The following is a 57,671-nucleotide window of genomic DNA, read 5'->3' on the forward strand; positions in this document are numbered from 1 at the left end:
CTTTCAACTTAAATTCATCACTATATTTTGTCATATTAAAACACCCCTAAAGTTAGTTTTTTTACTCTAACTTTAGGGGTGCAGTACCATCCTGGGGTTAGTGCAATCGCGTCCCATGCTTTTCTTATGTTAAAGAAGTCTTAGACTTTTGTGGTATTTTTTGCGCATGCTTTCCTCGGGCATGTTCTCAGCCTGTAGTCTTCGAATCATGCTGTTCCCGCAGGAGTCAGCGCTTTACTAACTAGTATTTACTCATATTATCGCTATAACATTTATTTTTCTCAATAATTGTTCAAACTAATTATTTTTCTCATCAGAACTAGAGATAAATAAGGCAAAAAATGTGAACGGAATAATAACAAATATTCTAGTCTGGATATTATTATTACCCGTTATTTCAGGTAAAATAATATACACAAGTCCTGTTATTATTAATAAAAACAAATAAATTTTCTTTTTAATACTCATCGTTCAAAACACACCTTTATTCATTTTACTTAACGATCACACCATTAACATATTTAACCATATATACTAAAATATAACAATATAATTAAAACTTTTCTACTATGAAAAAATACACACTTTAATAGCGAAAAAAGCATGGGACATCGCGTCCCATGCTTTTCTTATGGTATTATTCTAAACCTTTAATAACTTCGTCTACTTGTTTTTCAGTTGTTCTTACGCCACCTGAAGCTAAGTACCATAATTGTGCATCTACGTTAACAACTTTATTGTTCTTAACTGCATCTACATCTTTAATTACGTCGTTTGATAATGCTTTCTTAGCAGTTGATTTACCACCGATTGCTTGACCTCTGTCCATAGCATAGATGATTCCAGGGTTTTTCTCAGTGATATATTCATAACTTACTGGTTGTCCGTGACCGCTTGCTTTAATATCTTTATCTACTGGTGTAACACCTAATACATCAAAGATTAAGCTACCAAATCTAGCTCCTGGACCGTATGTAGATAATTCACCTTCGTTAACTAATAAGTACATTGCTTTGTCGTCTGATTTTTTAGCTTTATCTTTAGCAGATTTTACTTTTTTATCTAAATCAGCATTTAATTCTTTTGCTTTGCTTTCTTTGTCGAAGATTTTACCTAAGTTAGTTGTGTTTTCTTCTACTGATTCTAAGTAATTGCTATCATCTGCACCAACATATAAACGTGCTGCATCTGGTGCTGCTTTTTTCAATTCATCTTGTACTTCAGTTCCAGCTGTACGACCAGAGAATAAGATTAAGTCTGGTTGAATTTCTGCAACTTTATCGTAGTTTACTTCTTTAACTGAACCTGTGTTTACAATGTCGTCACCTTTGAATGCATCTAAGAATTTTGGTAATGATGCGCCACCTTCACCTTTAGGTACACCTTTAACTGCATCTTTAGCACCTAAAGCTTCAACTGTATCTAAAGCACCGTAGTCTAATACTACAACTTTTTTAGGATTAACAGGTACTTTAACTTTGTCTTCTATAGTTTTTGAATCACTGTCATCTTTCTTTTCACCACGAATTTGATATTTCGATTGGATTTCTACTGTTTTAGACTCACTCTTCGTATCACCTTTTGATGATTTTTCTTTACTACTTGAATTACTTCCACATGCTACAAGTACAACTGATAATACTGCAATTAAAATAAAACTGAAAACTTTTTTCATTATCAATGTCTCTCCTTCAAATATTATGATAAATTATGTGTCCAAAACCCTATTGCCCAACAAACTACGAACATCACTCCTTTCAATGTTGTATCAATTTTGCTACATAGCTAATGTTTTAATTTCTTCTTCTTCGATGTATTCATCATCAAAATAGACACAAATACGTTGACCATTAATTTCTTGAATTTTAATTTCTAAGTCATAAATGTCACGTAATACATCTTCACAAATAACATCGTTTTTAATACCAGCGATTTCAACTTTACCTTCTTTGATCGCGATAATTCTATCTGAATAGCATGAAGCAAAATTAATATCATGTATAACAATTACGATTGTCTTGTTCATTTCTTTCACAAGTCTTCTTAAGATTTTCATAATCTGTACAGAATGTTTCATATCTAGATTGTTTAATGGTTCATCTAATAGAATGTATTCTGTATCTTGAGCTATCGTCATCGCGATATAAGCTCTTTGTCTTTGACCGCCTGATAGTTCACTTAAGTATTTATCTTGAATTTCAGTGAGTCCTAAATAATCTAGCGCTTTATCAATCATAGCTTGATCTTCTTTTTTTAATTTACCTTTTGAATATGGAAATCTTCCGAAACTCACAAGTTGTCTTACTGAAATCTTAAGTTCTGTATGATTAGCTTGTTTTAAAATTGCTAGTTTCTTAGCAAGTTCATTACTTTTCATTGAAGCGATATCTTGATCGTCTATCGTAATTTTACCGTTATCTTTATCAATTAAGCGGCTGACCATAGCCAAGACCGTACTTTTACCTGCACCGTTTGGACCTATGAATGATGTGATTTTCCCTTTTTCAATTTCTATATCTACTTCATCAACAACTTTATGCTGATGATAAGCTTTTGTTAATCCTTCGACTTTAATCATGCTACATTACGCTCCTTTAAAATTAAGAATATAAAGTAAATGCCACCTATAAAGTTAATCATGATGCTAATTTCTGTATTACCTTCAAACACGTGCTCCACGACCCATTGACCTAAAAATAAGCTTATCCAACTGATGAGTATTGAAGCCGGTAATATGTATTTATGATCGAATTCTTTGATAAATTCATGTGCTAAATTCACGACTAGTAGACCTAAAAATGTAATGGGTCCAACAAGGGCTGTTGAAATTGTAACAAGTAGTGCAACCATAACCATCAACCATCTCGTCACATTTGTATAATTAACACCAAGGTTAATGGCTTGATCTCTTCCTAATGACAATACATCTAAGTAGTTCTTTATCTTAAAAGCAATGAATATCATAATTAATAAAACAATGCCTGATATCGTAAGTAAACCTTCATTTATTGCACTAAAGCTCGCGAACATTGCACTTTGTATTGATAAGAATTCTTCAGGATCTATCATCATTTCAATAAAACTAGAGAAACTAGAGAAGAATGTTCCAAAAACAATACCTAATAGTAATATGAAGAATACATTTTGATCTTTAGACCTAAACAATATTTGGAATAAGAATAAACTAAATAGAATCATACCTACCAATGTAATTAAAAAGTTAAGATGATTATTCAGTACGACTGTCGATGTGGAACCAAATAAAAATATTAAAGACGTTTTAATAAACATATAGACTGCATCTAAACCAATAATGGAAGGTGTTAAAATTCTATTATTCGTGATTGTTTGGAAAATAACCGTCGAAACTGCAATACTGCCACCTACTAATAACATTGCGATAACTTTTCTAACTCGTCCGGTTAATTGATACTCCAATATATTAGGATTAATGTTATAAAGTAAATAAAGTGCTGCAATTAATAGCGTTAACACAGATAAAAGGATTAATTTATGTATGGGGGTTAATTTATTGAGCATTTCTTGAACGTCCTTTCATCAGCAATACTATAAATATGAAACTACCAATCACACCTATTGTTAAACCAATTGTAATTTCATAAGGGAATATAATTAATCTTCCTATGACATCACAAATCATCACAAACAATGCACCAAATACTGCTGTATGTGGCAATGCATTTTTCAAATGATCTCCTCTGAATATTGAAACTAAGTTAGGAATAATTAATCCTAAGAATGGCATCATACCAACTGTTACAACAACAAGTGCTGTAATAATTGATGCAATGATAAGTCCAATATTGACAACTTTTTGATAATTAAGTCCTAAATTCACACTGAAATCTTTACCCATACCAGCAATCGTAAATTGATTCGCAAATATAAACGCTAAAATCAATAATGGAATACTAATATAGAGAATTTCATATCTACCGCTTGTAATAATTGAGAAATTACCTTGCATAAAATTACCAATACTTTGTACAGCATTTGTACGTAATGCAACAAAAGAAGAAAAACTCGACACAATGTTTCCGAGCATGATACCAACTAAAGGTATAAAAATAACATCTTTAAATTGAATTCTACGGAGAATTTGCATAAATAGCATTGTTCCAAATAAGCTTAATAATGTAGCAAATAATAATTTAAGTAGTATATTGGCTTCTGGAAACGCGATAAGAGAAATTAATATACCTAATCTCGCCCAATCCATTGTCCCTGCAGTTGTTGGAGAAACGAATTTATTTCTTGTTAACTGTTGCATAATCAGTCCACAAATAGCTAATGAACTCCCTGAAATAATAATACTGACTGTTCTCGGAATTCTACTCGACACTAAAATGTTCTTCTGTTCGTCAGTTAAATTTAATATATGTAAAGGTTTTACTTCTGAAACACCTATAAAAATAGAGAAGAACGTTGCAATTACTAATAATATGATTAAAACATCTAAACGCATTAAAAACTTTCCCATGTCACACCCTACTTCTCTTTAGTTGATAACGATTATCATTATCTCTATTGTAATGAAGAATATGACTAAATGCAATGCCATTTATAAAAAAGAGTGATGGAATTAAATTCCACCACTCTTTTATAATTATTTTATATTAATATCTTTGTTTGGCATTGTGTGTTGATCTCTAGCAGTAACATGACTTGTTACATTGTATTGACCCGCTTCTTTAAATTTATATTTTAAAGTGTATACACCATCTTTATTTTCTTTAACTTTCTTCATTTCTGAAGATTTTTTGTCCCCATCTTTAACGATTTCAAACATCACTTCATCTGCATCTTTTACTTTTTCATCACCAAGTGTCACTTTTGCTGAAACCTCTACTTCTTCACCACTTTTAGCTTCTTTAGGCACATCTAAAGCAACTTCCAAAGCTTGAGGTTTATCAGAAGACTTATGTTCTGAATGATGATGCTCATCCTCTTTCTTGTCATTTCCACATGCTGCTAGCACAGAAATGACCAATACAGTTAATACCCCTAGTAATATTCTTTTCATGAATATAACCCACCTTTCAATATATTATCTTCATTATAAACAATAAATATCACATAAATTCCAATAAATATTGAAAAATATGTTAACTTTTTATCCTCATAAAAAATAGCCTAGGACAAGGTACATGTCCTAGACTACTACTTAATTTTTTACTTTTCATCAAAGATGAAGTCTTCATCTTTAAGTGCTTCTACATTTAATGCTAGTACATAACCGTCACCTTTAACACTAAAGAAGTCATGGTTTTTAGTACTTGTATTTAATGCATTCTCAATAATTGGGTTGAACGCTTTTTCTTCATAATATGGTTCAAATCCTAAATTAGCTAATGCTTTATTCGCATTATATGTTACGTAGTTCATAACATCATTTGTTAATCCTATTTCATCATATAATGTTTTTGTATATTCGTATTCATTCTTATAAAGTAAATCAAGCATACGATACATTTCTCTATCTGCTTTAATTTGTTCGTCTTGTGACAATTCATTTTTTAAACTTTGTGCATCTAGACCAGTAAATACACCGTGAATAGATTCATCTAGTAAAATTTTACGGATGATTTCTCCTGAAGTTGTCATACGGCCTTGTCCTGCTAAATATAATGGATAGTAGAAACCTGAGTAGAATAAGAATGTTTCTAAGAACACACTTGATACTCTAGCCATGTATTGATCATAAATTGAAGCTTCTTTACCCCATAATTTATGATAATTACCTACGATCATTTCTGATTTATATTTCAAGTGTGGTTCTTCAACAACCCACTTATCTAATAATTCATTTGTTTCACTAGATGGTAATAATGTCGTGAATATATGTGAATAACTTTTCGCATGTATTTGTTCCATCATACCCATAAATGAATACACTGCTTTTTTACGTAAGTCTTTCGTATGCATCATGATTAGAGGCATGCCATCATCAGCTTGATGTGTATCTAATCCAGTAAGACCAGCTAATGCCTTTTTAAAAGCATTTTTTTCAGGTTCTGTTAATGTTTCCCAACTTGCTATATCTTTAGATACTTTAAATTCTGACTCAACCCACATTTGTGAGATGTTTTGACGCCAAAACATATTCGTCATATCTTCTTGTGTATTCCAGTTTACTGCCTTCATGTTAGATCTCCTATCTTAATTAAATTGATTAGATTGCGCAACTTGTACATTCTTCAACGCTTAATAATTTATTTCGTGTATAGTAAAGTGATTTTAAGCCTTTATGGTGAGCATATACGTATAATCTTGAAAGTTCACGTGTTGAAATCTCAGAATTTACATATAAAATTGTAGAAATACCTTGGTCTACATGCTCTTGAATCGTTGCAATTAAATCAATTAATTTCATTTGATCTGTATTAAATGCTGATTTGTAATACCACATTGTTTCAGGTGATAAGAATGGCATTGGGTAAAATGTTTCTGCATTACCATATGTTCTTCTTTCAATTTGGTCGACAATTGGCATAACAGAACTTGTCGCATTTTGTACATATGAAATACTTTGAGTTGGTGCAATAGCAAGTCTATATGCATGGTATAAACCATGTTCTTTAACAGCTTCTGCTAATGCTTTCCAATCTTCTGCAGTTGGAATATCGAAACCTTCAAATAATGCCGCAACATTATCGTATTCAGGTTTAATATCTTGTTGGATATATTTTTCAAAGTATTTACCTGAAGCGTAATCAGATTTGTCGAAATCTACATATGTTTCTTGTCTTTCTTTCGCAATTTCCATTGAACGTTCGATAGAATAGTAGTTCATCATCATGAAGAATACATTTGCGAAGTCTTTAGCTTGCTCTGATTCATAACCAATTTTGTTTTTAGCTAAGAAACCGTGTAAGTTCATAACACCTAAACCTACAGAATGTAGCTCATTGTTTGCTTTTCTTACACCTGGTGCATTTTTAATATCTGTATCATCAGATACAACTGTTAAAGCATCCATACCAATATGTACAGAATCACGGAATTTCTTTGATTCCATCACGTTTACAATATTTAATGAACCTAAGTTACAAGAAATATCACGTTTGATTTCATCTTCAGTTCCATAATCGTTAATAATTGACGTTTCTTGTAATTGGAATATTTCTGTACATAAGTTACTCATTTTGATTTGTCCGATATTAGAGTTAGGATGTACTTTATTCGCATTATCTTTAAACATCAAATAAGGATAACCTGATTGTAATTGCGTTTGAGCAATTGTATTTAACATATCACGTGCATCTTTAGCTTTTTTAATGATATTAGGATTTGCTACAAGTTCATCATAGTATTCATCTAGATTGATATCATCAAGTGTCACACCATATTCACGTTCAACAGTATGTGGTGCGAACATATAGAAATCTTTACCTTCTTTAGCTAAATCAAAGAATTTAGATGGAACGATTAAACCAGTAGAAATAGTAGATAATCTAATATCTTCATCTGCGTTCACTTTTTTAGTATCTAAGAATTCTAATACATCATAATGGAAGATGTTTAAGTATACTGCACCCGCACCAGGTCTTTGACCAAGTTGATCAGCATAACTAAAGCCACCTTCAAGTGATTTAGCAACTGGTAATACTCCTTTAGCGACACCTTTAATACCTTTAATAGCTTCACCACGTGCACGCAATTTAGATAAGTTGATTGCTACACCGCCACCAATTTTACTTAATTGTTTAGCTGTTGAATCAATAAAGTTAATTGAATTTAAGCTATCATCTACTTCTAATAGGAAACAACTTACTAACTCACCACGTCTAGCTCTACCAGCATTTAAGAATGTTGGTGTTGCAGGTTGAATACGTTGTTCAATCATACCTTCAACAAATTGTTTAGCTTGTTCAACATTACCTTTAGCTAAATATAGAGAAACAATAATAACGTGTTCTTTATATGTTTCAAGGTATTCTGATTTATCATTAGTCTTCAAAGCGTAATCTTTGAAGAACTTACTAGCTGACATGTAACTTGCAAATTGAAAAGGAATTGAATCTGCAAACTGGTTAATCTCTTTTAATGATGTCTCACTATATTCTTTAAATAAGTCATAATAAAAGTCTTGTTCAACTAAAAAGTGTAAACGTTCAATAGGATCATTGAATTGAATTGTTTTTTCTGCAATTTCTTCTAAATATACTTCTAATGCTTCTTGATCTTTTTCAATATCGAAAAAGCCGTCTTCTCTTCTCTTTGTTACCTTATTGTTTAATTCAATATGATTTTTCTTTTGTTTGTTTATCATTTTCATAGAGATTAACCACCTTTTCCTTAAATTCATCTGCTATAGCTTGGTTACCGTGTAACTCAAATTTCATCAATAAAGGGACATGATATTGATTCGCGATCTCTTCACTAGCTTTCGCGAAATTCTGTCCCCAATTTCTATTTCCACTACCTGCTACTGCTTTAAGATTATGATGATTCACTTTCAAAAAATCTTGTACAGTATCAGGTACTTGGCCAAATCCAATTGTACCTGTAACCATTATAAATGGTTCATTTATTTCATTTGTCTTGTTTGCCTCAGTGAGAGCCATTGTGTCAGACAATCCTGCTCTCTGTATGAACCGTCGTACATTACCAGTTAAAGAGTAATAAATTATCTTCATAAACTTTCACCTACCACATGTAAATGCTTATACAACTGTATAAATGAAATAAAAAATACAAAAAAATGAACACTTTATTCATTTTTATTTCAAATGCACAAAACACAAGATATAGTGTTACGTTTTATAAGCACATACTATATTATGTGATTCATTATAGCACTTTAAATGATTCATAACACTTATAATACCTTATATTTTTTAAAAAAATAGGGTTGACTTTCTTCTTGTTTCGACTAAGCGTTGCTATATCAACATTTGAAAATTGCTTTCATAAAAATTTATTTGTCGAAAACAATCAACGAACAAGTCATATACTTTTTAAAGTGAATTATGATAATATATGTTCATTGATAAAAAATAGAAGGTGTTTACATGAACTCCACAGTAAAAGGAATAATTGCAATACTCATTTCTTCGATTGGTTTTAGTTTAATGGCAGTATTCTTCAGATTATCTGGTGACTTACCAGTTTTTCAAAAATCACTTTTTAGAAACCTCATCGCAATGATTGTACCGATTTACTTTGTCATGAAGTATAGAGCACCATTTTTCGGTAAATTAGAAAATCAACCGTTACTCATTTTGCGCTCTACACTTGGACTTATTGGTGTATTACTCAATATTTATGCGATTGATCACATGGTTTTAAGTGATGCGGATATGTTAATGAAATTAAACCCATTCTGGACTATACTACTTTGCGCGATATTTTTAAATGAAAAAGCACGCAAATACCAAGTAATTGCAATGATTGTAGCGATTCTTGGTGCATTGTTTATAATTAAGCCTACATTTGATTCAGATATGATGCCAGCAGTTATCGGTTTATTATCTGGAATTTTTGCTGCAGGTGCTTATACTGCCCTACGACCTTTAGGACAACGTGAAAAATCATATACAACAGTATTTTACTTTTCATTCTTTTCTACGGTCGCATTAATTCCATTTGTCATCTTTACATTTGAACCTATGACACTTTCACAAGTCATCATATTATTGTTATCAGGTGTCTTTGCAACAGTTGGTCAATTCGGTATAACAATTGCCTATAGTTTCGCAGCAGCAAAAGATATTTCAATATTTGTATACGCATCTGTCATATTCAGTGCCATACTCGGTTTCATCTTATTTAAAGAAGTACCAGATTTACTCAGTTATTTAGGATACATTATTATATTCTTAGCAGGCTATTATATGTTCAAGAAAGCCCAAAGAAATCCTAAACCTAAAGAAGCAATTAATAAAGGAGAATCATAATGTCAGAGGGAAGAAACAAAGACGAATTAAAAGATATTACGTTATTAGGGAATCAAAACAATCAATATCATGATCAATACAAACCTGAAGTATTAGAAGTGTTCGACAATAAACATCAAGGTAGAGATTACTTTGTAAAATTCAATTGTCCAGAATTTACTTCTTTATGTCCTATCACAGGACAACCTGATTTTGCGACAATTTATATTTCTTATATACCAAACATTAAAATGGTAGAATCTAAATCATTAAAATTATACTTATTCAGCTTTAGAAACCATGGTGATTTTCACGAAGATTGTATGAACGTTATCATGAATGATTTAATAGAATTAATGGATCCCCATTATATAGAAGTTTTAGGTAAATTCACGCCACGTGGTGGTATTTCTATCGATCCTTATACAAACTATGGAAGACCAGATTCTAAATACGAAAAAATGGCAGAGTACCGTATGATGAACCACGATTTATATCCTGAAAATATCGACAACAGATAATAATTCAATATATAGCCGAGTCATATTCAACATGACTCGGTTTTTTATATGTATAAATTTCACATTTCAAAACATATTACTCACCAATTAAGAAAACGCTTACAATTTTAAAAATTTGTTCACATTTATCTTAAGCCTTGCCACTATTGACGCTATTATTTTTAATAGTCATTATTGTATGAATATTGTTAATCTTTACCTTGTGTTTATTTTGCGAAAGCATTACAATTTAACATGTGCTAATTTTAAGTACATCTAAAAATGAATACAGTTTATTATGAGGGGAAGTAAAAAATGGGTAACAAACATTATACTAAAGAGGAAATTATCCAAAGTACACCACGTACAGGTTTCTTTGGTCATCCTAAAGGCTTGGCTACATTATTCCTTACCGAATTCTGGGAAAGATTTAGTTATTATGGAATGAAGGCTATTCTTGCCTACTACATTTACTATTCAGTAGCAAAAGGCGGCTTTGGTATTGATCAAGGTTTAGCACTTCAAATCGTTTCTATCTACGGTGCACTTGTTTATATGAGTGGTGTTATTGGTGGATGGATTGCTGATAGAATTACTGGTACACGTCATGCATTATTCTACGGTGGAATACTCATCATGATTGGTCACATCTTATTATCACTACCAAATAATTTTACATTGCTATTAATTGCGCTATTGTTCTTAATTATTGGTACAGGATTATTGAAACCAAACATTTCTTCTACAGTAGGTTTATTATATGAAAAGAATGACCCAAGAATGGATTCAGCATTTACTATTTTCTACATGTCAATCAACTTAGGTGCTTTAATTTCACCATTATTAATCGGTTGGTTACAAGTAAACGTAGGCTTCCATGCTGGTTTTGCAGTAGCAGCAGTTGGTATGTTCATCGGTTTAATCATTTATTTCATCACAAACAAGAAATATTTAGGTTTAGCAGGTATCGAAGTACCCGATCCATTATCATCTTCTGAAAAGAAAAAAATGGTCAAAATTGTTGGTATCACTGTCGTAATTATCGCAATTATTTGTTTCATCCTAAGTCTATTCGGACAATTAACATTGCCTAATTTCGCAAACTTTATTTCAATACTTGGTGTTGCTCTACCAATTTACTATTTCGTAAAAATTTCATTAAGTAAAAAGACTGAAGATTATGAACGTACACGTGTATATGCATATATACCATTATTCATTGCAGCAGTAGCATTCTGGATGATTCAAGAGCAAGGTTCTACAGTATTAGCACAATTCGCAGATACTAAGACACAATTAAGCATGGCTAAATTAACAGGTGGCGCAATTGATTTTAATATACCAGCAGCTTGGTTCCAATCACTTAACCCATTCTTCATTATTATTTTAGCACCAGTGTTCTCAGTATTATGGGTTAAATTAGGTAAATTCAACCCACCTACTGTTTATAAATTTGCTATAGGTGTATTCTTAGCAGGACTTTCATATATTATTATGGTCGTTCCATTATCAGACACATCAACATTAATTAACCCAGTTTGGTTATTTGCAAGTTTCTTATTAGTAACATTAGGTGAACTTTGTATATCACCAATCGCATTATCAACAACGACTAAATTAGCACCAAAAGCATTCACAGCTCAAATGATGAGTGTTTGGTTCTTATCAAACGCTATGGCTCAAGGTTTGAATGCTCAAATGGTAAAAATTTATACAAGTATTAGTTCAAATGATTATTTCTTATACTCAGGTATATTCGCAATCATCATTTCAATCATCTTACTTGTAGCAAGTCCAAAAATTAAAACATTAATGGCAGGCGTAAAATAAGATCTAGCCATTTACGAGGTAAGGACAACAAAAGTTGTCCTTGCCTTTTTTAGTATTAAGAAAGTTTTGATTAGTGGGAGTTAGGTGGGAATTAGAACGCTCTAACTTCCATTATTTCGAATTCTGGTAGTTAGAATGCGCTAACTTCCATTATTTCGAATTCTGGTAATTAGAGTGCGCTAACTTCCATTATTCTGAATTCTTGTAATTAGAACGCTCTAACTTCCATTATTTCGAGTTCTGGTAATTAGAATGCTCTAACTTCCATTTTTCTGAATTGTGGTAATTAGAATTCTCTGACTTCCATTTTTCTGAATTGTGGTAGTTAGAACGCTATCTCTTACGGACATTTCTCGGAATTCTGTCCCTAACGATACCACCAAGATCCCACACATAAATCCTCCCCCTCCCTAAACCTATTAAACAATTAACTAATATGTGTAAAAATACTTATTATTGATATATTAATTATTTTAGAATATTCACAATATTAGAACTTATTAAAATTTTATTGAATTTACTAACATATAGGGTTAAAATGTTCTTTAAACTTACCCGACAATCGGGGGAAGTTTAGAAAGGAAGCGATTTTTTATGGGCAAAATGACGCGAGAGGAAATGGTTGAAACTGTCCCTCAACATGGATTTTTTGGACATCCTCGCGGCTTAGGTATATTGTTCTTTGTAGAATTCTGGGAACGTTTTAGTTATTATGGAATGCGTGCAATTTTACTGTATTATTTATACTTTACTGTCAGCCAAGGCGGACTAGGTTTAGATAAAATTACAGCTCAACAAATTATGGCCATGTATGGTTCATTAATATTTATGACAGGTATATTAGGTGGTTGGGTAGCTGATAGATTACTCGGCTCTCGTAGATCATTAATGTACGGTGCAGTACTTATTATGCTAGGTCACTTAGTGTTATCTTTACCATTTGGTTTAGGTGCATTTCTTATTTCTATGATATTAATCATTGTAGGTTCGGGACTTATGAAACCTAACATTTCAAATGTTGTGGGTGGTTTATATCATAAGAATGATAATAGATTAGATGCAGGTTTTGTTATCTTTTATATGTCAGTTAATATGGGTGCTTTATTATCACCACTTATTATCGACAAAGTACGTGTAAGCGTTGGTTTCCACCAAGGATTCTCAATCGCAGCTTTCGGTATGCTTTTAGCTTTAGTAGCATACATTCTATTCCAAAAAAGAAGTCTTGGGGAAGTTGAAAATCATCCTTCTAACCCACTCAATCATAAAGAAAAAGTTAAATACGCTAAAATGTTTACATATAGTGCAATCGGTATTGTTATTCTTTTAGCTATTTTATATTTAACAGGTCATCTTACATTTAATTCAATCAGTTTAATTGTTTTAATTATCGGTATCGTTATACCATTTGTTTACTGGACAATTATGTATAGAAGCCCTGATATAGATCAAACAGAAAAATCAAGATTACTTGCGTATGTACCATTGTTCTTAGCTTCTGTTTTATTCTGGAGCATTCAAGAACAAGGATCAAACGTACTTGGTGTATTCGCGCAAGAACATACACAATTAGATTTAAATGCATATGGTATTAATTTCGTGATACCAGCAGGTTGGTTCCAATCTATTAACCCAATCTTCATCGTTCTATTTGCACCAGTTATTTCATTCTTGTGGCAAAAATTAGGTAAATACAATCCTTCTACTCCACTTAAATTTGTAATTGGTTTAGCATTCGCTGGTATTTCATTTATTGCTATGATGATTGCAATGATGATGCAACAAGCAGAACTGATGAATCCAATTTGGTTAGTACTCAGCTTCTTCCTTTGTGTTATAGGTGAATTATGTTTATCACCTACTGGATCAAGTGTTTCAGTTAAACTTGCACCAAAAGCCTTTTCAGCACAAATGCTTAGTCTTTGGTTCTTAACGAACGCAACAGCACAAGGTATTAACGGACAATTAGTTAAATTGATTGAGCCATTAGGTCAACAGAACTACTTTGGTTTAATCGGCGCAATCGCTATTGTCGTTTCGCTTATTGTATTATCAATGACACCAAAAATTAAAAAACTTATGCAAGGCATACATTAAAAAGGAGCAGGACAGAAATCTAATTTGTAAAAAAAGATTTCGTAGTCCCGCCCCGGCAAGGATGACTAGAGTTGGAAAAGCTTGGTACAAGCGCATTTCAATTCAGTCATCTACTGCCAAGATACTAAAAAAGACTGAGACATTACATTATGTCCCAGTCTTTTACTTTATTTATATGATTCTGATAAAGATTCTTGTTGTTTATTATATTCCCCGTTTTCACCTAAGAAATATGCTTCTACTTCTTTCCAGTTTTGAACTTTTGGCCATTTATCAATATCAATATTATGATCTGCTGCATACATAATTGAATGATTATTGAAGCTTTCAAGTTGTTTAGGATTATCATCAATTAAATAATCTGTGTTGACGATACCTTTATCTCCACAAAATACAAAGTGTTGAGGGTCTAAGAATGGCATATATTCTCTTAGCCAAGCATATTTATCAGCAAATGATGTTGGTACGTCCATTGCTGCTGTAACAATATAAACGTCATAGTATTCATTTAACTTCTGTACAACTTCTACAGCGTCTGGAAATACTTCTAAGTCTCTAAAAAATCCATCTTCTCTTAAAATACTTGTCAAAATACCTTGATGTTCAGGCATCATATTACGGATTTTTGTACCTTTAAGTTCTTCCATAGTAACATTAGAAGAAGTTTCTTCATTGTAACGTCTTAAAAGTTTTTTTATTGTGTCAGCTAGCACTTCATCCATATCGATACCAATTGTTTGCTTCGTCATTATACCTTCTCCTTTATATATCAATGTCTACTAGTATACCAAAGAACGTATTGCCTTTCCTTTATTACGAACTGTGTGTTTTAAAGAATTCTTCTAATACTTGTATCATCTTATCGTTATGTTCACTAAAGCCCATCGTAATACGCACACCATTTGGGAATGGTCTTGTAATAAAGCCTTCTTTTATTAAATAATCATATAATACTTGAGGTTCGTCTGTATTAACGTATATAAAGTTCGTTTGGCTATCGTAAATATGTTCTTTAAAAGGTGCATTTAAGAATTTTTCAATTTCATGACGATTCTTTGTTGTAATGTCTTTTAAGTAAGCTTGATCTTTAATCGCGGCATCTGCTGCAACAGCTGAAAGTGACGTTACATTGAATGGTAATCTGACAATATCTAATTGGTCTAATAATGATTCATTCGCGATTGCATAGCCAATACGTTGTGCTGCTAATCCATACGCTTTAGAAAGTGTACGTAAGACAACGACTTGATTATATTTTGAAAGCAATTCTAAGCTATTTGGCATGTCTTTAGCAACAGCAAATTCAATATATGCTTCATCGATTAAAACGATAATATCATCTGGTACTTTTTGAATAAATGCTTCTATAGCATCATGAGGTAAATATGTGCCTGTTGGGTTATTCGGATTACAAATCCAAATCAGTTTCGTTTTATCTGTAATTTGTTCATACATTGCATCTAAATCAAAATATCCATCTTTAATCGGTGTTGTTTTAACTTGGGCACTTTCAATAATAGCATGATGTCTATACTGTCCAAATGTCATGTCACTCGTTAAAATTTCATCATCTTTTTCAAGAACTGCTCTTGAAATAATCATAATCACTTCATCTAAACCTGAACCAAAGAATATTTGTTCTTTCTTCACATTGAGAAATGTACTTAATGTTTCTTTCACTTCAAATTGTTTTACTTCTGGATAGTAAAATAATTCATCTAAATTAGCTTTGATTGCTTCTTTAACATTTGGTGAAGGACCATATAAATTCTCATTTGAAGCAAGTTTGACCATGTCTCCATCTATGCCGTACTTTTCTTTTAATTGTCTCGGAGATAACCCCGGTTGGTATGCTTGTAATTCACTTAATTGTTGCTTCATTTTTAGACCTCCAAGTTGAAATATAAAAACGGTAAACCGAAATTTACCGTTTGTTAATTTATTAGTATTATAGACCTAATCATTTTCATAAATCAATGGTATTTAATCAATCAAGTCATTCTTCTGTAAATATTCTTTCGCGACTTGATAAGCATCTTCATCCTTGATCGTAACTCTATAATTCATTTCTTGCATTTCTTCATCAGATATTTTGCCTTTTAATTTATTCATAGCTTTCACCACATCTGGATGCTCTTTAATTGTTTCTTTTTTCATAAGTGGTGCACCTTGGTATGGTGGGAATAATTTTTTGTCGTCTTCTAAGACAACCATGCCATATTCTTTAAGCTCAGCATCTGTTGAATATGCATCAATTAAATCAATATCATTACTTTCAAGCGCTTGATATCTTAATTTAGGTTCCATTGTTTTAACATCTTTAAAGTTTAAATCATATTTCTTTTGAATACCTTTGTAACCATCTTCGCGGTCATTAAACTCTAAAGTGAAACCAGGTCGAATTTCATCTTCAACCTTACTTAAATCTGAAATAGTTTTAATATTATGTTTTTCAGCATATTCTTTTTTAACTGCTAAAGCATACGTATTATTATATTTCATCGGTTCAAGCAATTGCATATCAAACTTTTTATCAAGACTATTATTAGCTTGATTATATACTTCTTGCTCTGTTGTTGATTTCGGTGTTTCTTTTGTTAATTCACCAAGAACTGTACCTGTAAACTCTAAATATCCATCTATTTCGTCAGACTTTAATGCATTAAATAGGAAAGAAGTCTTACCCATACCTGCTTTAACTTCAACAGTGTTGTCAGTTTCTTCTTCAATTAAAATCTTATACATATTTGTGATAACTTCTGGTTCAGATCCTAGTTTACCTGCTAAAGTAATTTTATCACCTTTTTGAGCAAATAAAGGTATCGTCACAGATAATAAGAATATAACTAATATTGTTCCAAGAATAATTAAAGATTTTTTGTATGAAATTCTTTCTAAAATTCTTAAAAATACATCAAAGAAAATCGCTAAAATAGCTGCAGGAATCGCACCTAGTAATATAAGAGATGTATTATTTCGATCAATACCTAATAATATTAAATCCCCTAGACCACCAGCACCAATTAAAGCTGCTAATGTTGCTGTACCAATAATTAATACCATAGCTGTTCGAATACCAGCCATCATAACTGGCATTGCAAGTGGTAACTCAACTTTAGACAATCTTCTACCAGTCTTCATACCTATACCACGTGCCGCTTCAATTAACGAAGGGTCTACTTCTTTAATACCGGTATATGTATTCCTTAATATCGGTAATAACGCGTATATAACAAGTGCAATAATTGCCGGTATACGTCCTATACCAAATAGCGGAATCATTAAACCTAGTAAAGCAAGAGATGGTATTGTTTGTAAAACAGCTGCGATGTTAATAATAACTTCGGCTAGCTTTTTAGTCTTTGTCAGTAATATACCTAACGGAACTGCGATGACGACTGCGATTAAAAGTGCAATAAATGATAATTGAATATGTTCAATTAACGTTTCTAAAAGTTGCCCTTTACGGCTTGAAAGTGTTTCGATTAATGTATTCATGAAGAAACACCTCTATTCTTTTCAGCTAAATAACTAAACACATATTGTCTTGTCACAATATGGCTAGGTGCTGTATTTTCTGAATCCATCACAATCGCTTCGTGTTCTGCCAATAATCCATATATGTCATCAATTGTTTGATCTGGTGACACTTTAGGATATTGATCAATAGATTGTGTATTTACGTCTGAAATTGGTTGCGCAATATCACCGAGCTTCACTTGCTTCAATACATGCGCATCCACATTACCAATAAATGATTTTACGAAATCATTTTTAGGGCGATGAATAAAGTCTTCTGTCGTTCCAATTTGCTCCACATGTCCTTGATTCAATAAACAAATACGGTCTCCCATTTTCATCGCTTCTTCAATATCATGCGTTACAAAGACGATTGTTTTTTTAATTTGCGATTGAAGTTCAAGTAAATCATCTTGTAGATTCTTTCTACTAATTGGATCTAGTGCACTAAATGGTTCATCCATTAAGACAACTGGCGGATCGGAAGCAAGTGCTCGAATAACGCCAATACGTTGTTGTTGTCCACCAGATAACTCACTTGGATATCTATCTCGATATGTTTCAGGATCTAAACCAACCATAGTGAGCAATTCATCGACTCTATTAGCAATATCTTTCTTTTTCCATTTCTTCATTTCTGGTACTTGCGCGATATTTTCTTTAATCGTCATATGCGGGAATAGTGCAATTTGTTGGAGTACATATCCAATATCCCATCGCATCTCCGCAACATCATAATCACTTATTGGTTTATCGTTAAAATATATAAACCCTTCTGATAAAGGTATTAGCCTGTTAATCATTTTAAGTGTTGTAGTCTTTCCACACCCAGAAGGTCCTATAAGTACAAAGAATTCACCTTCATTAATATTAAAACTTACATTGTCTACTGCTTTCTTATCCCCGTATATCTTTGAAACAGCTTCAAACTTAATCATTAATAGACACCACATTCCTCTTTTTTATCAGTGCTAGAATTTCTTCTATATTATTTACCCTAATTTCACAATAAAATGCCTATTCTTCTTAAATGGGTTGTTTATAATTTTTAATGGTTTCAATAAATATCGGACAATAGTGTTTCAATTTATAACTACCAATACCGTCTATTAAAATCATTTCTTTTTTAGATTCAGGTAATCGTTTAGCAAATTGCTCTAAAATTTGGTCAGAGAATATAGAAAGTGGTGAAACTTCTAATTCTTTACTTAAATCTTTTCTAACTTCTATTAATCGATCAAATAAAGATCTATCAACATCTGTAATTGTTTGGATATCAACGATTTCTTTCGGCTTAGATTTAAATGGTGTAGTCATAATTTCAACTTTTCCACGCAATACATCCATTGCATCTTGGTCAACACTTAATATTTCTTTATGTTCATTTAAATAGCCTTTATAACGCAATTCATCTAGTAAATGATGACATTCATTCGTCGTATAATCTTTTAAAATGCCATAAGTACTGAGTTCATCATATCCTAAAGATGTTATTTGAGGTGTTTGTTCACCTCTTAATACTTGAATAATCATATTACGTTTTTCTTTTTGTTTTAACCTTGCGATACAACTTAATATTTTTTGTGCTTCAGTTGTCATGTTATAGGATTTTTCTGATTGTAAACAACTAGAGCATCTGCCACACTCTTCTAATTTTTCATCAGGATTAAAGTAATGAATCATCATCGCTTCTAAACATTTAGTCGTCTTCGTATATTGAATCATTTGTCGAAGCTTTTCGCCTTGCTTTTCTTTGTATTCATCATCTGCAGAACTTGAAGAAATGAAGAATTTTTGAAGGTCTATATCACGGTCTGAGAATAATAAGATACATTCACTGTCTAACTGATCACGACCAGCACGACCAGCCTCTTGATAATATGATTCGATATCTTGAGGCATATTATAATGAATCACGAATCTAACATTTGATTTATCAATCCCCATACCAAAAGCATTTGTTGCGATTGCTAATTTGATATCATCTTCAATAAATTTACGTTGTGCACGTTCTCTTTCATCTTTTGGTAAGCCAGCATGATACATCACATTCTTAATTTCTAAATCATCAAATGTTTCACTTAATTGTTCAACTTGTTTTCTAGTAGAACAATAAATAATACCTGATTGATGAATATTTTTCTTCACATAATCTTTAACAAAATTAAGTCTCTGATATGTATTGTTCACTTTAAACGTTAAATTCTCACGTTTAATAGACGTTTCAACAATATCACTTTCAGCAATACCTAATTTTTGAGAAATATCTTCTTGTACTTCTTTAGTAGCTGTTGCTGTTAATGCCACCAATCTAAAATGATGAGGCAAGCTCATAACATGTGTAATCACTTCTTGATAACTTGGTCTAAAATCATGTCCCCACTTCGAAATACAATGTGCTTCATCAAATGCGATAAGCTGTACATTACATTTGTTCAACATTTGTATAAACTGTGGTTGATTAAATCTTTCAGGTGCAATATATAGAAATTTCAACTGTCCTGAGACAAGTTCATTCTCTACTCTTTTTTTCTCTTTAGCTGTTAAAGTACTGTTTAAAAATTCAGCTTTGATACCCATCGATCTCAAGCTATCAACTTGGTCTTTCATTAATGAAATCAATGGACTAATTACAATCGTTAATCCATCTAAATATAGACCTGGTACTTGATAACAAATCGATTTACCGCCACCTGTTGGCATAACACCTAAAGTGGGACGATGATCAATAACTTTATCAATAATTTCTTTCTGTCCATCTCTAAATTGTTGATATCCGAAATACTCTTTTAAAATATTTTGCATCTATATATACACCTCTATACGCTTATAATCTGTCTGATAAGGATGACCAACGCATATAATCTTCTTCATATTGCGTTTCAATTGATGTCTTTTCATTTGCGAGTTCATTTAATTTTTCATAATTTGTAGCATGTTCAACCATTTCTTGGTCAATTTCTTCTAATCTTGTTTCTATATATTCGATATTTTTCTCGAGTTGTTCTAGTTCACGCTTTTCTTTGAACGATAATCTTGCTGAAGTCTTAGGTTTCGTTTCTGTTTTTTGAACTTCTTTATGTTGCTGTGTTGCTTTTTTCTCAAGCTCTCTTTTATATTCTAAATAGTCTTCAAATGTACCTAGCATAGGTTCGATTTGTTGATCATGTATATACCAATATTTATTGGCCACTTTATTTAAGAAATATCTATCATGACTTACCGTTATAACCGTTCCACCAAACTCATTAATATAAGCTTCTAATATTGTTAAAGTTTCAGTGTCTAAATCATTTGTAGGCTCATCAAGAATTAATACATTCGGTTCGTGAACTAATAATTTTAATAAATATAAACGTTTTTGTTCTCCACCTGATAATTTATTAATTTGCGTGCCATGCGTTTGACTTGGGAAAAGAAATCTTTCTAACAGCTGCGTAACAGATACAACTGTGCCATCTTTTTCTTTAGCAACTTCACTTTCTTCTCTTAAATAATCAATCATTCTCTTATCTGAAGTTAAACTTTCATCTTGCTGTTTAAAATAAGCAATTTTTACAGTTTGACCAGTAATGAGATTACCTTCAAAAGTTTGATCTAACCCACTAATAATATTGAGTAATGTTGTTTTACCTGCACCGTTTTCTCCAACAATACCAATTCTATCGCCTTTTTGAATAATCGTTGTAAAGTGTTCAAATAACTTTCTATCTCCAACAGATTTAGAAATATCGTCTAACTCAAATACTTGTTTACCAAGGCGAGAATGCGCTAAATTCAAACTTGCTTCACCTTGTGTTTTTCTATTTGATAAATCTTCTTCTAACGTATTAAACCTTTGGATTCTTGCTTGTTGTTTCGTTGATCTAGCTTTAGCACCTTGTCTCATCCAATTCAATTCTTGTTTATACAGCGCTTTCTTTTTAACATGTTGTTGTGCTTCAATTTCTTCTTTTTCAGCTCTTGCTTCAATATACGCTTCATAATTACCTGGATAACTTGTGAGTTTACCATTTGAAAGTTCAACAATTCTTGTAGAAACTTGATTTAAGAAATGACGATCATGTGTAACAAACATGATTGTGTGGGGGTATTGTTTAATATAGTTAACGAGCCATTCAATTCCTTCAATGTCCAAATGGTTTGTCGGTTCATCTAATAATAATAAATCTGGTTTACGTATTAATTCTTTTGCTAATGCAACTCTTTTTTTCTGTCCACCACTTAATGTAGCTATTTTTTTAAGATAGTCATTTATACCTAGTTTTGATAGAATAGTTTTAACGTCTGCACTGTAATCCCATGCATTTAATCGATCCATATCAGATTGATATTTCATCATAAGATCTAAATCCTTAGATTCACCCGTCTGTTGATATTGATTTAAAGCATTTTCATATTTAGAAATCACTTTCGTCATTTCAGTTTCGTTATTTAATACTTCATCGATTACAGTTAAAGATTCATCAAGTTCAGGCTTTTGGCTTGCATATGCAATTTGGTATTGGTTAGGATAAGATGTCTTCGCATCATAATCATCATCAATATTTGCAATAACTTTAAGCAAAGTACTTTTCCCTGTTCCATTGATTCCAACTAAACCAATGCGTTCTTTGTAAGAAATGGATAAATCTAAATCATCAAAAATAATTTTGTCACCATATTGCTTATTAAGTTTTTCAATTTTATATGCTTCCATGAATTAACATCCTTTAGTATTCTCAGTTTTCAATTAATATATTATACACTTTTTTTCACACAAAAGATATGAAGGAGCAAAAACTATGCAACAGATTTTTACAGAACTACCACCATACTTGCAAGCATTATTCGCAGGTATCATCACATGGTTGCTAACAGCATTCGGTGCATCGTTCGTTTACTTGTTCAAAAATATAGACACAAAAGTTATCAATACAATGCAAGGATTCGCTGCAGGCGTCATGATTGCAGCTAGTTTTTGGTCTTTATTACAACCTTCTATAGAACAAAGTTCACATTTAGCAATGCCTTGGTTACCAGCAGCAATCGGCTTTCTTTTAGGCGGATTGTTTATTAGACTATTAGACTTTGTCATACCACACGCACACCAAAACGCAGTTGATAAAAGTCAGCGAGTAGAAGGACCAGATACTAAATTAGGCAAAAACACTTTGCTATTTTTAGCAATCACATTGCATAACATTCCTGAAGGTATGGCTATCGGTGTTGCTTTCGGTGGTGTAGCAACTGGAAATGAAGGCGCAACATTATTAGGCGCACTCGGCTTAGCAATCGGTATCGGTATACAAAACATTCCTGAAGGCGCAGCACTCTCGATGCCAATCCGTGCATCAGGTTTATCAAGATGGAAGTCATTTAACTATGGTCAAGCTTCAGCTTTAGTTGAACCTGTATTCGCAATGTTAGGCGCATTACTAGTTGTCATCGCGACACCAGTTTTACCATATGCATTAGCATTCGCAGCCGGCGCAATGATATTTGTCGTTGTAGAAGAACTCATCCCCGAATCACAGTCAGGTAACAACACTGACTTAGCAACATTAGGATTAATGGGTGGCTTCACAATAATGATGATACTAGACGTTGCTTTAGGTTAGATAGAATAGAAATCCCAATCGTGAGGACGATTGGGATTTTTTTCATTGTTTAATGTGTTGGTGAGTGGGGGTTGAGGGAGATGTGGGAGATGTGGGGGTTGGGGATGGTAATGATATTGGGGATTTTGGGGATGTCGATGTTTTTGGGAATGTCGTGGCTTAAGTTGGAGTTAAGCTATGACTTGGACGTTCTCTTGGCTTTATTAGGAAGTTAAGCTACGACTTGCGCTATCTCTTGGCTTTATGCAGGACTTAAGCTATGACTTGGACCATCTCTTAGCTTTATTAGAAAGTTAAGCTATGACTTGAGCGATTTCTTGGCTTTATTTAGAAGTTAAGCTACGACTTGCGCTATCTCTTGGCTTAAGTTAGGAGTTAAGCTACGACTTGCGCTACCTCTTGGCTTAAGTTGGAGTTAAGCCATGACTTGGATATTTTTTAATTAATCAAAAGTGTTCATTCTTAAATAATTATATAATTTTTGAAAAGATGTGAGTTTACTACAACTTTAACTCACATCTTTACCCTATATCTTGCATCACCCACATCATCTTCTATCTCATAATCCATATTAAAAAGTACTTTTCCTAGTCACACCCCACAACCCCCATTCCCAACAAAAAAAGTACCACAAAATCTCATGATTTTGTGGTACTCATCGACTCATAATTATTTTTCTTGATAGCCGTTACCGGATTTGTATTCATAGTTTGATGGCTTAACTTTCTTGAAGTCAGGGTTATCATAGAATCTGAATAAGTCTCCGTGTAATAACTGGTCTGATAATTCGAGTCCTTTTTCGACGTTATTTTTATTTTCTTCTAAATCTTTAGGTTTCGTCTTCATAGGTTTATTAGTCTTATTGTCGTACACAGTGCTACCGATTGATTTATATTCTGGCGTTATAAAGTCACCATTTCTAAATGCAACTGTTTGATCGTGTCCTTTAGCTAATAAGTCTGTACCAAACATAATGTAGTTGTTTGATTTAATACCTAATACGTCTAATAATGTAGGCATTACATCAGTTTGGCCACCGTATGTTTCATCGACACCACCTTTAAGACCTGGTACTTTCATAAAGAATGGTGTTCTGTTTAAGTCCATGAATTTAGCTGGTGTGATTTCATCTTCACCAAGTAAATTAGCCATTGCTTTATTATGGTTTTCAGAAATACCATAGTGGTCTCCGTAAATGATGATTACTGAATCATCATATAAACCTTCTTTTTTAAGTTCTGTCATGAATTTTTCTAATGATTCATCTAGATAACGAGCTGTTTGAATGTATCCATCTAGTGTTGCACTACCTGTATCTGGTTTCTCTATCGTTGCGTCTTCTTTACTCAATGTGAATGGGTAATGGTTAGTCAACGTAATTAAATGAGAATAGAATGGTTCTTTTTGTTCTTTTAGATGTGCAATGGATTCATCAAAGAATACTTCATCTTTTAAGCCTAAGTTCTCAAGATTTTTTTGTTGCATATCATAATAAGTTGCATCATAGAACTTATCTACACCAAAATGTTTGTACACTTGATCTCTGTTCCAGAATGTTTTGTAATCACCATGCATAACCGATGTTTCATAGCCGCCTTGTTGATTTAAAATTGCTGGTAGTGATTGATAAGTGTTGTCACCTTTTAATGAGAATGCTGAACCTTGTGGTAAACCGAAAATACTATTATCCATCGTTAATTCTGAATCGGCTGTTTTACCTTGTCCCGTTTGATGGAAGAAGTTTGGATAGTATTTGTAACCTTTATCACCTTTTGCTAAAGAGTTTAAATAAGGTGTTACTTCTTCACCATTAACTTTGAAGTTAATTAAGAAAGATTGGAAACTTTCTAAGTGAATTTTAATAACGTTCTTGTCTTTAGCGATACCGAATGTTTCTTTGTTAGGTTCTTGATACTTCTGTTTTGTATAATTTTTAACTTGTGTTAAATCATCTTCACTTGCTAATGCTTTTTGTGAATTATTTTGAATCGTTTTAACCCCGTCATAAACTGTAAAGTTATAAGGTCCTAAATATTTAACTAAATATTTATGGTCAAATGTACGTGTTAATAATTCTGGTCTGTCTGACTCAGCAAATGCTAAGTTTAAGAAAAATAGTGCTACAGCTACACCCATAACAACTGGGACAAATTTCTTAGGAAATGCTTTAACTGATAAATTATTTCTCTTAAAGATCAACACAAATAAGAAAATAATCGTATCTGTGAAATATATAAAATCGTACCAAGAGAATGAACTATATACTGCACCAGACATTGATTCTACGTTACTTACTTGATTCAAAGTACTAAATGTTAAGAAATCTGAAAAGAATCTAAAGTACACGACGTTCGCATATAGTAAGAACGATAATACAAATCCAGCGATAAAAATAAACCAGAACGACTTTCTTCCCTTAAAGAATAAGAATACACTCAATATTAGCGCAATCAAGCTGTATGGGTTCATTAATAAAATTAAATTCTGTACGAGTCCCTTAACCCCGAGTGACAAATCTACATAATAGGCAAAATAAGTCTTTAGTGAAATTGCTAAAATCGTTAGCAAGAAGAAAGTAAAGACGCCTATCTTCCTATTTTTAGTTTTCATACCGTTCCTCCGTATCTCAACTCATATCAATTTTCATTATTATTTCATTACATATTATTGAAGGTTGTAATATTCTTGTAATATTTAATGTACAGTATTATAATTTATACTATTTTACAATAAATTTCAACTAAAAACCTAAAATACAAATAAGAAATGTGTAAAAAGTGCACACAATAGACACAATTCACACATGGAAATTACTTGTTTAATTCTTCATTTAATTTATATCTGATGCCGTTTTTTATTTGCTTAACGAATTGAGCATGCTTTCTCATATTGCGTTCCGCTTCTTGTATTGTTAATTTCTTAAAGATGAGTTTTGAACCTTGCTTTTTTTGTGCTAATTTATCGATATGATAAGAAGCAATTGTTCCAATTTGAGGATAGCTCGATAATGATTGATGATCATTCAACATTACGACCGGTTGGTTCCCTTCATTTAATAGAACTGTTCCTTTTTTAACACTTAAAAATGACTGATCGACAATTCTACGATTAATAACGGAGTTCCCTTCTAATGTTAATCCTGTTCGATTAAAGCGATTAGATACTTTATAAACTTGACTCTCTAGATGCTTGATTTCCGCTTCATTAAAGTGCGTCATACCTTCTCCCGATATAACATGGAATATATCTGTTAAATAATTTAACGCTAATGTATATTGATCAACACCCCATGAAGCTGTTTTGCTATCTTCTAGGTTTTCAAATAGCTTTTTTTGTAATGGTGTGTAGTTACGGCACATTTCAATTTCATCGCCTGCTTGTAAAGTACGACCGTGGCAGCCACCCATTTCTAAACGGATACTTGTAGATTTTGAACCTAACCATTCTTCAGCAACAATACCACCTGCAATTGCTAAATAACCTCTCGTACCTTTAGATGCTTCACCAAACTTTAATACTTCACCTTTGTCCATTAAATGAATTTTATATGGAGCTATTTTCTTACCATCTACAAATGCTGGGAAGTTAGCTCCCGTAAATGCGATTAAAGTTGGTTCTGTAAATTGGATAGACGGCAACTTAATCGTCATTTCAATTAAAGCTTCGCCTTCTTCATTACCTACAAGCATATTAGCGAGTCTATGGTTTAATTGATCGATTGAGCCATTTTTAACAATGCCAATATGTTGTTGTTTTTGCCTTCCTAAATCTTGAATCGAAGAGTATAGTCCAGCTTCTCGAATAATTAATGACATGGCTTATACCCTCCATCCTTGCTTTGTAGTTGATCTACAATATTTAAGATGACATCATCACCAAAATTAAGCTTACAAATATTATTTTGTCTATCGTATATTTCAACATTCGTCCAACCAATGACTGGCCATTCACCACTTGTATCAGTTGTCGTAATAAATAATTTATCTCTTTCGATACACAATGATCCTTTAGGGATAAATTGTTTGAACTGTGCATTACCTGAATGCAATCGATGACTTAAACCAGATAAATAAGGACATCCTGGAGTATGACCAATCATTGAAACAAAATACGTTCTAGATTCTAACACTTGTCTTTGTTCTTCTTCAGACAAGTCCGTTAACGTATCGAAATCTGGACCATATTCGCCACCTACAACGACATCTATCATAATCGATTCCTTTGTAACTTCTCTATCATTAATGTCTTGCTTTTTCTGATAAATAATACGTTCTACAAATTCAGTCATATATTTAAATGGCTCATTGATATTATGATTCATCATCATGCTATAAGGATGATACACAACCATTAAACTATTTTCACTAGGTATAACCTCATCTATAAAAGGCATATCTTGACTTAATATTTCTAATCTAAATTCATTAATTTCATGCGTTAGCTGTCTCGAAGGTTCACGATCGCTCATTACAGTTAATGCAGAATCGCCCTTAGGATATATGCGCATTTAAGACACCTCATTCTATTCTGCTATATATAAAGCATCATTATTTACGATAAAATACATCTGTTAAATCAATAAATACATGTGTTAATTGATTTACAAATAAGCCTACAAAAACAATTGCAACGGCAAATCCAATATATAAATACGCAAAACTTTGCTTATTTTTTTCTTTTCTCAATTCACTTAAAACGATGCGCTTTAAGTAAAATGCTATAACAATCACTATTACTAAATATAATAATGTTAAGAACATCTATTTTCACCCGTCCTTATATGATGTTTACTATTTTACTATTTGTATCTATATATTACCATCATAATTTTAAATCTATTTTTGTCCATTCTCGCAAACTGTTAATCATGTAAATTTCACAATTTGAACTTTCGATATCTTTGATTAACTTTTCCACAGTAATATTTTTTTCTTCGATAAGGTTATCTTTTAATAACGCTTGCCTCATACAACCATTTAAAAATTGCCCATGATATGGAGGTGTGATATATGCATCACCTATTTTAATAACGACATTACCAATATCAAATTCTGTTATTTCATTTTCTTCATTATAATACAATATGACATCTGTATCATGATTATGTTGAAAATGCTGGCGTTCAGTTGTTTTGTGTATCGTATATATAGAAGAAACTGGTGTACTCGGTAACAACTGAGCGGTTAAAGGTTGAGTTGAATCAACTATTGGTGAAGTTTCAATATTAAATGTACCATCCGAATTTAATTCAACTCTTATTTTATATGTGCCATCTACATAAGTATTAACCATATCATTAAGCATAGTATCCCATTCATCTTTATTAAATCGAATATTTAACGTTTTAGCACTTGTAGAAATTCTGTTCGTATGTTCGTGACGTCTTTGGACTATTCCATTTTCTAATCTCATCGTTTCAATAAGATTTACATGTCTGCTTTCTAATATTTTAGATTTCATTTTGAATTCCTCAATTTCAGCTTCAGCAATTGAATCTATTGTGATACCAGCTCCAACACCATAAACTGCTCTTTCTGAATTTGAATGTATCGTTCTAATTGGAACATTAAAAATCATTCTGTTATCAGGTAACAACAAACCTATCGTTCCACAATAAATACCTCTTGGTCTATTCTCTAATCGTTTGATAATGGCCATCGTTGATTCTTTTGGTGCACCCGTTATCGAGCCACATGGGAACAGCGCTTGAAGTAGTTTAAATAATGAATATTGTGCTTTCAATTGACTTCGAATCGTACTGGTCATTTGATATACCGTTTGATAAGGTTCGATTTTAAATAAATCAATTGCATTAACCGTACCAACTTCAGAAATTTTACTTAAATCATTTCTAAGCAAATCTACAATCATAACATTTTCTGCTCTATCTTTTTGAGAATGCTTCAGTCGTTCATAATTTGCTTGATCTTCTGCTTTATGATTCCCTCTCGAAATTGTACCTTTCATAGGTTTCGTTAATACTGTATTTGGCATTTGTTGATAAGGACCATATTGAAAGAAAAGTTCTGGAGAAATCGATATAATCGTTTCATCTTCAAGCTCAATATATGCTTGATAATCTCCATTAGCATCCTCTGTGAGTGATTGATAATAGTCATAACCATGACGAATCGGTTCTGATTCAAGTTGTGTCGTATAATTAACTTGATACGTATTTCCAAGTCTGATTTCATCTTGAATAGCATGTATATTGTTTGCTAAACGTTCATCTGAATCTGTTCTTCGCCATTCAATATGTTCATTAATATATGTATGATGCGTTTTATCATTAAAGTGTGAGACGGGTTGTTCGAATACTTGAATACTCCCATAATGCTGAGACGCTTTATAAACATTTAACGCTGTATCAAAAGCTCCTGCACTTTCATATGGTAAAGTCATGACAACATAGTATCCTTCTTTTTGATAGCGCTCCGCTTCATGCACAAGCTCTGATACTTCTACAATCGTTCTCGCATATTTAATGACAATTGGATTCTCAAATTTATAATCTAATTTCTCTTCTATTTGACTGTCTGAAATATACTTAAATTGTATATGCGTCTTCAATCTCTACACCTGCCTTTACTAAGAAATTCGCAATTTGTTCTAATCCATATTCACTTAATATTGCTTCCGGATGATACTGAACCGCTTCAATAGGTAAATGTTGATGTCGTATAGCCATCGGAATACCTTCTTCTAACCATGCTGAAACCGTAAATCCTTCAGGTATATAGTGTTTGTCAGCAATTAAAGAATGATATCTCGCGACTTCAAATGATTCAGGCAATCCTTCATAAATACCTTCCCCATCATGTTTAATCGTTGCTGTATGCCCATGTACCGGACGTGGACCTTTTACGACTTTACCACCAAAAGTAGATATCAATAATTGGAAACCAAGACATACACCTAATATGGGTATATCTGTATAAATAGATTGAAGAAACGCCTTTAACTGTACATAATCATCTGGATGACCAGGGCCAGGTGAAATGATCATAGCATCTGGATTGATTGCACGTACAACATCACAAGTTGCCTCTTCAGATTTCAATATTTTTATTTGTTCATTTTTCGTCAGTATATTAATATACTCGATAATGTTATATGTAAAAGAATCGTGGTTATCTATCATTATAATCATATGTTTATTCGCTCTTCTTTCGTTAATTTCATGTCAATCATACCATATACTAAACTTGCTTTTACAATTTGATTATATTATCATTTGTATATTCAATAAACTAAGAGGTTACTAGCTTACACCCTCTATAAAAAACTAGACACCTACGTCTACCTTTTTATAGAAGGCAGGCTTTTTTTATGCCTTTATAAAGGAGAGACACTATGTCAGAAACATTAAAAAATGAAAAAGCAGTTGTTGTGTTCAGTGGCGGACAAGATAGTACAACATGCTTATTCTATGCGAAAAAACATTTTAAAGAAGTAGAATTAGTGACGTTTCAATATGGCCAACGCCATGATTTAGAAATTAAAGTTGCTGAAGATATCGCTAAAGAACAAGGATTAAAGCATCATATTCTAGATATGTCATTACTTTCACAACTATCCCCTAACGCACTAACAGACCATTCAATGCAAATAGAAAATGATGAAAACGGCATACCTAATACATTTGTGCCAGCACGTAATTTGCTATTCTTATCATTTGCCGGTGCATTAGCGTACCAAATTGGTGCTAAACATATTATTACAGGTGTTTGCGAAACAGACTTTAGCGGGTATCCAGATTGTAGAGATAGCTTTATTAAATCTATGAACTTGTCACTTAACTTATCAATGGATAAAGATTTCGTCATTCATACACCGCTCATGTGGTTGAATAAAAAAGAAACTTGGGCACTAAGTGATCAATTAGGTGCATTAGACTATGTTAGAGAAAAAACATTAACATGTTATAACGGTGTGATGAGTGATGGTTGCGGTGAATGTCCTGCTTGTAAATTAAGAAAACAAGGATTAGACCAATACCTAGAAACGAAAGGAAGTTTATAATGTTACAACAAATCTATCCGAGCGTTCAACACCCTTATGCTTTCGAACTAAATAAAGACTTTAATTTTTCAAGTGCACATTATATTCCACATGAAGAAGCTGGTAAATGTATGAACGTACATGGACACACATATTTTGTAAATTTAACAATTGCTGGCGACGAATTAGATAAAATGGGATTTTTAGTGAACTTTAGCGAATTAAAATCATTAATTCATAAACGTTATGACCATCAACTTTTAAATGACTTTGAAGAATTTAAAAATTATAGTCCTTCAACTGAACAAGTTGCTCAAACTATTTATAATATCGTTCAAGCATCTCTAGATAAGCGCGATAATCAACCTAAGTGTGTACAAGTATTTGTGAGAGAAACACCTACAAGTTACGTCGTTTATCGTCCAACTAAGAAAGGTGACAACAATGCCTAAAATACCAGTGTTAGAAATCTTCGGTCCAACGATTCAAGGTGAAGGTGCAGTCATTGGTCAAAAAACGATGTTTGTTAGAACAAGTGGTTGTGATTATAGATGTAGTTGGTGCGATTCAAGTTTTACATGGGATGGCTCTGCTAAAGATGATATCCGATTACTTGAACCAGAAGATATTATTTCAGAATTAGATCAACTCGCTCCAAATAAATATCAACACGTTACGATATCAGGTGGTAACCCTGCTCTGATTAAAAATATCGGACCTTTTGTAGAAGCACTTAAAGCAAAAAATATAAAGACCGCACTTGAAACTCAAGGCTCTAAATTCCAAGAATGGATGACACTAATCGATGACTTAACGATTAGTCCTAAGCCACCAAGTTCAGGTATGAAACCTAATTTAACAATACTAGATGAAGTTATCGCACAATGTGTGGAAGAAAGTCTTTCTCTTAAAGTTGTGATTTTTGACGAAGCAGACTATCAATTTGCTAAAGATATACACAAACGATATCCTTCTATCCCGTTCTATTTACAAGTAGGTAATCCATATCTAGACGATAGCGTTTCAAACCATACTGAAAAATTACTCGAAAAATATGAACAACTGATCGATAAAGTAATGAATGATACTTTAAATGATATTTTTGTTCTACCACAGCTACATACACTGTTATGGAGCAATAAAAAAGGTGTTTAATATTTCCTAGGAAATAGCATACACAGTATAAAATAAGCACATCACTAACTTGAAAATGCTCATTAAGTGATGTGCTTATTTATTTTGGTCTATTATTTATACAGCTTTTGGCTGTCTTTTCATAACTTTATATATAACATAAATCGCAATCCCTAATATTAGGAATATCCACCAAGGAATATAAACTTTCATCATATCTTTAAATACAAGATTAGGTACTAATATTAGAATTGCTGGAATAACACCAACTAATAGTCCAGCATATGCTGATTCTTTTATTTTCTTATATTTAGATTTATCAAAGATATATCTTTGGATAATATTGAATAATGCTTTAACAATAAAGAATCCACCTATTGGTACAATAAGTAATAGGAAAAGTGTAGATATAAGTGGTGTCTTATAATCAACAAATATACCTACTATACCTGTAATAACAAAATACACACTATAGAAGTACGCTACACCCATTCCTACCATTTTTAAAATTGCTTTATTGGATTCATTCGGTAATTCATTTAATATATCATCGGCATGACCTTTAACATCATGACTGAAAAATTCAATTGCAGTAGTACCATTCGAAACAGCTTCTAATAAATGATCAAGAACATCCATTAATATGACTTCTGATTCATGTTCATTTACGCGCAAGTCTGTTCTAACATATAACAAGAAATCTTCATAAACTTCTAAATCCGTTTCATTTAGCTGCTTTCTCTTCTCGTTGTTTTCTTTGATGAGTTGTTTAGTAGTTCTAGACATCTTCATTGCTCCCTTTTAACAATTTAGTAATAGGATCTTTAATTTCAAGCCATTCTTTTCGTACGATTTCTAATTCTTCGCGACCTTTATCTGTAATATAATAATATTTTCTTTTAGGTCCTTGTTCACTATGCTTAAACTCACTATAAATAAAATCCTTCTTTAATAATCTAAGTAAAATAGGATATATGGTTCCTTCACTTACATCGGTAAATTGATGTTCATTTAATTTGCGAGATAATTCATAACCGTATACTGGTTGAGATTGTATTATAGATAAAATACAAGCATCTAATAACCCTTTTCTCATCTGTGTCTTAATTGTCGACATCTTAATAACCTCTTCCAATTTTTACAGCTATTTTGTATTACAAGATAGCTTACTTTTATACTATTAAAGTTTCATTCTTTTGTCAAAGGGTCTTTAAATTTTTTTACAAAACATATATTTAGTGATTATATGTTTAGAAATTGTTATAATTCTTAGATGAGACTATTTTAAGGTAGGAGACAGATATGGCATTCCTCGTTTCAATTAATATCATTCTGTGTATCGTCTTGATGTCATATAACTTTGTAGTAATGAATAAGAAATCGCGTATCAATCATTACGCTATTTCAATCACAATTGCTTTGAATGGTTTAATATCCTTTATAATCATCAAAGAAATCAACTTCATCACGATTGCAGTAACGACTATGTTACTTATATGGGCATTTTTACATACATGGATTCAAATTAAATACGTTCCAAACTACATTGAAAATCAATATTTCGTACTTTATATCATTACGATTGTATTTAGTATGTCTTTAAACATTGTTTACTTAGATAGTACACTTTCAATTTATCAATCTGTACCTTATTTAGGTGTCAGTTTATTTATATTTGGACAAATCATTGCTTATTTATCGTTATTCACAGAACCTATTGAATCAGACGGTAAAAGGCTCGCAAAAATTTACCAAAATGGTATATATCGATACTTTATTCATCCACGTTTAGTTGGTGAGATATTATCGATTGTGGCGTTAATATGTATGATTGTCCTTACGCCCCATTGGTTTCTATTAATACCAGTGTTCCTTTTTTATATTATGTTTATTTTATGGCAAAAGTTATTCAAAACTTCTTATTATGTTTCACATAGTGAATAACAGGGTACTTAAATATAGAAATAAGAAATATAAATAAGGAGGTACACTCAAATGGGCTTTATATTAATGTTAATCGTAGGTGGCCTAATAGGTTGGCTAGCAGGTGTTATATTAGGTAAAGATATACCTGGCGGCATAGTCGGTAATATTATTGCCGGTTTAATTGGTTCAGCGATTGGTGGTTCTTTACTTGGAGACCTAGGTCCAGTATGGGGTGGAGTCGCAATCATACCAGCACTAATCGGTTCAATTATTTTAATTCTTGTATTATCATTTATTTTGAAATTAATCAAAAAATAATTAATCTTCAATTAATAGATAAAGTTAAAGCAACCATCTGCGGATGGTTGCTTTTTTAATGTAAAAATATCGATCCAACTACTAATACAAATACTGAATTAGCTATTTCAATTAAGCCTACATGCATAATTTTTATTTTCTTACCATATAAAACGATTGATCGTATTAAACTCGGTATATACATCAACATAACTAATGGATGTATAAAGAAACCTACAACAACTATACATAAATGATAAATCCAAGATGACCATTTATATTTTACAGATTTTTTCTCTCTAATCATCGTCTTAACGTATAAAATTGTACCAAAGAAATATAAGAAACTTAAAATAAAGACTGGTAACCAAGATTCCACATCTGTTATAGATACATTTAATAACGCGCTGATCACACCAAATAAACAGAATATCAAGACAGCTATTAAATCATTAGTAAATGCCCTTTCATTTTTCTTTTTAGCAAAATAGGCATTTAATAGTGATAAAGGTACCAGCAGTAGAAAAATCCATATCGTAACGGGTTTATGTAATACGATTGGTACAAAAGATATGACGACAATCAAAGCAAATATGCCTGCCGTATAAATATAACCTATTATTTTCTTCCTTTTCTTTAAGTAGAAGAAAATTTGGTCACTCATGAAATAAGATGCCAGTACACCTAAATACAATAATAAATGAAAGTATGTAAAACCAGTTGCTGCAATTCCGAATGCGATTGGTAGTACAATCATTGACCATACACCATGTTGATTTGGTTTTTTAAATTTAAACAAATAAAACACCTCCACAGTTTTATTTTACTAAAAGATGCATATGAAATACATCTTAATTCAAACAAATCAGTGAAGGTTCTATATTTTACTTCATATCTCCAATTTTAACTTCATCTGGATCTCTAAATTGTCGTTCATCTGTATTTAATTGGTCGATTTTGGCTAAATCTTCATCACTCAATTCAAAATCAAATACATCAAAATTCTCTCTGATTCTATTATCATTTTGAGATTTTGGAATAACGAGTCTACCTTGTTGTAAATGCCATTTAATAATAACTTGGGCAACAGTCTTATTATACTGATCTGCTATACTTTGTAAATCTGCGTTATTTAACCATTCGCCACCTCTCATTAGTGGACTCCACGCCATTAATTTAATACCTTTACTTTCGCAATATGCTTGTAATGCTTTTTGATTAAATAACGGATGAAACTCAACTTGGTTAACTGCAGGGACAACTTCAGTTTCAGCTAATAATTGATCTAAATGATGTTCTTTAAAATTACATACACCAATTGCTTTAATTTTTCCTTCTTTATATAACGTTTCTAATGCTTTATACGTCTCAATAAACAATCCATCTTCAGGACATGGCCAATGAATTAAATACATATCGATATACGTAAGTTGCAATGATTCTAATGAGTCATTAAACGCTTTAATAGTTGCATCATACCCTTGGAAGTCATTCCATAATTTAGTTGTAATAAATAAATCTTCTCGCTTAATATTGACTGTTTTTAAAGCTTCGCCTAATGCTTTTTCATTTTTATAAAACCAAGCTGTATCTATCGCACGATATCCTGCATCAATTGCAGTGTGGATTACTCTCTCAACATCAGCATCTTCAATTTTGTATACGCCTAAACCTAATTCTGGTATCTCTACATTATTATTTAATTTAACCATTTTATTATCCCCTTTATTTAGATGTCATACGGTCTCTTTTAGGTGTATAAGCGAGCGAACGTTTCAGTTCTTCAAATTCTTCTTTCGTTAAATCACGCCATTCACCATATTTAATACCATCAAGCTTAATGTTCATAATGCGAATTCTTTTTAATTTTTTTACATTATATCCTAACGTTTCACACATACGTCTAATTTGACGATTCAAACCTTGTGTTAAAACAATCTTAAATGTTCTATCATTAATTTGCGATACTTTCGCTGGAAGTGTCTTTTGATTTAAAATTTCAACACCTTCAGACATTTGCTTTAAGAAGTCTTTCGTTAAAGGTTTATCTACTGAAACGACATATTCTTTTTCATGATGATTTTCAGCACGCAAGATTTCATTAACGATATCCCCATCACTAGTAAGGAGTAATAATCCTTCTGAATCTTTATCTAATCTACCAATATGAAAAATTCTTTCATGGTGATTGACGTAGTCTACAACATTACCTTTAACATGTCTCTCAGTAGTAGATGTAATACCACGCGGTTTATTAAGTGCTATATAAACATAACCTTTATCAATTGTAATGACTTCACCATCAACTTTCACAACATCCGTACTTTCAACTTGAGACCCTAGTGTCGCATATTCGTCATTAATTTGAACGCGATTAGCACTTATCCATTTATCAGCACCTCTCCTCGAACATATACCAGCTTCACTTAGAAATTTATTAATTCTCATAAAAATGGTTCCTCTCTCAATCTATCTACTATATTCCCTATTTTACATGATGATCTTCATTAAAACAAAACAGTATGTGTCTATTTTGGACTTCTGACGACATTTGTATGGGCTGCCTTAGTTACACTTCGACCGACTTTTGTTACTAACGGCCGCCTTAGTTACACTTCTCCAGACTTTTGTTACTATGGGTGCTCTTAGTTACACTTCTCCAGACTTTTGTAATTAATACAATAAAAAAAGGGCACAGGATCCAAATATTTGTCCCATGCTCTTCGTATCAATTTATGATTGTGTTATCTTTTCATAAGATTTGCCATTTATAAAGAAATGATCAAATATAAATGTTCCAAAAGGAATAAAAGCTGTTATAAAAGCAATGACTGGCCACTTTATATGAATTCTAACAATCAGTGCCATTACTAATATCATAATGACATACATTGAAAATAATCCACCATGTATCATGCCCAATACTGAAACTACATTTGGATTACTCAACATATACTTGATAGGCATTGCTATAAATACTAATAACAGTAATGATCCACCTTCTAAATATCCTGTAAACCTAAATAATGATGTTAATGTAGTTTTGCTCACGTTTTAATCCTCGTCTTCTTCGTCTTCGTCAAATATACTTTTTCTTTCTTTTATAAAATCTTTGTGTAAAGCAACTGTCTTAATTTGGTGGTTTTCAACATCAATAACAACCCATTTATCATATTCTGTATCGACATAGTCGTCTTTTTCAATTTCTGGGTTATGTGCTTGTAACCAACCACCGATTGTATCAATATCGTCTGAATCCACAAATTCAATTCCGAATTTTTCTTCTAGTTCTGATAAAGTTACACGTCCATTAATTTGGTAAGTATCTTCACCAGTTTGAATGATATCATTTACTTCATCATCATCAAATTCATCACGAATTTCACCAACGATTTCTTCTAATATATCTTCCATCGTGATGACACCAGCTGTACCACCATATTCATCAATAACTAACGCCATATGCACATGATCTTTTTGCATTTTCACTAATGCATCACTAATTCTTGTAACTTCGTGAATAAGTGGTAAGTCATGTACGTAGTTATTAATTTTTATTTGTTCACCTGAAGCGTATTCTGTTAAAAATTCTTTAACATTGATAAAGCCTTTAATATGGTCTTTATCGCCATCTTCAGTAATTGGGTAACGTGTATAATGATGTTCATTTATAATTTCTAATAATTCTTCAATATTAAATGGTTCTGTTAATGTAACCATTTGTGTTCTAGGTACCATGATATCTTTTGCTAATCTTTCATCGAATGAGAAAATATTTTGCATATAAGCTAATTCAGTGTGATTGATTTCGCCACTTTGATAGCTTTGAGTCATGATAAGCTTTAATTCTTCTTCTGACATTGCTTGTTCTTCGTTAGTAGGTTGAATACCTATTGCTCTAACTAGAATACGTGCTGCGCCATTCATTGACCAAATTAACGGTTTCATAACGATACCGAAATAATATAATGGTCGGCCGAAGACAAGTGTAAGTCTTTCTGCCTGTTGAATTGCTACCGTTTTTGGTGCTAATTCACCAACTACTACATGGATAAACGTCACAATTAAGAAACTGATCGCTATGGAGAAAGTTGTTGTTAATGCGTCTGGTAAGTTAAAGAAGTCTAATACAGGATGTATTAAAACTTCAAATGTTGGTTCACCAATCCAACCTAATCCAAGTGATGTTACAGTAATACCAAGCTGACATGCAGATAAATAATAATCTAGTTCTTTGATCATTTTATGTACAATTTTAGCTGATTTACTTCCTTCAGAAATTAATTGTTCAATTCTAGTTATACGCACCTTTACAAGCGCGAATTCAGATCCTACAAATACCATTGTAAATGCAATTAATATAAAGAATACAATAAAGTTTATTATGGTCGAAATTTCCAATTAGTTCCCTATTTCTAGGGATTCACCTCCAAATATTTTGCGGTGACGCCATGGCCACCTTTGTATGATTTTGTTCTATAAGTTTATTTATGATATACGTTTTCAAAACTAAATCCTTCCCATTTAGCGTCACCTCCCCCGATATTAGCATATTATTTTTAGTTTACCATATTTTTATCTCAATTTAAATGATATAAGAAAGAATGTAAATGTAGAAGTCTACACATACATTCTTTATATAGCCGTCGTTCCAACATGCTGCATGATAAATTGAGAACTAATTTTATTAAAATCTTCTGGTTGATCAATATTACATACGTGACCAGCTTGCTCTATTATTTCTATTGAAAAGTTTTCATTTTCTTTAACGAGTCTTTCTACTGGTGGCATAAATAAATAGTCTTCTTCCCCCATAATAAAGAGTGTCGGAATATCTCTTGTCGCAACTTGTAAATGTGCTAAATAAGGATTCACAAGCTTCGTTAATTTAACCCATTTAATAAATTGCTTTTGAGACACTTTCTTAGCTTCATTCACAAATCTTAATCTTGATTCTTCATGAGCTTTCCTAGGCATAATAATGTATGCAAATAATTTATAAAGCAACATATACGGTACAAAGTTCATAATCGTACGGCCGATTGCTAACAAGAATTTAGTCCTTAAATTCACATTAATGATGGCGCCACCTAACACCAATGTCGTAATTCTCTCTGGATATGATTGCGCCATTGTTTGACCAACAATTGTGCCAAGGCTCATGCCAATAATATGTGTCTTATCTATTTTTAAATGATCCAATACATCTACAACTTCTTTTGCTAAATGTTCAAAGGAATCATTTTTCTTCCATTCTTTGTTCGCAGACTTCCCATGCCCTCTTAAATCTACGAGTAATATATTAAAATGTTTCCTATAATATCTCATTTGTTTAAACCAAATCGAAGAACTACCACCAGCTCCGTGTATCAACGTAACCCATTCTGCGTCATTTGATTTGATAATTGTCTTGTAATATAACATTGTTCACATCTTTCCCTATGTTTACCATTTTCTACATATTATAATAATTTAATTTAATCATATAAAAATTTCCCCAACTTTTCAATTTTAAACATGTTAAATCAGTGTCATACTTTTGGCCGAGAATTTAAGGTAATGATTAAAAAAAGCTGTCTACAAAGTCACAACTCTGTAGACAGCTTTTAATTTAATACGATATATTGATTATTCTACTTCTTCTGCGATTTCAAGTTGCTCTTTTGTTAATTTAGGTTTAATTACACCATAAATAATTGCTGCAACTAATGCACCGATAATTACTGCTAGTAATGTTTGTAATACATGACCGAAGTCAGTTGCGAATATAACAAAGATACCGCCATGTGGTGCTTGAATTCTTGAACCTAATCCTAAAGCTAACGCTCCACCAATACCTGAACCAACCATCATTGATGGAATGACACGTAATGGATCTGCTGCTGCAAATGGAATAGCACCTTCTGTAATGAATGATAATCCCATCACATAGTTTGGAATAATAGAACCTTTTTGTGCTTTAGTAAATTTCTTTCTAAAGATTAACATCGCTGTTGCAATTGCTATTGGTGGAATCATACCACCAACCATAGCTGCTGTAATTGCTGCTGCATTTCCTTCTGTTAACGCTGCTGTCGCAAATACATATGCCGCTTTATTAAATGGACCACCCATATCGATTGCCATCATTGCACCAATTACTAAACCTAATAACATAATATTAGAACCGGATAAGTTATTTAATCCATCTAATAATAAATTGTTTAACCATGCTGTTGGTGGATTCACCACGTACACCATAAGTAATCCAGTAAGTGATACTGATAAAATTGGATAAATTAATGTAGGTTTTAAACCTTCAAACATTTGAGGTAAGTTCTTAAATACATATTTGATACCTTCTGTTAAATAACCTGCAAGGAAACCAGCGATAATACCACCTAAGAATCCTGAACCACCTGCTACTGCTAACATACCGCCGACTAAACCAGATGCGAAACCAGGTTTATCTGCAATACTTCTAGCGATGAAACCTGCTAAAATAGGCACGATTAATTTAAATGCACTTTCACTACCGATCGACCATAAATTAGCTGCAAATTCGTTATATTGGCCACTCTTTGGATCGAATGAGTTTTCACCAAATAAGAATACGATTGCCATCAAGATACCACCAGATATAACAAGTGGTAACATATTAGAAACACCATTCATTAAGTGTTTATATATCGTCTTAGATACACTTTGTTTTTCGTTGCTAGCAGCACTACTTTGTTTCGCACCTTTAGCTACGAATGGTTTACGAGATGTGTCTTGCGCCATATTGATTAATTCTTCTGGACGTTTAATACCATCAGCAACCGGAACTTGAATTACATTTTTACCATCGAAACGATCTGTTTCAACATGCACATCCGCAGCTACAATGATACCTGATGCTTTTTCAATTTCTTCATCTGTTAAGTGATTTTTAATACCACCTGAACCATTTGTTTCAACTTTAATAGGTACACCCATTTTTTTAGCTTGATTTTTCAATGCATCCGCAGCCATATAAGTATGTGCAATACCTGTAGGACATGCTGTTACAGCTAATACAAGTCCTTTTTCTGAATCCGCTTCTGCATTCGTTACAGCTGCTGCTTCTGAAGTTTCATCTAAAGCTTCATCATCATGCTTATTAATGATATTTAATACTTCTTCTTTACTTTTCGCTTGTAATAACTCTGCTCTTACATCTTCATCCATCAAAATGCCTGAAAGTTTAGCAAGGGCATCTAAATGTGTTTGTGCACCACCAGCTGGCGCTGCAATCATAAAGAATAAATGAGCTGGTTGCATATCTAATGATTGATAATCTACACCTTCAACAGATTTACCAAAAGCAATCGCAGCAGATTGTACAGCATCTGTTTTAGCATGCGGAATCGCAATCCCTTCACCAATTCCTGTTGTACTTTGTGACTCTCTTGCATGAATCGCTTCTTTAAAAGTTGCCTCATCACTTAATTTCCCAGCACTGTTTAATTGCGCAACTAACTCGTCAATGACTTGATCTTTACTTGTTGCAGAAAGATCCATTGCAATGGTTTCCTTCGTTAATAGTTCTGTAATTCTCATTTTAATAACCTCCCTATTTTAAACATGTTTAATGATTACTTTAGAAATTATTTTTTCTATGTCTTCTTTATTAGCTAAATCCGCATTAAATGCTGTTGCTGTACCACAACTTACTGCCAATTTAAATGCTGATTCTATGTCTTTGCCAGCTTCTAATCCTGCTACCATACCAGCAACAGTACTGTCACCTGAACCAACTGTATTCACAACTTGACCACTTGGGACGATGGCTTTTAATCGTGTTTGTTGATCCACATAAATGGCACCTTCTCCACCGAGTGAAACGATGACTGCTTGAGCACCTTCATTCAATAATTGCTCAGCACATTCAATAACTTCTTGATCCGTTTCAATTTGTTTATCAAATATCTCTTCTAATTCATGTTTATTTGGTTTAACAAATTTCGGATTATACGCTAGTACTGATTTCATCAAATCTTTCTCAGCATCCACGATTAAATTCGCACCAGTCTGTTTAAGTATTTCCGCTACTTCTTGATAGACTGGATTTTGTAATGAACTTGGCACACTGCCCGCAATTATAACCGTATCTTCTGATTGCGTATTTTTCATTTTCGTTAAAAATTCTTCATAGTTATGTGGTTCAATATTTGGTCCTGGACCATTGATTTCAGTTTCTAAACCAGATTTTAATTTCACATTGATTCTTGTATCATCTTTAACCTCTACAAAGTCAGTTAAGATGTTTGCTTGATTAAGTGCATCTTTAATAAAATCTCCAGGAAATCCACCTATAAAACCTGTTGCTGTACTTTTGATATCTAATGTTTGAAGTACTCGAGAAACATTGATCCCTTTTCCACCAGCAAACTTGTTTGTTTCATGTGCTCTGTTTAATTCACCTACTTCAAATTGATTGGTAAACATTACATAATCAATTGATGGATTAAACGTAACTGTATATATCATTTTAGTCCTCCGTTAATGTTATATTTTTCTTTAAATTGATTTAAATTATTTAATGTTTCAATCGCTTTTTGAGAAGTTAATATCTCTATTGATTTATCATATGTAACTTCCGCAAACGATACTTCATTAAATTTAGAATGATCTAACAAGACATATACTTGAGATGCTAAATGAATGGCCTTTTCTTTCATTTCTGATTCGTAAGGGTCTGGTGTCGTTAACCCATAATTCAAATCAATGCCATTCATACCAATAAAAGCTTTGTCAAAACGATATCTTTCAAGGGATTTAACTGCATTTACGCCTATATTCGCAAATGTTGTTGCCTTTACTTCTCCACCTGTCATATAAACCGAAATGCCTTTTTCTAATAACGGTCTTACATGTGTTAAACCATTTGTCACAACGATAATATCTTGTTGTGTAATGAACGGAATCATTTCTAAAGTAGTTGTCCCAGCATCTAAATATATCGTATCCCCATCTGAAATTTGACTGACAGCTAATCGTGCAATCTCTCGTTTTTCATCTTGATGTCGCGATTCTTTATCTGTCATATTACGCTCTTCATGGCGCTTTGTTATTTGAGTTGCACCACCATGAACTCTTTTGAGCATACCTCTTTCTTCAAGTTGAGATAAATCTCTCCTAATTGTTGATGTACTTGAATTCGTCAAATTAATAAGTTCTTGTAGAGATACTGTTTCCCGTAGATTAATCTCTTCTAATATTAATTGATGTCTTTCAGTCGTTAACATACAATCTCTCCTATTCCTCTACATAATAAAACGTTTTCATTTCATTGTCAATCACTTTCATTCACAATCAACCAAAATCAACCAAATTTTTTTAGTTGTTTTATAAGTTCAATCATTTTATACAGTAAAAGATTACTGTTATACTTTTCTAGTATAATTTTAGGAGGTAAATCATGAATAATTTAAAAGAAAAGCTTTTTAACCTAATTGAAAAGAAAGAAAGTGACATGATTGATATTAGAAGGCATTTGCATCAACACCCAGAACTATCATTTGAAGAAGCGCAAACTGCTGAATATATTAAATCATTTTACGAAGGCAAAGATGTTAAAATAACACAACCTTTAGAAAAAGAACATGCTATTATTGTAGAAATTAAAGGTGGTCAAGAAGGTAGAACGATTGGTTTAAGAGCTGACTTTGATGCTTTACCTATAACTGAAGAAACAGATGTTCCTTTCAAATCACAAAATGAAGGTGTTATGCATGCTTGTGGCCATGATGCTCATACTGCTTATTTAATGGGGCTTGCAGATGCACTTATTGAAATTAAAGAAGAATTACCTGGCACAGTTAAAATCATTCATCAACATGCTGAGGAAAAACCTCCTGGTGGTGCTAAAGCACTTGTAGAATCTGGTGCACTTGACGATTTAGATGAAGTTTATGGTATCCATATCGTTCCAGTAGCTGGACCTGAATTTATTGGTTACAATAAAGGACCTTCATTCTCAGGAAGTTCAACATTCAAGTTGACGATTAATGGTTTAGGCGGACATGCAGCAAGTCCACACAAAACACATGATGCATTAGTTGCTGGGACAAACTTTGTAAATACTATTCAAACGATTGTATCAAGACGTATCGATCCATTAGATATGGGTGTCGTTACGATTGGTGCATTCGAAGCACCAGGTGGATACAACGTAATTCAAGATAGTGTCACGATTAAAGGGACTGCTAGATATTTAAATCCCGAATTAGAAGAAAAAATGTATCAAGAAATCAAAAAAATTGCAGATAGTGTTGCAGTGGGCTTTGATATTGAATATGACTTAGATTATCAATTTGGTTATCCTGTACTTTACAATCACCCGGAACAAACTGATAAAGTAGCAGAAATATTATCAAATAGTAAAGGCGACTATTTCCAACAATTAGTTGAAATACCTCAAGTTACAGGTTCAGAAGACTTTGCATACTATCTACAAAAAATTCCTGGTTCATTCTACATTGTAGGCAGTAAACCAGAAGGCGTAACAGAACCATATATGAATCATCACCCTAAATTTGATGTGAATGAAGATTGCTTGCAAGTTGCAGCAAAATCTTTAGGAGAAATTACATTAAATAGATTAGAAAAATAAATATTATTATAAAAAATGAGGCTGGAACCTGTATATTGGTTCTAGCCTCATTTTTATATCATTATCATACTATAATATATCTTCACCACGTGATGCGACATAAATATCGAACCACTCTTGATCTGTTAATTGTAATTTCGTAGCATTTACAGCTTCGTCAACTCTTTCTATCTTACTTGAACCTACAATTGGCATTACTTTTGATGGCAATCTGAGTAACCAACTGTAAATGACTGTGCTCACTGATACGTTATATTTTTCTGCTAATGGTTGTATAACTGACATAATGCGTCTTGCTTTTTCATCAGTTTGATCAAATAATTTACCACCAGCTAATGGACTCCATGCCATTACTTTAACATCATGTTGCAACATTCTATTTAATGTACAATCTTCAATATTTTCAAGTTGATATGGTGATACTTCAACTTGATTGACTGAGATATGCGACATTTCTTTCTTCAAACTCTCATTTAACAATTCATATTGATTACATTTAAAGTTTGAAACACCGAATGCTTTTATTTTTCCTTGCTCAACTAAATGCATCACTGCACGCGTCACTTCATCTGGATCCATTAATGGAGATGGACGATGAATCAGTAGCGTATCGATGTAATCCGTCTTAAGATTTAATAGCGATTTATCAACTGATTCAATAATATGATCATAACTTTGATCGTATCGATGACCAGTATTTTTAGCAATTTGATCATTCGGTAAAATAATACCGCATTTTGTGACGATTTCAATTTTTTCTCTTAAATTAGGTGTTAATGCTAATGCATCACCAAATAATGATTCACATGTATAATTACCATAAATATCCGCATGATCCATTGTTGTAATGCCTCTATCAACTATTTCATGTATGAAATCATTTAATTGTTGATTGTTATAACCCCATTCATTCAATCTCCAAAAACCATGTACAATTCTAGAATAACTAACATGTTTATTTATACGAATTCTTTCCATCCCATCATCTCCTAAGAAAAGTTCAACATATCTAACTTGTTACGAATATTTGCTTTATCTAAAGATTCACCTATTATGACAATTGTTAAAGGCATATTCATTATTTCTGGTTCATATTGAGGTACCCCAAATGCATATTGAAATAAATAAGTTTGTTCTGGTTCTTCTCTAAATTTGAGAAATCCTTTAATTCTAAGAATCGAATCAGGTAATTGTCTTAAGAAATTCATTAATAATTCCATTTCTATCGGACCACTAAATGTATAATTTATGGATTGAATACCGTGATGATGACTATGTTTAGTTTGAAGTGACAAAGCCTCATTTACAGGTATTTCAACACCATCAATATTTGAAAACTGCGTAAAGTGTAGCACTGGTTGATGCTTGATCGTTTGTAATGATGTTTCTAATGATGCTTTTTCTTCATCAGATAATTCATCAGACTTATTAATAATAATCAAATGAGAATATAACATTTGTTCTTCCATTAATTGTTTCGTCTGAACGGTATATCTCGATCTTTCTAAATATCTTTTCCCGTCCATTACACCAATAATTGTTGGCATTTCAACTTTATCTATTAATGTAGGGTTTTGACACGCATCCACAACTTCTACAGGATGCGCAATACCAGTAGCTTCAATTAATACAAGATCAGGCTGGTCTTTATGATATAAATTATGTAATACAACTTCAATATCATCTTTCAATGAGCAGCATATACAACCATTTAATAAACTTTGAGTAGAGACATCATCACCTAACAAATTGCTATCAACATCAAAAGAACCAAATTCATTCATAATGATTGCGACCTTTTGACCAGATTCCTTTGCTTTCATGATGAGTCTTTGAAGTAATGTTGTTTTACCACTACCTAAAAAACCTGTCAAAATTGTTACTGCCATTTTATTTTTATTCTTCATACTTTGACTCATATTCAAACCACCTTTCTGTAATTATATGATATAAGCTCAGAAACTACAAAGACTTAAAGTTCATTCTATAACTTATACATTAAATATTATAAATTACACATCACTAAAATATTTACAAAATAAAAATATTCATTATATAATGAATTAGGAAAATTCAAAAAAATAATGAACCATTGCATTTGTAGTTTGGGGGAAAGATTATGCCGGATAAATTAGATATCCAAAACCAATTGTGTTTTAATTTGTATAATGCGCAACGACAAGTTAACCGCTATTATTCAAACAAAATTTTCAAGACGTACAATATTACATATCCACAATATTTAGTATTAACGATTTTATGGGAAACCGCACCGGTCAATGTCAAAAAGCTTGTAACAGACTTAGCCCTAGATACAGGTACTGTATCCCCTTTATTAAAAAGAATGGAAAATTTAGATTTAATTAAACGTGTACGTTCTGAATTAGATCAAAGAGAAGTGTTTGTTCATCTAACAGAAAAAAGTGAACAAATGAAACCACATTTACACCAAGCTTCACATTTAATTCAAGATGTATCAGAGTTAAATGATGAAGAAACTAATCAATTAAACAATTTATTACAAAAATTGATCAATAATGTAGATAAAATCAATCAAGAAAAATAATACAGCAAGCATCTATCATCTTGCTCAAAATAAATAAGCATATCACGCAACTGAATGCTCAGTTTAAAGTGATATGCTTATTTTTTGCTTGTTATTTATTCTAATTGTTCATTATATTGAATGACTTTATATAAATAACCTTGTTCTTTAATGAGTTGTGAATAACTACCTTGTTCTATGATATGTCCTTCATTCATGACGATTATATGATCGAAGTTTTGTAAATATTTCAAGTTATGCGTCACAATCACAATTGTATCGTCTTTATTTAATAAAAGATTCATAACATTTTCTTCATTTTCTTCATCTAATGAAGCTGTTGGTTCATCAAGCAACCATATTTGTGCTTTTCTTAACAATAATCTTGCTAATGATAAACGTTGACGTTCCCCACCTGAAATGTTCTCAGCATTTTTAGTTAGCTGCTGATCTAAGTTTAAATGATTTAAATTTACGGCGGCAAGAACGTTTATCATAAGCTCATCTTCTGCTTCAATTAATAAGTTCTCTCTTACTGTGCCTTCAAAATAATGATTATGTTGCAACATTGTATTGATATCATTCACATAATCTTCTTGAATCACATGAGACAACTGTTCATTTTTATAGGATAAAGTACCATCGTTCACACTATATAATCCCATTAATATATTAAGCATCGTTGTCTTACCTGAACCTGAAGGACCTATAATAGCTATATGATCTCCTTCATTTATTTCAAAGTTAATTTGAGATAACGTTTCTCTTTCTTGAAAATCATATTTAAACATTACATTCTCTGCTTTATACAATGCATGATTTTGAACTGAACGTTCTTGAGGCACATCAAATGATTGATTGATGACTTCTTCAATATTTTTAAGACTTCGCTCTGTATCCGCTTTGTAAAAAGCAACATTAGTCATCGGGATAGCTTGTTCAAATAACGTAATTGTTATCATTAATATACTCGCAAAGAATACAGCGTTTAATACACCATCTTGTATTTGCCAAATACATAAGATCGTCATACACCAAATACTCACCATCGATGATAAATTCAGCATAAAGTCATAAGAACTTAAAAATTTCTGTTCTTTATATTTTTTATCTTCATATTGATATTGTTTATTTAACACTTTCTCTTTAAATGCACGATATTGTTGGAATCTTTTTAATTCTGAACGTCCTTTTTCAAAATCAAAGTATTCAGCAACATATGCTTCTTCACTTTGTTGAACATCTTCAGCCAAACTTTCAGCTCTTTTAGCTGATAAATAAGGGATGATGATGACTGACATCAACATTGAAAGTCCTATAATCACACCTGCATATATATTGAAATTAATCATCACGAGTATTGTTATAAATGTCGTTATGATAATAACAAATGGTGGATAATATACTCTGAGTAAAATATTTTGTAATCGTTCAACGTGGTTTACCATTTGCGTTAATAAATCACTCGAACGGTATCTTCTAAATACGTTTGGAACGATTGGAATGAGTTGATTAAACAAGTTAACACGTATATCCCTCAACATTGTAAATGTTGAACGATGTGAATATAATCTTTCGAAATATCTAGTAATTGCACGAACAAAACCGAATAATTTAATAGATACAATTAAAATCATTAATGCATATAAAGGTGTTCCAAGCGCACTTTTAGATATCATATATCCACTTAAAGCAAACATTCCGAGTGCAGTTAACATGCCAAATACGCCTATTACAATAGAAAGATAGAAGTCTTTATCAAATTTAATTTTTAATTTTTTCATGACATCCCACCACCTTTTTGAGATGCGTCATATGATTGAACGGTTCCATTATGAATTTCTATATAATCAGTGGCATATCTCAATACTTCTTTTCGATGTGCGATTGTGAGAATAGTCTTTTGATGCGCAAATTGGTTAACAGTTTGTACGATAAGTTGTTCGGTTTCAATATCTAATCCAGTTGTTGGTTCATCAAAAATAACCACATCTGGATCAAGTAATAGTAATCTGGCTAGTTCTATTCTTCTCATTTCTCCACCAGACAGCATTTCATAACCATCACCTATCATCGTATGCATACCTTTAGATAATTGTTTTACTTTTTCAAATAAGCCCACTTCAGTTAACACTTCGTCAACACGATTTTCATCATAATTTTGGAACATCGTGACATTTTCATACAAAGATGCGCTGAAAATATAAGGTCTTTGGGATAAATACCCCATTTTGAGTGGTTTTTTATAAATAACCTTACCTTCATTGGGATTCAATTCATTTAACATAAGTTTAATTAATGTCGATTTACCTGCACCACTCGGTCCAATAATTGCTGTATGATGATTTTCTTTTATACTTAAATTGATTTGATCAAATGCAAAATCTTTACGTTCTGGGTAAGTGAATGACACATGATCAAATTGAATGATATCTTCATCTTTAATATTTGAATCAATATGAATATTTGAAGCTTGTATAGATTCTTCATTATTCATTTCTTCAATCAATTCAATATAACCTTCACTTTGTTTACCCGTATGGAAAGCTTGTCCTAAATCTTTAATCGCATTATAGAATTCTGGTGCCAATAATAAAGTAATGATGGCAACTACAAAAGATACATCATGAAATACGATTAATCTTAAGCCTACTTCTAGTGCAACAATACCTATTCCAAGCATCGAGATAAATTCCAACATTAAGCCTGATAAGAAGGCACTTTTCAAAATTTCCATTGTTAAATCTCTAAATGACGTACTTGATTTATAAATTTTTTCAGTCGTTTCATGTGTTCGATTGAAAAGTTTTAACGATACGAGACCTTTTGTTAAATCTATAAATTCTGCCGCAAATTGATCTAACGATTGCATTTGGTCTTTCGCTTTATCACGAGTTCTCAGTCCAAATACAATATAGAACAGTGGAATAAACGGCGCTGTAATCATCATAATTAACGCAGCTGGCCAATGAATAAAGAGTAATGTAACGATAATCGATACTGGGATAATGGTTGATTTGAAGACTTGAGGCAAATAAGATTCATAAAAAGGATGTATACCCTCAACCACTTCAGTAATCATTGTTATTTTAGTTCTATCTGTTTCATTATTTATCAATTGATGTCTAACATCTTTTTTAACTTTATATGAAAGTTTTTGTCCTGATAATTGATTAAGGTAGTTAAAGCATGCTCTTAAAAGCAATACAATGAGCAAGATTGCTAGCCATAAATAAAGTTGCTGACCATTTGATTTTACGACGAGCATTTGGTTAATAATTTTCCCTAAATATATATTTTGAAATACGACTGTTAAACTTAATAAAAACGCAGCTAGAAACATAAATATTTGCAACGTTTTATAATGCATACTATACTTTGTTAAATCTTTCACAATCTCACCACCTTGTTCCATTATAACGCCTTTACGAAAAAAATAAACTAAAATGTATTATTAAATATTAGCATATTACAATGTAATATTTGGTACAATGATGATACGGTGATTGTCTCTAGATAACCACAGACTTTCATAAAAACAGAGGAGCAAAGCTATGTTTATATTAGAATTAATAAAAGCCATTATATTAGGTATTGTTGAAGGTTTAACAGAATTCGCACCTGTTTCATCTACAGGTCATCAAATTTTAGTAGATGATATGTGGTTAAAATCCAAAGCCTTTCTTGGAAGCGAATCAGCATTCACATTTAAAGTTGTGATCCAATTAGGTTCAATCCTTGCAGCAGCATGGATATTTAGAAATCGATATTTTGAAATGTTACATATTAAACAAAATGAACAGCAAAAAAGAAAATTAAAATTGTCACATATTATTGTCGGGCTTGTACCAGCTGGTATTCTCGGACTATTATTTGATGATTTCATTGAAGAACATTTATTTAGTGTCCCAACTGTATTAATCGGTTTATTACTTGGAGCTATATATATGATTGGTGCGGATATGTATTCTAAACGCGTCACAAATCCACACAAAGTAGATGATATGAACTATCCAAAAGCATTTGTAATTGGTCTATCTCAAGCAATTGCATTATGGCCAGGATTTAGTCGTTCAGGTTCAACCATTTCGACAGGTGTCTTCTTAAAGTTAGATCATAAAGCTGCTTCTGACTTTACATTTATTATGGCCGTACCTATTATGTTTGCAGCAAGTGCAAAAGCATTACTTGGAAATCTACAATTTATAACGATAGATCAAATACCTTTCTATATTGTAGGGTTTATCGCATCATTTATATTTGGACTGATTTCAATCAAATTATTCTTAAAACTGATTAATAGAGTAAAATTAATACCTTTTGCGATTTATCGTATTATTTTAGTTATTATTATTGCTATTGCATATTTCGGTTTTGGAATTGGTCAGAATATCGGCTAACGTATCGTATCAATCGTTTGAAGATTATGATATAGGGTATTGGAGTAAGATATATTATAAGAAATAACTACGGAGGAATGACTCATGAATGATAAAGTTAAATTAATTGTTAACACATTACCACTTGTATTAGTACCATTAATTAGAGAACGCAAAAAAATAAAAGAACATCCAGATGTTAAACATGTAACTGAAACGACTGTTGATTTTTCACATAAAGTAAAAGATAAAACAATCGAAACGAAAGATAAAGTTGCAGAAAAAACACAACCTGTAAAATCATATGTCGTTCAAAAGAAACGCTTATATGAGTACAACAAACAAATGAAACAACCTTTTAAAGAAGAACAAAAAGAAGCAAAACAACAACAAAAAGAAATTGATCATTTAGATAAAAAACTTCAAAAAAATATCGATGCGCGTAATAAAGAAGAAGAAAAAGCACAAAAAGAAAATAAAAAAGCGCGTATTAAAGAACTAACACACTACCAAAAGCTTGAAGAACAACAAGCTAAAAAAGGTGAAAAACTTCAAAAAGAAAACGAAAAAGATGTATCTAAGTTAGATAAAAAGTTACAAAGTAATATCGAAGCGCGTGAACAAGAAGAACAAAAATTAGAGCAACAAAATAAAGAAGAACGCATTAAAGAAATAAAGAAATATGAGGGACATCAAATGAACACAGCAACTACACAAAGCAGTAATGCAAAATCAATCAACGACGTAAGCTCTAAACAAGCAAAACCAAACATTCAAGAATTAGTCAATGAAAGAGTTAGAAATGAGAAAGAAGAAAAATCTAGTCATCTTCTATTTAATCAACATAAATCGTCTATGTCTCAACATATCAGTCAATTTCCATATGATGAACATACATCTGAACATAAAAAATCTAAAAAAAGATTTCGCCGCAATAAATGATTAACAGAATTATTATAGATGGAGATGCTTGTCCAGTTACGGATGATATCATTCGCTTAACTCAACATACAGGCATCTCTGTTCTTATTATTAGAAGTGTTAACCATTTCTCATTAACGGAATATCCTGATTATGTTTCAACAATTTATGTTGATCATGGTGCTGATAGTGCAGACTTTAGAATTGTCAAATTGACGCAACCAGATGATATCGTTGTGACGCAAGATTATGGACTAGCGAGTCTTTTATTAAATAAAGCCCTTCACGTTATCCACCATAAAGGTTACGAGTATACATCTCAAAATATTGAACAACTGTTAACGCAAAGACACATTTCTGCTCAAGTACGTCAACAAGGCGGTAGAACGAAAGGTCCTAAAAAACTCACACAAGAAGACCATAAAGTTTTTTCAGAATTTCTATCAAAATTAATAAAAAAACATTCTGGACAATGATAATCGTCCAGAATGTTATTATTCTATCATTTGTTTTTTAGCTTTTTCTAAATTAACTTTATCTATTTCTTTCATTTGTTCTAATTCTAAACGCATCTTATCTGTTTCTAATAAGTAGTTCTCATGCTTTATTTTTTCAAGCTCTAATTCATCTTTAACTCGTTGGGATTTAATTTTTTCTATTCTAACCGTTTTACTTTGATGGTTTTTTATAAGACCCGCTACTGATGAAATAAGCACAATAAGCACGACCATTAAAAATATATTCACAGTTATACCCCCTTCTTAAATAATAGAAGTATCTTTTAAGTTATTATACTACATATGTGAGAGGAGTAATATATATGAAGAAAATTGCTGTTTTCTGTGGTGCAAGTAAGGGAAATGACCCAATTTATACAGAACAAGCTTATGCGTTAGGTAAATATTTAGCCGAAAATAAATATGAATTAGTATATGGTGCCGGATCAACTGGCATGATGGGAGCAGTAGCCAATGGTGTCATTGACCATGATGGTATTGCTATTGGCGTAATGCCAAGATTTTTAGGAGAACGTGAAATCGCTCATGAAAATTTATCAGAATATCATGTTGTCGAAACAATGCATGAAAGAAAACAAATGATGTCTGATATGGCTGATGCATTCATTATGTTACCTGGTGGTGCTGGTTCTTTAGAGGAATTCTTTGAAATTTATACATGGTCTCAAATAGGACTACATCACAAACCAATTGGTGCATTAAATACTAAACAGTTTTTCAATCCATTAAGTTTAATGATTGATCATTTAATATCGACTGAATTTATCAGTTCAGATTATAAAAATTTAGCGATTATTAAAGAAAGTATCAATGATTTATTTAGTGCTATGAAAATGGCACAACCTGTTAAACTTCGTGATTATCAAAAATAGTTAAAAATGTTTTTTCATCATAGACGTTAATATCATTTAATGTAAAGAGGGCTGTCGTGACACCGACACCTTCTTTTTTATTTCCCGTAAATGTACCATCGTATATAACTGTACTACCACATGAAGGACTGTCACTTTTCAGAATAACTGTCTTGGCATTTAAATCTTTAATAATAGAGAGTGCACGCTTAGCGCCTTCTTTAAATTGTATTGTGACATCACGACCTGTAACAGTCATGACCTTTGCTTGATCATTCCACACATCATAACCATCTCCTCCGATGATTTCTGCTGGTTCTCTTGGAACTTGTAAGCCACCTAATATTTCAGGACAAATACTAATCGCTTTCTTCTCATCTATTAAATTCTTATAGAATAAATCCAACTTATGGTTGCCATCATACCTTACTTTTTCTCCAACTAAACATGCACTAATAACGATCATATCATCTACTCCTTACAATACTTTATGATATAAAACATGTGCTGCTAAATCATCATCATGTATGACTTTTGGATGCAAAAAATTCCTAATATGTTTCATTTCTAATTTTTCCATAACTCTTCTGGAAGGTTTATTAATTTCTGACGTAAAACTATACACTTCATCAATACCTTTTGATTTAGCATATGTTAATACCGCTTCCGCCGCTTCTGTCGCTAACCCATTACCCCATACATCCTTATCCATTCGCCAACCTATTTCATAAAAAGGTAATTCTGGGAAACTTAATTCGCTACCTTCTGGAATATAATTCAAACCTACCATACCGATAAAGCTTTTAGTTTCTTTTAATTCCACAGCAAATAAACCAATTTCATGTTGATCGATGACTGATTTCATTTGGTCAATCATATTTTCAGTCGCACGATAGCTCAATATATCTGGAAAGTATCTTCTCACTTCAGGACTTGCATTCATACTTTGAAATAATGCAACATCCTCGTCTTTCCAATTTCTAAGTATTAAACGTTTTGTTTCAATGTAATGTTTCATTTCATTCACCCAACCTTTATCATATTCAAAAAAGGATGTACTAATATTTTAGCACATCCTTCAAAAAATTATGATCTTACTGAACTTCTAATGTGAAATCTCTTCCCTGTTGGGCCTTCTATACTAAACATACCGCCTCTTCCATCAACAACATCGACTTCTAAATTCGTATGTTTCCAATATTCATATTGCTTATTATTCATATAGAATGGGACACCTTCAATTTCACCTAATTTCACATCTACATCTCCAATAATTAATGTTCCTTCAACAAATAACATTGGAGAGCTACCATCACAACATCCACCTGATTGATGAAAAATAAGGTTTTCACCATGTGTTTTCTTTAATTCTCTAATGAGTGATTTGGCTTTTTCAGTAGCAGTAACTTGTTCAGTCATTTAGAACAGTCCTGCAGGCTTCTCGTCATAACTCACGAGTAAGTTTTTAGTTTGTTGATAATGTTCTAACATCATCTTATGGTTCTCACGGCCAATACCACTCATTTTGTAACCACCGAAAGCAGCGTGAGCTGGATAAGTATGGTAGTTATTCACCCATACACGACCTGCTTGGATACCTCTACCAAAGCGATAAGCTTTATTTTGGTTTCTAGTCCAAATACCTGCACCTAAACCATATAAAGTATCATTCGCCATTTCTAATGCTTCTTCATCATCTTTAAATGTTGCTAATGATAATACTGGTCCAAAGATTTCTTCTTGGAATATTCTCATATTTTGTGTGCCTTTAAATATCGTTGGTTCGATATAGAAACCATTTTCTAATTCTCCAGCTTCTTCTCTTACATTACCACCAACTAATACTTCTGCACCTTCTTGTTTACCAATGTCTAAATAGCTCTTAATTTTTTCAGCTTGTTCTTGTGAAGTTTGTGCACCAAGCATTGTTTCTGGATCTAGAGGATTACCTGTCTTAATTTGTTTTACACGTTCGATACATTTTTCGATAAATTTATCATAAATATCTTCATGTACCAATGCTCTTGATGGACATGTACATACTTCACCTTGGTTAAGTGCAAACATTACTAACCCTTCAACAGCTTTATCTAAGAAGTCATCATCTTCATCCATAATATCTTTGAAGAAGATATTTGGTGATTTACCACCTAATTCAAGCGTTACTGGAATTAAGTTTTGACTCGCATTTTGCATGATAATACGACCAGTAGTTGTTTCACCCGTAAATGCAACTTTATTAATATTTTCATGTGTCGCTAAAGCTTGTCCCGCTTCTGCACCAAAACCATTTACAACATTAATCAAGCCTTCTGGTAATAAGTCTTGAATTAGTTCAATAAGATGTAAAATAGATACAGGCGTTTGTTCTGCTGGTTTAAGTACAACAGCGTTACCTGTAACGATTGCTGGCGCTAACTTCCAAGTAGCCATTAATAATGGGAAGTTCCATGGAATAATTTGACCTACAACCCCAATAGGTTCCTTAAAGTGATACGCAACTGTATTATCGTCAATTTGAGAGATTGCCCCTTCTTCTGCTCTGACCACACCACCAAAGTATCTAAAATGATCCACAACTAATGGTAAATCAGCTGCTAGACATTCTCTAATAGGTTTACCATTATCAAATGTTTCAATAACTGCTAATTCTTCTAAATTTTCTTCAATACGATCGGCTATATCTAAGAGTAATTGCGAATGTTCAGCTGGCGATTTTTTTGCCCACTCAACTTGTGCTTTATGTGCTGCTTTAACTGCTTCATCTATGTCTTCTTTTGTAGAACGAGGAATTTTTGCATATACTTCACCAGTTACTGGCGATCCATTATCAAAGAATTCACCATTTTTAGGATCCACCCATTTACCACCGATAAAGTTCTGATACTTGTCTTTAACTTTGTATTTTGCATTTGCTGCAGTTGGATATTCAAAAGCCATATTAAAACGCCTCCCTTAAATTAATTACACTTTAATTTTAATCTAGGAAAACGCTTACATCAAATAAAATGCATTTTAGATTATTAATAAAAATTTAAA

Annotated in this window: 55 protein-coding genes and 1 pseudogene; 16 read left to right on the forward strand and 40 right to left on the reverse strand. The window is 32.2% G+C overall.

All coding sequences use genetic code 11. The features are described 5' to 3' along the window. Positions 1-637: 637 nt before the first annotated feature. The 8 genes from LQ686_RS05575 to nrdI form a co-directional block, all read right to left on the reverse strand. On the reverse strand, positions 638-1,675 hold the full coding sequence (locus tag LQ686_RS05575) for a ferrated catecholamine ABC transporter substrate-binding lipoprotein SstD (protein WP_239733202.1): 1,038 nt from the start codon (positions 1,673-1,675) through the stop codon (positions 638-640). Between the two features lie 102 nt (positions 1,676-1,777). Then, entirely contained in the window at positions 1,778-2,578 is an 801-nt protein-coding gene (locus tag LQ686_RS05580) for an iron ABC transporter ATP-binding protein (RefSeq protein ID WP_107565269.1), read from the reverse strand. Continuing rightward, entirely contained in the window at positions 2,575-3,540 is a 966-nt protein-coding gene (locus LQ686_RS05585; RefSeq protein ID WP_103362205.1) for an iron chelate uptake ABC transporter family permease subunit, read from the reverse strand. Before LQ686_RS05585 ends, LQ686_RS05580 begins: the two co-directional genes overlap by 4 nt. Next, entirely contained in the window at positions 3,530-4,501 is a 972-nt protein-coding gene (locus tag LQ686_RS05590) for an ABC transporter permease (RefSeq protein ID WP_025905417.1), read from the reverse strand. Before LQ686_RS05590 ends, LQ686_RS05585 begins: the two co-directional genes overlap by 11 nt. A 126-nt stretch (positions 4,502-4,627) precedes the next feature. Then, positions 4,628-5,044, reverse strand: coding sequence for a FixH family protein (locus LQ686_RS05595; protein WP_103362203.1), 417 nt, complete (start codon positions 5,042-5,044; stop codon positions 4,628-4,630). A 149-nt stretch (positions 5,045-5,193) separates the two neighbouring features. Beyond that, a complete protein-coding gene (nrdF, locus tag LQ686_RS05600; RefSeq protein ID WP_025905415.1) occupies positions 5,194-6,165 on the reverse strand; it encodes a class 1b ribonucleoside-diphosphate reductase subunit beta in 972 nt (323 codons plus the stop codon). Positions 6,166-6,193: 28 nt separating this feature from the next. Then, entirely contained in the window at positions 6,194-8,299 is a 2,106-nt protein-coding gene (gene nrdE, locus LQ686_RS05605; RefSeq protein ID WP_025905414.1) for a class 1b ribonucleoside-diphosphate reductase subunit alpha, read from the reverse strand. Continuing rightward, positions 8,262-8,660 (reverse strand): class Ib ribonucleoside-diphosphate reductase assembly flavoprotein NrdI, encoded by a 399-nt coding sequence (nrdI, locus tag LQ686_RS05610; RefSeq protein ID WP_025905413.1) that lies wholly within the window; start codon positions 8,658-8,660, stop codon positions 8,262-8,264. Before nrdI ends, nrdE begins: the two co-directional genes overlap by 38 nt. 375 nt (positions 8,661-9,035) lie before the next feature. Here nrdI and LQ686_RS05615 point away from each other — a divergent pair, with 375 nt between their 5' ends. From LQ686_RS05615 to LQ686_RS05630, 4 genes are all read left to right on the forward strand, one after another. Then, positions 9,036-9,920, forward strand: coding sequence for a DMT family transporter (locus LQ686_RS05615; protein WP_025905412.1), 885 nt, complete (start codon positions 9,036-9,038; stop codon positions 9,918-9,920). Next, positions 9,920-10,420, forward strand: a complete 501-nt coding sequence (gene queF / locus LQ686_RS05620; protein ID WP_025905411.1) for a preQ(1) synthase — start codon at positions 9,920-9,922, stop codon at positions 10,418-10,420. The genes LQ686_RS05615 and queF overlap by 1 nt, the downstream gene beginning before the upstream one ends. A 294-nt stretch (positions 10,421-10,714) precedes the next feature. Beyond that, positions 10,715-12,229, forward strand: a complete 1,515-nt coding sequence (locus tag LQ686_RS05625) for a peptide MFS transporter (RefSeq protein ID WP_103362202.1) — start codon at positions 10,715-10,717, stop codon at positions 12,227-12,229. Between the two features lie 594 nt (positions 12,230-12,823). Beyond that, the gene (locus LQ686_RS05630) at positions 12,824-14,326 is read left to right on the forward strand and encodes a peptide MFS transporter (protein ID WP_025905409.1); all 1,503 of its coding nucleotides are present in this window, start codon (positions 12,824-12,826) and stop codon (positions 14,324-14,326) included. 167 nt (positions 14,327-14,493) lie between these two features. On the opposite strand, the gene LQ686_RS05635 is transcribed toward LQ686_RS05630, so the two are convergent. The 6 genes from LQ686_RS05635 to LQ686_RS05660 form a co-directional block, all read right to left on the reverse strand. Beyond that, positions 14,494-15,075, reverse strand: a complete 582-nt coding sequence (locus tag LQ686_RS05635) for a 5' nucleotidase, NT5C type (protein ID WP_239733203.1) — start codon at positions 15,073-15,075, stop codon at positions 14,494-14,496. Positions 15,076-15,139: 64 nt separating this feature from the next. Continuing rightward, positions 15,140-16,207 (reverse strand): histidinol-phosphate transaminase, encoded by a 1,068-nt coding sequence (gene hisC / locus LQ686_RS05640; RefSeq protein WP_204192574.1) that lies wholly within the window; start codon positions 16,205-16,207, stop codon positions 15,140-15,142. Positions 16,208-16,309: 102 nt separating this feature from the next. Beyond that, a complete protein-coding gene (locus LQ686_RS05645) occupies positions 16,310-17,824 on the reverse strand; it encodes an ABC transporter permease/substrate-binding protein (RefSeq protein WP_239733204.1) in 1,515 nt (504 codons plus the stop codon). Then, positions 17,821-18,783 carry an ABC transporter ATP-binding protein gene (locus tag LQ686_RS05650; protein WP_025905405.1) on the reverse strand — a complete coding sequence of 321 codons (963 nt, stop codon included), beginning with the start codon at positions 18,781-18,783 and terminating at the stop codon, positions 17,821-17,823. Before LQ686_RS05650 ends, LQ686_RS05645 begins: the two co-directional genes overlap by 4 nt. Positions 18,784-18,871: 88 nt before the next feature. Next, entirely contained in the window at positions 18,872-20,650 is a 1,779-nt protein-coding gene (recQ, locus tag LQ686_RS05655) for a DNA helicase RecQ (RefSeq protein WP_025905404.1), read from the reverse strand. A 22-nt stretch (positions 20,651-20,672) separates the two neighbouring features. After that, positions 20,673-22,544 carry an ABC-F family ATP-binding cassette domain-containing protein gene (locus tag LQ686_RS05660; protein WP_103362199.1) on the reverse strand — a complete coding sequence of 624 codons (1,872 nt, stop codon included), beginning with the start codon at positions 22,542-22,544 and terminating at the stop codon, positions 20,673-20,675. A gap of 85 nt (positions 22,545-22,629) precedes the next feature. Between LQ686_RS05660 and LQ686_RS05665 the strand changes: the two genes are divergently transcribed. Continuing rightward, positions 22,630-23,445, forward strand: coding sequence for a ZIP family metal transporter (locus LQ686_RS05665; RefSeq protein ID WP_103362198.1), 816 nt, complete (start codon positions 22,630-22,632; stop codon positions 23,443-23,445). Between the two features lie 669 nt (positions 23,446-24,114). On the opposite strand, the gene ltaS is transcribed toward LQ686_RS05665, so the two are convergent. From ltaS to LQ686_RS05695, 6 genes are all read right to left on the reverse strand, one after another. Continuing rightward, positions 24,115-26,055 (reverse strand): polyglycerol-phosphate lipoteichoic acid synthase LtaS, encoded by a 1,941-nt coding sequence (gene ltaS, locus LQ686_RS05670; RefSeq protein ID WP_239733205.1) that lies wholly within the window; start codon positions 26,053-26,055, stop codon positions 24,115-24,117. A gap of 200 nt (positions 26,056-26,255) precedes the next feature. Then, positions 26,256-27,260 (reverse strand): 5-oxoprolinase subunit C family protein, encoded by a 1,005-nt coding sequence (locus LQ686_RS05675; RefSeq protein WP_103362196.1) that lies wholly within the window; start codon positions 27,258-27,260, stop codon positions 26,256-26,258. Further along, a complete protein-coding gene (locus LQ686_RS05680) occupies positions 27,251-27,952 on the reverse strand; it encodes a carboxyltransferase domain-containing protein (RefSeq protein ID WP_103362195.1) in 702 nt (233 codons plus the stop codon). The genes LQ686_RS05675 and LQ686_RS05680 overlap by 10 nt, the downstream gene beginning before the upstream one ends. A gap of 40 nt (positions 27,953-27,992) precedes the next feature. Then, positions 27,993-28,205: a hypothetical protein gene (locus tag LQ686_RS05685; protein ID WP_025904760.1), complete on the reverse strand. Its 213-nt coding sequence runs from the start codon at positions 28,203-28,205 to the stop codon at positions 27,993-27,995. Positions 28,206-28,266: 61 nt separating this feature from the next. After that, complete coding sequence (locus LQ686_RS05690) at positions 28,267-30,015, reverse strand: chorismate-binding protein (protein ID WP_107565357.1); 1,749 nt, start codon at positions 30,013-30,015, stop codon at positions 28,267-28,269. Continuing rightward, complete coding sequence (locus tag LQ686_RS05695; protein ID WP_103362193.1) at positions 29,993-30,595, reverse strand: anthranilate synthase component II; 603 nt, start codon at positions 30,593-30,595, stop codon at positions 29,993-29,995. The genes LQ686_RS05690 and LQ686_RS05695 overlap by 23 nt, the downstream gene beginning before the upstream one ends. 203 nt (positions 30,596-30,798) lie before the next feature. Between LQ686_RS05695 and queC the strand changes: the two genes are divergently transcribed. Genes queC through queE form a run of 3 tightly spaced genes read left to right on the forward strand, consistent with a single transcriptional unit; the run spans position 30,799 to position 32,601 of the window. Next, entirely contained in the window at positions 30,799-31,467 is a 669-nt protein-coding gene (queC, locus tag LQ686_RS05700; protein WP_058591634.1) for a 7-cyano-7-deazaguanine synthase QueC, read from the forward strand. Next, complete coding sequence (gene queD, locus LQ686_RS05705; protein ID WP_025904756.1) at positions 31,467-31,898, forward strand: 6-carboxytetrahydropterin synthase QueD; 432 nt, start codon at positions 31,467-31,469, stop codon at positions 31,896-31,898. Before queC ends, queD begins: the two co-directional genes overlap by 1 nt. Then, a complete protein-coding gene (gene queE / locus LQ686_RS05710) occupies positions 31,891-32,601 on the forward strand; it encodes a 7-carboxy-7-deazaguanine synthase QueE (protein WP_107565355.1) in 711 nt (236 codons plus the stop codon). Before queD ends, queE begins: the two co-directional genes overlap by 8 nt. Before the next feature lie 96 nt (positions 32,602-32,697). Here queE and LQ686_RS05715 read toward each other — a convergent pair whose 3' ends face one another. Next, entirely contained in the window at positions 32,698-33,366 is a 669-nt protein-coding gene (locus LQ686_RS05715; protein WP_158258735.1) for a DUF1129 family protein, read from the reverse strand. Continuing rightward, positions 33,359-33,697 (reverse strand): PadR family transcriptional regulator, encoded by a 339-nt coding sequence (locus LQ686_RS05720; protein WP_025904753.1) that lies wholly within the window; start codon positions 33,695-33,697, stop codon positions 33,359-33,361. The genes LQ686_RS05715 and LQ686_RS05720 overlap by 8 nt, the downstream gene beginning before the upstream one ends. 185 nt (positions 33,698-33,882) lie before the next feature. Here LQ686_RS05720 and LQ686_RS05725 point away from each other — a divergent pair, with 185 nt between their 5' ends. Continuing rightward, entirely contained in the window at positions 33,883-34,524 is a 642-nt protein-coding gene (locus LQ686_RS05725; RefSeq protein WP_037589261.1) for a hypothetical protein, read from the forward strand. A 51-nt stretch (positions 34,525-34,575) separates the two neighbouring features. Then, on the forward strand, positions 34,576-34,824 hold the full coding sequence (locus LQ686_RS05730; RefSeq protein WP_025904751.1) for a GlsB/YeaQ/YmgE family stress response membrane protein: 249 nt from the start codon (positions 34,576-34,578) through the stop codon (positions 34,822-34,824). Between the two features lie 55 nt (positions 34,825-34,879). Here LQ686_RS05730 and LQ686_RS05735 read toward each other — a convergent pair whose 3' ends face one another. From LQ686_RS05735 to LQ686_RS05775, 9 genes are all read right to left on the reverse strand, one after another. Beyond that, positions 34,880-35,602, reverse strand: coding sequence for a YwiC-like family protein (locus LQ686_RS05735; RefSeq protein WP_103362190.1), 723 nt, complete (start codon positions 35,600-35,602; stop codon positions 34,880-34,882). A gap of 85 nt (positions 35,603-35,687) precedes the next feature. Further along, positions 35,688-36,515 (reverse strand): aldo/keto reductase, encoded by an 828-nt coding sequence (locus tag LQ686_RS05740; RefSeq protein WP_103362189.1) that lies wholly within the window; start codon positions 36,513-36,515, stop codon positions 35,688-35,690. Between the two features lie 13 nt (positions 36,516-36,528). Further along, entirely contained in the window at positions 36,529-37,251 is a 723-nt protein-coding gene (locus LQ686_RS05745) for a pseudouridine synthase (protein ID WP_151359446.1), read from the reverse strand. A 285-nt stretch (positions 37,252-37,536) separates the two neighbouring features. After that, on the reverse strand, positions 37,537-37,854 hold the full coding sequence (locus LQ686_RS05750; RefSeq protein ID WP_025904747.1) for a DUF3817 domain-containing protein: 318 nt from the start codon (positions 37,852-37,854) through the stop codon (positions 37,537-37,539). Positions 37,855-37,857: 3 nt separating this feature from the next. Continuing rightward, on the reverse strand, positions 37,858-39,204 hold the full coding sequence (locus LQ686_RS05755) for a hemolysin family protein (protein ID WP_025904746.1): 1,347 nt from the start codon (positions 39,202-39,204) through the stop codon (positions 37,858-37,860). A 234-nt stretch (positions 39,205-39,438) separates the two neighbouring features. After that, positions 39,439-40,227, reverse strand: coding sequence for an alpha/beta fold hydrolase (locus LQ686_RS05760; RefSeq protein ID WP_107565351.1), 789 nt, complete (start codon positions 40,225-40,227; stop codon positions 39,439-39,441). Positions 40,228-40,431: 204 nt separating this feature from the next. Next, entirely contained in the window at positions 40,432-42,363 is a 1,932-nt protein-coding gene (locus tag LQ686_RS05765) for a PTS fructose transporter subunit IIABC (RefSeq protein WP_239733206.1), read from the reverse strand. Positions 42,364-42,381: 18 nt separating this feature from the next. After that, complete coding sequence (pfkB, locus tag LQ686_RS05770) at positions 42,382-43,293, reverse strand: 1-phosphofructokinase (RefSeq protein WP_037589267.1); 912 nt, start codon at positions 43,291-43,293, stop codon at positions 42,382-42,384. Further along, entirely contained in the window at positions 43,290-44,051 is a 762-nt protein-coding gene (locus tag LQ686_RS05775) for a DeoR/GlpR family DNA-binding transcription regulator (protein ID WP_107565349.1), read from the reverse strand. Before LQ686_RS05775 ends, pfkB begins: the two co-directional genes overlap by 4 nt. 173 nt (positions 44,052-44,224) lie before the next feature. On the opposite strand from LQ686_RS05775, the gene LQ686_RS05780 reads away from it, so the two are divergent. Continuing rightward, entirely contained in the window at positions 44,225-45,418 is a 1,194-nt protein-coding gene (locus LQ686_RS05780; protein WP_239733207.1) for a M20 metallopeptidase family protein, read from the forward strand. 69 nt (positions 45,419-45,487) lie between these two features. Here the strand turns inward: LQ686_RS05780 and LQ686_RS05785 are convergent, their stop codons facing one another. Together LQ686_RS05785 and LQ686_RS05790 are read right to left on the reverse strand one after the other, a co-directional pair. After that, positions 45,488-46,396, reverse strand: a complete 909-nt coding sequence (locus tag LQ686_RS05785) for an aldo/keto reductase (protein ID WP_103362182.1) — start codon at positions 46,394-46,396, stop codon at positions 45,488-45,490. 11 nt (positions 46,397-46,407) lie between these two features. Then, positions 46,408-47,337 carry a CobW family GTP-binding protein gene (locus LQ686_RS05790; RefSeq protein ID WP_051539241.1) on the reverse strand — a complete coding sequence of 310 codons (930 nt, stop codon included), beginning with the start codon at positions 47,335-47,337 and terminating at the stop codon, positions 46,408-46,410. Positions 47,338-47,537: 200 nt separating this feature from the next. Here LQ686_RS05790 and LQ686_RS05795 point away from each other — a divergent pair, with 200 nt between their 5' ends. Continuing rightward, positions 47,538-47,984 (forward strand): MarR family winged helix-turn-helix transcriptional regulator, encoded by a 447-nt coding sequence (locus tag LQ686_RS05795; protein WP_025904738.1) that lies wholly within the window; start codon positions 47,538-47,540, stop codon positions 47,982-47,984. Between the two features lie 95 nt (positions 47,985-48,079). Here LQ686_RS05795 and cydC read toward each other — a convergent pair whose 3' ends face one another. Both cydC and LQ686_RS05805 read right to left on the reverse strand, forming a co-directional pair. After that, the gene (gene cydC / locus LQ686_RS05800; protein ID WP_107565346.1) at positions 48,080-49,747 is read right to left on the reverse strand and encodes a thiol reductant ABC exporter subunit CydC; all 1,668 of its coding nucleotides are present in this window, start codon (positions 49,745-49,747) and stop codon (positions 48,080-48,082) included. Then, complete coding sequence (locus LQ686_RS05805; RefSeq protein ID WP_210125009.1) at positions 49,744-51,357, reverse strand: ABC transporter ATP-binding protein/permease; 1,614 nt, start codon at positions 51,355-51,357, stop codon at positions 49,744-49,746. Before LQ686_RS05805 ends, cydC begins: the two co-directional genes overlap by 4 nt. A 160-nt stretch (positions 51,358-51,517) precedes the next feature. On the opposite strand from LQ686_RS05805, the gene LQ686_RS05810 reads away from it, so the two are divergent. From LQ686_RS05810 to LQ686_RS05820, 3 genes and pseudogenes are all read left to right on the forward strand, one after another. Beyond that, entirely contained in the window at positions 51,518-52,363 is an 846-nt protein-coding gene (locus LQ686_RS05810; protein ID WP_107590440.1) for an undecaprenyl-diphosphate phosphatase, read from the forward strand. A gap of 84 nt (positions 52,364-52,447) precedes the next feature. Continuing rightward, positions 52,448-53,035: pseudogene (locus tag LQ686_RS05815) on the forward strand (hypothetical protein); the annotation flags it as partial. 248 nt (positions 53,036-53,283) lie between these two features. Then, positions 53,284-53,739, forward strand: coding sequence for a YaiI/YqxD family protein (locus LQ686_RS05820; protein ID WP_025904733.1), 456 nt, complete (start codon positions 53,284-53,286; stop codon positions 53,737-53,739). 18 nt (positions 53,740-53,757) lie between these two features. Here LQ686_RS05820 and LQ686_RS05825 read toward each other — a convergent pair whose 3' ends face one another. Beyond that, positions 53,758-54,009 carry a hypothetical protein gene (locus tag LQ686_RS05825; protein ID WP_025904732.1) on the reverse strand — a complete coding sequence of 84 codons (252 nt, stop codon included), beginning with the start codon at positions 54,007-54,009 and terminating at the stop codon, positions 53,758-53,760. Positions 54,010-54,083: 74 nt separating this feature from the next. Between LQ686_RS05825 and LQ686_RS05830 the strand changes: the two genes are divergently transcribed. Next, on the forward strand, positions 54,084-54,653 hold the full coding sequence (locus LQ686_RS05830) for an LOG family protein (RefSeq protein WP_025904731.1): 570 nt from the start codon (positions 54,084-54,086) through the stop codon (positions 54,651-54,653). Here LQ686_RS05830 and LQ686_RS05835 read toward each other — a convergent pair. The 4 genes from LQ686_RS05835 to exaC all read right to left on the reverse strand — a co-directional run bounded on the left by LQ686_RS05835 (position 54,628) and on the right by exaC (position 57,572). Continuing rightward, positions 54,628-55,098 (reverse strand): 2-thiouracil desulfurase family protein, encoded by a 471-nt coding sequence (locus LQ686_RS05835; RefSeq protein ID WP_025904730.1) that lies wholly within the window; start codon positions 55,096-55,098, stop codon positions 54,628-54,630. The genes LQ686_RS05830 and LQ686_RS05835 overlap by 26 nt on opposite strands. 12 nt (positions 55,099-55,110) lie before the next feature. Then, positions 55,111-55,650, reverse strand: a complete 540-nt coding sequence (locus LQ686_RS05840) for a GNAT family N-acetyltransferase (RefSeq protein WP_025904729.1) — start codon at positions 55,648-55,650, stop codon at positions 55,111-55,113. A 68-nt stretch (positions 55,651-55,718) separates the two neighbouring features. After that, positions 55,719-56,051 carry a DUF779 domain-containing protein gene (locus LQ686_RS05845; RefSeq protein ID WP_025904728.1) on the reverse strand — a complete coding sequence of 111 codons (333 nt, stop codon included), beginning with the start codon at positions 56,049-56,051 and terminating at the stop codon, positions 55,719-55,721. Further along, entirely contained in the window at positions 56,052-57,572 is a 1,521-nt protein-coding gene (gene exaC / locus LQ686_RS05850) for an acetaldehyde dehydrogenase ExaC (protein WP_025904727.1), read from the reverse strand. Between the last annotated feature and the right edge of the window lie 99 nt (positions 57,573-57,671).

This window comes from Mammaliicoccus sp. J-M41, assembly GCF_022385935.1.
Classification (GTDB): Bacteria; Bacillota; Bacilli; order Staphylococcales; family Staphylococcaceae; genus Mammaliicoccus; species Mammaliicoccus sciuri_A.

What these genes read in the sequence shown, in the direction of transcription:
- LQ686_RS05575 (WP_239733202.1), bottom strand. Translation starts at nt 1,675, where the DNA reads ATGAAAAAAGTTTTCAGTTTTATTTTAATTGCAGTATTATCAGTTGTA.
- LQ686_RS05580 (WP_107565269.1), bottom strand. Translation starts at nt 2,578, where the DNA reads ATGATTAAAGTCGAAGGATTAACAAAAGCTTATCATCAGCATAAAGTT.
- LQ686_RS05585 (WP_103362205.1), bottom strand. Translation starts at nt 3,540, where the DNA reads ATGCTCAATAAATTAACCCCCATACATAAATTAATCCTTTTATCTGTG.
- LQ686_RS05590 (WP_025905417.1), bottom strand. Translation starts at nt 4,501, where the DNA reads ATGGGAAAGTTTTTAATGCGTTTAGATGTTTTAATCATATTATTAGTA.
- LQ686_RS05595 (WP_103362203.1), bottom strand. Translation starts at nt 5,044, where the DNA reads ATGAAAAGAATATTACTAGGGGTATTAACTGTATTGGTCATTTCTGTG.
- nrdF (WP_025905415.1), bottom strand. Translation starts at nt 6,165, where the DNA reads ATGAAGGCAGTAAACTGGAATACACAAGAAGATATGACGAATATGTTT.
- nrdE (WP_025905414.1), bottom strand. Translation starts at nt 8,299, where the DNA reads ATGAAAATGATAAACAAACAAAAGAAAAATCATATTGAATTAAACAAT.
- nrdI (WP_025905413.1), bottom strand. Translation starts at nt 8,660, where the DNA reads ATGAAGATAATTTATTACTCTTTAACTGGTAATGTACGACGGTTCATA.
- LQ686_RS05615 (WP_025905412.1), top strand. Translation starts at nt 9,036, where the DNA reads ATGAACTCCACAGTAAAAGGAATAATTGCAATACTCATTTCTTCGATT.
- queF (WP_025905411.1), top strand. Translation starts at nt 9,920, where the DNA reads ATGTCAGAGGGAAGAAACAAAGACGAATTAAAAGATATTACGTTATTA.
- LQ686_RS05625 (WP_103362202.1), top strand. Translation starts at nt 10,715, where the DNA reads ATGGGTAACAAACATTATACTAAAGAGGAAATTATCCAAAGTACACCA.
- LQ686_RS05630 (WP_025905409.1), top strand. Translation starts at nt 12,824, where the DNA reads ATGGGCAAAATGACGCGAGAGGAAATGGTTGAAACTGTCCCTCAACAT.
- LQ686_RS05635 (WP_239733203.1), bottom strand. Translation starts at nt 15,075, where the DNA reads ATGACGAAGCAAACAATTGGTATCGATATGGATGAAGTGCTAGCTGAC.
- hisC (WP_204192574.1), bottom strand. Translation starts at nt 16,207, where the DNA reads ATGAAGCAACAATTAAGTGAATTACAAGCATACCAACCGGGGTTATCT.
- LQ686_RS05645 (WP_239733204.1), bottom strand. Translation starts at nt 17,824, where the DNA reads ATGAATACATTAATCGAAACACTTTCAAGCCGTAAAGGGCAACTTTTA.
- LQ686_RS05650 (WP_025905405.1), bottom strand. Translation starts at nt 18,783, where the DNA reads ATGATTAAGTTTGAAGCTGTTTCAAAGATATACGGGGATAAGAAAGCA.
- recQ (WP_025905404.1), bottom strand. Translation starts at nt 20,650, where the DNA reads ATGCAAAATATTTTAAAAGAGTATTTCGGATATCAACAATTTAGAGAT.
- LQ686_RS05660 (WP_103362199.1), bottom strand. Translation starts at nt 22,544, where the DNA reads ATGGAAGCATATAAAATTGAAAAACTTAATAAGCAATATGGTGACAAA.
- LQ686_RS05665 (WP_103362198.1), top strand. Translation starts at nt 22,630, where the DNA reads ATGCAACAGATTTTTACAGAACTACCACCATACTTGCAAGCATTATTC.
- ltaS (WP_239733205.1), bottom strand. Translation starts at nt 26,055, where the DNA reads ATGAAAACTAAAAATAGGAAGATAGGCGTCTTTACTTTCTTCTTGCTA.
- LQ686_RS05675 (WP_103362196.1), bottom strand. Translation starts at nt 27,260, where the DNA reads ATGTCATTAATTATTCGAGAAGCTGGACTATACTCTTCGATTCAAGAT.
- LQ686_RS05680 (WP_103362195.1), bottom strand. Translation starts at nt 27,952, where the DNA reads ATGCGCATATATCCTAAGGGCGATTCTGCATTAACTGTAATGAGCGAT.
- LQ686_RS05685 (WP_025904760.1), bottom strand. Translation starts at nt 28,205, where the DNA reads ATGTTCTTAACATTATTATATTTAGTAATAGTGATTGTTATAGCATTT.
- LQ686_RS05695 (WP_103362193.1), bottom strand. Translation starts at nt 30,595, where the DNA reads ATGATTATAATGATAGATAACCACGATTCTTTTACATATAACATTATC.
- queC (WP_058591634.1), top strand. Translation starts at nt 30,799, where the DNA reads ATGTCAGAAACATTAAAAAATGAAAAAGCAGTTGTTGTGTTCAGTGGC.
- queD (WP_025904756.1), top strand. Translation starts at nt 31,467, where the DNA reads ATGTTACAACAAATCTATCCGAGCGTTCAACACCCTTATGCTTTCGAA.
- queE (WP_107565355.1), top strand. Translation starts at nt 31,891, where the DNA reads ATGCCTAAAATACCAGTGTTAGAAATCTTCGGTCCAACGATTCAAGGT.
- LQ686_RS05715 (WP_158258735.1), bottom strand. Translation starts at nt 33,366, where the DNA reads ATGTCTAGAACTACTAAACAACTCATCAAAGAAAACAACGAGAAGAGA.
- LQ686_RS05720 (WP_025904753.1), bottom strand. Translation starts at nt 33,697, where the DNA reads ATGTCGACAATTAAGACACAGATGAGAAAAGGGTTATTAGATGCTTGT.
- LQ686_RS05725 (WP_037589261.1), top strand. Translation starts at nt 33,883, where the DNA reads ATGGCATTCCTCGTTTCAATTAATATCATTCTGTGTATCGTCTTGATG.
- LQ686_RS05730 (WP_025904751.1), top strand. Translation starts at nt 34,576, where the DNA reads ATGGGCTTTATATTAATGTTAATCGTAGGTGGCCTAATAGGTTGGCTA.
- LQ686_RS05740 (WP_103362189.1), bottom strand. Translation starts at nt 36,515, where the DNA reads ATGGTTAAATTAAATAATAATGTAGAGATACCAGAATTAGGTTTAGGC.
- LQ686_RS05745 (WP_151359446.1), bottom strand. Translation starts at nt 37,251, where the DNA reads ATGAGAATTAATAAATTTCTAAGTGAAGCTGGTATATGTTCGAGGAGA.
- LQ686_RS05760 (WP_107565351.1), bottom strand. Translation starts at nt 40,227, where the DNA reads ATGTTATATTACAAGACAATTATCAAATCAAATGACGCAGAATGGGTT.
- LQ686_RS05765 (WP_239733206.1), bottom strand. Translation starts at nt 42,363, where the DNA reads ATGAGAATTACAGAACTATTAACGAAGGAAACCATTGCAATGGATCTT.
- pfkB (WP_037589267.1), bottom strand. Translation starts at nt 43,293, where the DNA reads ATGATATATACAGTTACGTTTAATCCATCAATTGATTATGTAATGTTT.
- LQ686_RS05775 (WP_107565349.1), bottom strand. Translation starts at nt 44,051, where the DNA reads ATGTTAACGACTGAAAGACATCAATTAATATTAGAAGAGATTAATCTA.
- LQ686_RS05780 (WP_239733207.1), top strand. Translation starts at nt 44,225, where the DNA reads ATGAATAATTTAAAAGAAAAGCTTTTTAACCTAATTGAAAAGAAAGAA.
- LQ686_RS05785 (WP_103362182.1), bottom strand. Translation starts at nt 46,396, where the DNA reads ATGGAAAGAATTCGTATAAATAAACATGTTAGTTATTCTAGAATTGTA.
- LQ686_RS05790 (WP_051539241.1), bottom strand. Translation starts at nt 47,337, where the DNA reads ATGAGTCAAAGTATGAAGAATAAAAATAAAATGGCAGTAACAATTTTG.
- LQ686_RS05795 (WP_025904738.1), top strand. Translation starts at nt 47,538, where the DNA reads ATGCCGGATAAATTAGATATCCAAAACCAATTGTGTTTTAATTTGTAT.
- cydC (WP_107565346.1), bottom strand. Translation starts at nt 49,747, where the DNA reads ATGAAAAAATTAAAAATTAAATTTGATAAAGACTTCTATCTTTCTATT.
- LQ686_RS05810 (WP_107590440.1), top strand. Translation starts at nt 51,518, where the DNA reads ATGTTTATATTAGAATTAATAAAAGCCATTATATTAGGTATTGTTGAA.
- LQ686_RS05830 (WP_025904731.1), top strand. Translation starts at nt 54,084, where the DNA reads ATGAAGAAAATTGCTGTTTTCTGTGGTGCAAGTAAGGGAAATGACCCA.
- LQ686_RS05835 (WP_025904730.1), bottom strand. Translation starts at nt 55,098, where the DNA reads ATGATCGTTATTAGTGCATGTTTAGTTGGAGAAAAAGTAAGGTATGAT.
- LQ686_RS05840 (WP_025904729.1), bottom strand. Translation starts at nt 55,650, where the DNA reads ATGAAACATTACATTGAAACAAAACGTTTAATACTTAGAAATTGGAAA.
- LQ686_RS05845 (WP_025904728.1), bottom strand. Translation starts at nt 56,051, where the DNA reads ATGACTGAACAAGTTACTGCTACTGAAAAAGCCAAATCACTCATTAGA.
- exaC (WP_025904727.1), bottom strand. Translation starts at nt 57,572, where the DNA reads ATGGCTTTTGAATATCCAACTGCAGCAAATGCAAAATACAAAGTTAAA.